At 67.3% G+C, this 56,868-nt stretch carries 49 protein-coding genes (1 of these 49 only partly in view); 26 read left to right on the top strand and 23 right to left on the bottom strand.

What is annotated here, in order from left to right; genetic code table 11:
* On the bottom strand, positions 1-403 hold the start of the coding sequence (locus P3W85_RS27195) for an NAD(P)/FAD-dependent oxidoreductase (protein ID WP_017226049.1). 872 nt of this gene lie to the left of the window's left edge; only the first 403 of its 1,275 coding nucleotides appear in the window; the start codon lies at positions 401-403; the stop codon falls past the left edge of the window.
* Positions 404-563: 160 nt separating this feature from the next.
* Here P3W85_RS27195 and tsaD point away from each other — a divergent pair, with 160 nt between their 5' ends.
* Positions 564-1,598: a tRNA (adenosine(37)-N6)-threonylcarbamoyltransferase complex transferase subunit TsaD gene (gene tsaD / locus P3W85_RS27190; RefSeq protein WP_276267025.1), complete on the top strand. Its 1,035-nt coding sequence runs from the start codon at positions 564-566 to the stop codon at positions 1,596-1,598.
* Positions 1,599-1,698: 100 nt separating this feature from the next.
* Here tsaD and folE2 read toward each other — a convergent pair whose 3' ends face one another.
* The 4 genes from folE2 to P3W85_RS27170 form a co-directional block, all read right to left on the bottom strand.
* Complete coding sequence (gene folE2, locus P3W85_RS27185) at positions 1,699-2,502, bottom strand: GTP cyclohydrolase FolE2 (protein WP_276267024.1); 804 nt, start codon at positions 2,500-2,502, stop codon at positions 1,699-1,701.
* A 340-nt stretch (positions 2,503-2,842) separates the two neighbouring features.
* Positions 2,843-4,753, bottom strand: a complete 1,911-nt coding sequence (gene dxs / locus P3W85_RS27180; protein ID WP_276267023.1) for a 1-deoxy-D-xylulose-5-phosphate synthase — start codon at positions 4,751-4,753, stop codon at positions 2,843-2,845.
* A gap of 58 nt (positions 4,754-4,811) precedes the next feature.
* Positions 4,812-5,732 carry a polyprenyl synthetase family protein gene (locus tag P3W85_RS27175; RefSeq protein ID WP_276267022.1) on the bottom strand — a complete coding sequence of 307 codons (921 nt, stop codon included), beginning with the start codon at positions 5,730-5,732 and terminating at the stop codon, positions 4,812-4,814.
* Positions 5,729-6,028, bottom strand: a complete 300-nt coding sequence (locus P3W85_RS27170; RefSeq protein WP_035807208.1) for an exodeoxyribonuclease VII small subunit — start codon at positions 6,026-6,028, stop codon at positions 5,729-5,731. The genes P3W85_RS27175 and P3W85_RS27170 overlap by 4 nt, the downstream gene beginning before the upstream one ends.
* A gap of 356 nt (positions 6,029-6,384) precedes the next feature.
* Between P3W85_RS27170 and P3W85_RS27165 the strand changes: the two genes are divergently transcribed.
* The 3 genes from P3W85_RS27165 to P3W85_RS27155 all read left to right on the top strand — a co-directional run bounded on the left by P3W85_RS27165 (position 6,385) and on the right by P3W85_RS27155 (position 9,542).
* Positions 6,385-7,488, top strand: coding sequence for an aromatic ring-hydroxylating oxygenase subunit alpha (locus tag P3W85_RS27165; RefSeq protein WP_017224913.1), 1,104 nt, complete (start codon positions 6,385-6,387; stop codon positions 7,486-7,488).
* Between the two features lie 234 nt (positions 7,489-7,722).
* Positions 7,723-8,643, top strand: coding sequence for a DMT family transporter (locus P3W85_RS27160; RefSeq protein WP_017224912.1), 921 nt, complete (start codon positions 7,723-7,725; stop codon positions 8,641-8,643).
* Between the two features lie 41 nt (positions 8,644-8,684).
* Positions 8,685-9,542, top strand: a complete 858-nt coding sequence (locus P3W85_RS27155; RefSeq protein WP_276267021.1) for a sulfurtransferase — start codon at positions 8,685-8,687, stop codon at positions 9,540-9,542.
* A 51-nt stretch (positions 9,543-9,593) separates the two neighbouring features.
* Here P3W85_RS27155 and P3W85_RS27150 read toward each other — a convergent pair whose 3' ends face one another.
* The 4 genes from P3W85_RS27150 to polA all read right to left on the bottom strand — a co-directional run bounded on the left by P3W85_RS27150 (position 9,594) and on the right by polA (position 15,984).
* The gene (locus tag P3W85_RS27150) at positions 9,594-10,421 is read right to left on the bottom strand and encodes a ZIP family metal transporter (protein WP_051078656.1); all 828 of its coding nucleotides are present in this window, start codon (positions 10,419-10,421) and stop codon (positions 9,594-9,596) included.
* Positions 10,422-10,595: 174 nt separating this feature from the next.
* Positions 10,596-11,471: a dienelactone hydrolase family protein gene (locus P3W85_RS27145; protein WP_276267020.1), complete on the bottom strand. Its 876-nt coding sequence runs from the start codon at positions 11,469-11,471 to the stop codon at positions 10,596-10,598.
* Between the two features lie 155 nt (positions 11,472-11,626).
* A complete protein-coding gene (locus P3W85_RS27140) occupies positions 11,627-12,955 on the bottom strand; it encodes an NAD(P)/FAD-dependent oxidoreductase (protein WP_276267019.1) in 1,329 nt (442 codons plus the stop codon).
* 221 nt (positions 12,956-13,176) lie between these two features.
* A complete protein-coding gene (gene polA / locus P3W85_RS27135) occupies positions 13,177-15,984 on the bottom strand; it encodes a DNA polymerase I (RefSeq protein WP_276267018.1) in 2,808 nt (935 codons plus the stop codon).
* Between the two features lie 4 nt (positions 15,985-15,988).
* Here polA and P3W85_RS27130 point away from each other — a divergent pair, with 4 nt between their 5' ends.
* The 4 genes from P3W85_RS27130 (at position 15,989) to P3W85_RS27115 (ending at position 19,557) form a co-directional block, all read left to right on the top strand.
* A complete protein-coding gene (locus P3W85_RS27130) occupies positions 15,989-16,927 on the top strand; it encodes a TIGR00730 family Rossman fold protein (RefSeq protein WP_276267017.1) in 939 nt (312 codons plus the stop codon).
* A gap of 245 nt (positions 16,928-17,172) precedes the next feature.
* Positions 17,173-17,598, top strand: a complete 426-nt coding sequence (locus P3W85_RS27125; RefSeq protein ID WP_276267016.1) for a hypothetical protein — start codon at positions 17,173-17,175, stop codon at positions 17,596-17,598.
* Positions 17,599-17,767: 169 nt separating this feature from the next.
* Positions 17,768-18,751 carry a homoserine kinase gene (locus tag P3W85_RS27120; RefSeq protein ID WP_276267015.1) on the top strand — a complete coding sequence of 328 codons (984 nt, stop codon included), beginning with the start codon at positions 17,768-17,770 and terminating at the stop codon, positions 18,749-18,751.
* Positions 18,752-18,756: 5 nt separating this feature from the next.
* Positions 18,757-19,557 carry a BPSS1780 family membrane protein gene (locus P3W85_RS27115; RefSeq protein WP_276267014.1) on the top strand — a complete coding sequence of 267 codons (801 nt, stop codon included), beginning with the start codon at positions 18,757-18,759 and terminating at the stop codon, positions 19,555-19,557.
* An 18-nt stretch (positions 19,558-19,575) separates the two neighbouring features.
* On the opposite strand, the gene P3W85_RS27110 is transcribed toward P3W85_RS27115, so the two are convergent.
* Positions 19,576-20,364: an amidohydrolase family protein gene (locus P3W85_RS27110; RefSeq protein ID WP_276267013.1), complete on the bottom strand. Its 789-nt coding sequence runs from the start codon at positions 20,362-20,364 to the stop codon at positions 19,576-19,578.
* Between the two features lie 160 nt (positions 20,365-20,524).
* On the opposite strand from P3W85_RS27110, the gene P3W85_RS27105 reads away from it, so the two are divergent.
* Both P3W85_RS27105 and P3W85_RS27100 read left to right on the top strand, forming a co-directional pair.
* A complete protein-coding gene (locus P3W85_RS27105) occupies positions 20,525-21,292 on the top strand; it encodes a GntR family transcriptional regulator (RefSeq protein ID WP_276267012.1) in 768 nt (255 codons plus the stop codon).
* Positions 21,293-21,361: 69 nt separating this feature from the next.
* Positions 21,362-22,339: a tripartite tricarboxylate transporter substrate binding protein gene (locus P3W85_RS27100; RefSeq protein ID WP_276267011.1), complete on the top strand. Its 978-nt coding sequence runs from the start codon at positions 21,362-21,364 to the stop codon at positions 22,337-22,339.
* Positions 22,340-22,489: 150 nt separating this feature from the next.
* Here the strand turns inward: P3W85_RS27100 and P3W85_RS27095 are convergent, their stop codons facing one another.
* Entirely contained in the window at positions 22,490-24,847 is a 2,358-nt protein-coding gene (locus tag P3W85_RS27095) for a UvrD-helicase domain-containing protein (protein WP_017226021.1), read from the bottom strand.
* A 311-nt stretch (positions 24,848-25,158) separates the two neighbouring features.
* Here P3W85_RS27095 and P3W85_RS27090 point away from each other — a divergent pair, with 311 nt between their 5' ends.
* Together P3W85_RS27090 and galU are read left to right on the top strand one after the other, a co-directional pair.
* Positions 25,159-28,026: a valine--tRNA ligase gene (locus P3W85_RS27090; RefSeq protein WP_276267010.1), complete on the top strand. Its 2,868-nt coding sequence runs from the start codon at positions 25,159-25,161 to the stop codon at positions 28,024-28,026.
* A 52-nt stretch (positions 28,027-28,078) separates the two neighbouring features.
* Positions 28,079-28,948: a UTP--glucose-1-phosphate uridylyltransferase GalU gene (gene galU / locus P3W85_RS27085; protein WP_017226019.1), complete on the top strand. Its 870-nt coding sequence runs from the start codon at positions 28,079-28,081 to the stop codon at positions 28,946-28,948.
* A 97-nt stretch (positions 28,949-29,045) separates the two neighbouring features.
* Here the strand turns inward: galU and P3W85_RS27080 are convergent, their stop codons facing one another.
* From P3W85_RS27080 to P3W85_RS27055, 6 genes are all read right to left on the bottom strand, one after another.
* Positions 29,046-29,273: a sulfurtransferase TusA family protein gene (locus P3W85_RS27080; RefSeq protein WP_011297045.1), complete on the bottom strand. Its 228-nt coding sequence runs from the start codon at positions 29,271-29,273 to the stop codon at positions 29,046-29,048.
* A gap of 96 nt (positions 29,274-29,369) precedes the next feature.
* The gene (locus P3W85_RS27075; protein WP_017226018.1) at positions 29,370-29,939 is read right to left on the bottom strand and encodes an NUDIX domain-containing protein; all 570 of its coding nucleotides are present in this window, start codon (positions 29,937-29,939) and stop codon (positions 29,370-29,372) included.
* Positions 29,940-29,997: 58 nt separating this feature from the next.
* Positions 29,998-31,062, bottom strand: a complete 1,065-nt coding sequence (locus P3W85_RS27070; RefSeq protein WP_276267009.1) for a threonine aldolase family protein — start codon at positions 31,060-31,062, stop codon at positions 29,998-30,000.
* A gap of 89 nt (positions 31,063-31,151) precedes the next feature.
* Positions 31,152-31,340, bottom strand: a complete 189-nt coding sequence (locus P3W85_RS27065; protein ID WP_017226016.1) for a 4-oxalocrotonate tautomerase — start codon at positions 31,338-31,340, stop codon at positions 31,152-31,154.
* A gap of 119 nt (positions 31,341-31,459) precedes the next feature.
* Positions 31,460-32,233 carry a class II aldolase/adducin family protein gene (locus P3W85_RS27060; protein WP_276267008.1) on the bottom strand — a complete coding sequence of 258 codons (774 nt, stop codon included), beginning with the start codon at positions 32,231-32,233 and terminating at the stop codon, positions 31,460-31,462.
* Positions 32,234-32,329: 96 nt separating this feature from the next.
* Positions 32,330-33,568 (bottom strand): YbfB/YjiJ family MFS transporter, encoded by a 1,239-nt coding sequence (locus P3W85_RS27055; RefSeq protein ID WP_276267007.1) that lies wholly within the window; start codon positions 33,566-33,568, stop codon positions 32,330-32,332.
* A gap of 241 nt (positions 33,569-33,809) precedes the next feature.
* On the opposite strand from P3W85_RS27055, the gene P3W85_RS27050 reads away from it, so the two are divergent.
* The 3 genes from P3W85_RS27050 (at position 33,810) to P3W85_RS27040 (ending at position 37,039) form a co-directional block, all read left to right on the top strand.
* Entirely contained in the window at positions 33,810-34,688 is an 879-nt protein-coding gene (locus tag P3W85_RS27050) for a LysR family transcriptional regulator (RefSeq protein WP_276267006.1), read from the top strand.
* Between the two features lie 93 nt (positions 34,689-34,781).
* Positions 34,782-36,275 carry an NfeD family protein gene (locus P3W85_RS27045; protein WP_276267005.1) on the top strand — a complete coding sequence of 498 codons (1,494 nt, stop codon included), beginning with the start codon at positions 34,782-34,784 and terminating at the stop codon, positions 36,273-36,275.
* Between the two features lie 2 nt (positions 36,276-36,277).
* Positions 36,278-37,039 carry a slipin family protein gene (locus P3W85_RS27040; RefSeq protein WP_035813344.1) on the top strand — a complete coding sequence of 254 codons (762 nt, stop codon included), beginning with the start codon at positions 36,278-36,280 and terminating at the stop codon, positions 37,037-37,039.
* A gap of 143 nt (positions 37,040-37,182) precedes the next feature.
* Here P3W85_RS27040 and alaS read toward each other — a convergent pair whose 3' ends face one another.
* Positions 37,183-39,807, bottom strand: coding sequence for an alanine--tRNA ligase (gene alaS / locus P3W85_RS27035; protein ID WP_276267004.1), 2,625 nt, complete (start codon positions 39,805-39,807; stop codon positions 37,183-37,185).
* Positions 39,808-40,127: 320 nt separating this feature from the next.
* Here alaS and P3W85_RS27030 point away from each other — a divergent pair, with 320 nt between their 5' ends.
* From P3W85_RS27030 to P3W85_RS27020, 3 genes are all read left to right on the top strand, one after another.
* Entirely contained in the window at positions 40,128-41,348 is a 1,221-nt protein-coding gene (locus P3W85_RS27030) for a CaiB/BaiF CoA transferase family protein (protein WP_276267003.1), read from the top strand.
* Between the two features lie 133 nt (positions 41,349-41,481).
* A complete protein-coding gene (locus tag P3W85_RS27025; protein WP_276267002.1) occupies positions 41,482-41,937 on the top strand; it encodes a DUF2214 family protein in 456 nt (151 codons plus the stop codon).
* Between the two features lie 55 nt (positions 41,938-41,992).
* Positions 41,993-43,018: a tripartite tricarboxylate transporter substrate binding protein gene (locus P3W85_RS27020; RefSeq protein WP_276267001.1), complete on the top strand. Its 1,026-nt coding sequence runs from the start codon at positions 41,993-41,995 to the stop codon at positions 43,016-43,018.
* Positions 43,019-43,093: 75 nt separating this feature from the next.
* On the opposite strand, the gene P3W85_RS27015 is transcribed toward P3W85_RS27020, so the two are convergent.
* Positions 43,094-44,821 carry a potassium/proton antiporter gene (locus P3W85_RS27015; protein WP_276267000.1) on the bottom strand — a complete coding sequence of 576 codons (1,728 nt, stop codon included), beginning with the start codon at positions 44,819-44,821 and terminating at the stop codon, positions 43,094-43,096.
* A gap of 340 nt (positions 44,822-45,161) precedes the next feature.
* Here P3W85_RS27015 and P3W85_RS27010 point away from each other — a divergent pair, with 340 nt between their 5' ends.
* Both P3W85_RS27010 and P3W85_RS27005 read left to right on the top strand, forming a co-directional pair.
* Positions 45,162-45,623 carry a tripartite tricarboxylate transporter TctB family protein gene (locus P3W85_RS27010; protein WP_017227360.1) on the top strand — a complete coding sequence of 154 codons (462 nt, stop codon included), beginning with the start codon at positions 45,162-45,164 and terminating at the stop codon, positions 45,621-45,623.
* A 12-nt stretch (positions 45,624-45,635) separates the two neighbouring features.
* Positions 45,636-47,138, top strand: a complete 1,503-nt coding sequence (locus P3W85_RS27005) for a tripartite tricarboxylate transporter permease (RefSeq protein ID WP_276266999.1) — start codon at positions 45,636-45,638, stop codon at positions 47,136-47,138.
* 116 nt (positions 47,139-47,254) lie between these two features.
* On the opposite strand, the gene P3W85_RS27000 is transcribed toward P3W85_RS27005, so the two are convergent.
* The 3 genes from P3W85_RS27000 to P3W85_RS26990 form a co-directional block, all read right to left on the bottom strand.
* Entirely contained in the window at positions 47,255-47,833 is a 579-nt protein-coding gene (locus P3W85_RS27000; protein WP_276266998.1) for an NAD(P)H-dependent oxidoreductase, read from the bottom strand.
* A 91-nt stretch (positions 47,834-47,924) separates the two neighbouring features.
* Positions 47,925-48,329, bottom strand: coding sequence for a MerR family transcriptional regulator (locus tag P3W85_RS26995; protein ID WP_276266997.1), 405 nt, complete (start codon positions 48,327-48,329; stop codon positions 47,925-47,927).
* A 157-nt stretch (positions 48,330-48,486) separates the two neighbouring features.
* Complete coding sequence (locus tag P3W85_RS26990) at positions 48,487-49,404, bottom strand: LysR substrate-binding domain-containing protein (protein WP_276266996.1); 918 nt, start codon at positions 49,402-49,404, stop codon at positions 48,487-48,489.
* A gap of 230 nt (positions 49,405-49,634) precedes the next feature.
* On the opposite strand from P3W85_RS26990, the gene P3W85_RS26985 reads away from it, so the two are divergent.
* The 6 genes from P3W85_RS26985 (at position 49,635) to P3W85_RS26960 (ending at position 55,283) form a co-directional block, all read left to right on the top strand.
* The gene (locus P3W85_RS26985; RefSeq protein WP_276266995.1) at positions 49,635-50,612 is read left to right on the top strand and encodes a Bug family tripartite tricarboxylate transporter substrate binding protein; all 978 of its coding nucleotides are present in this window, start codon (positions 49,635-49,637) and stop codon (positions 50,610-50,612) included.
* Positions 50,613-50,746: 134 nt separating this feature from the next.
* On the top strand, positions 50,747-52,372 hold the full coding sequence (gene ggt / locus P3W85_RS26980; RefSeq protein ID WP_276266994.1) for a gamma-glutamyltransferase: 1,626 nt from the start codon (positions 50,747-50,749) through the stop codon (positions 52,370-52,372).
* Positions 52,373-52,503: 131 nt separating this feature from the next.
* Positions 52,504-52,920 (top strand): DUF1801 domain-containing protein, encoded by a 417-nt coding sequence (locus P3W85_RS26975; RefSeq protein WP_276266993.1) that lies wholly within the window; start codon positions 52,504-52,506, stop codon positions 52,918-52,920.
* A gap of 142 nt (positions 52,921-53,062) precedes the next feature.
* Entirely contained in the window at positions 53,063-53,923 is an 861-nt protein-coding gene (locus P3W85_RS26970) for a PhzF family phenazine biosynthesis protein (RefSeq protein ID WP_017224528.1), read from the top strand.
* 101 nt (positions 53,924-54,024) lie between these two features.
* Positions 54,025-54,645: a pyridoxamine 5'-phosphate oxidase family protein gene (locus tag P3W85_RS26965; RefSeq protein ID WP_276266992.1), complete on the top strand. Its 621-nt coding sequence runs from the start codon at positions 54,025-54,027 to the stop codon at positions 54,643-54,645.
* A 20-nt stretch (positions 54,646-54,665) separates the two neighbouring features.
* Entirely contained in the window at positions 54,666-55,283 is a 618-nt protein-coding gene (locus P3W85_RS26960; RefSeq protein WP_017224526.1) for an FMN-binding negative transcriptional regulator, read from the top strand.
* A gap of 26 nt (positions 55,284-55,309) precedes the next feature.
* On the opposite strand, the gene P3W85_RS26955 is transcribed toward P3W85_RS26960, so the two are convergent.
* The gene (locus P3W85_RS26955; RefSeq protein WP_276266991.1) at positions 55,310-56,749 is read right to left on the bottom strand and encodes a CoA transferase; all 1,440 of its coding nucleotides are present in this window, start codon (positions 56,747-56,749) and stop codon (positions 55,310-55,312) included.
* Positions 56,750-56,868: the final 119 nt, after the last annotated feature.

Here is a 56,868-nt window from a genome sequence, read left to right as displayed (position 1 = left end):
CGCCGCATTCGGCACGCAGCATCTCGATCACCTGCTCGGCGCTGTCGTTGCAAAAGAGCTGGCCGCGATGCTTTTCGTGCCAGTCGATCTCATGGCGCCGCATCAGCGCAAGGAAATCCTGCGGCGTATAGCGTGCGAGCGCGGAGCGGCAGAAGTGCGGATTGGACGACAGATAATTGGCCGGCCCCGCCTGCAGGTTGGTGAAATTGCAGCGGCCGCCGCCGGAAATGCGGATTTTCTCGGCCAGGCGCGTGGCATGATCTACCAGTACCACGCTGGCGCCGCCCTGCCCCGCCACGGCGGCGCACATCATGCCGGCGGCCCCGGCGCCAAGCACCGCCACATCAAAGCGCCCTGCGCGCGCACCGGTCTGGCCGGTCTCCGCGGTCTGCTTGTTGCCCATGCCCATCCTGCCTTGAAAGAAGCGGCGATTGTAGCGAAAAGCGGGGCTGGCGCCGCTGTGCTACCCTGCTGGCCTTGCGCCAGGCAGCCGGCCCGACGGCCAGCCGCCTGCACCAACCCTTGATTTGCCGGCCTCGCCAGATGCCGGCCTTGCTGCTCCCATGCTTGTCCTCGGCATTGAATCTTCCTGCGACGAAACCGGCCTCGCCCTGTACGATACCGAAGCCGGCCTGCTCGCCCACGCCCTGCATTCCCAGATCGCCATGCACCGCGACTACGGCGGCGTGGTGCCCGAACTCGCCTCGCGCGACCATATCCGCCGTGTCCTGCCGCTCTTGCAACAGGTGCTGGACGAAGCCGGACGCACCCGCGCCGACATCGACGCCATCGCCTTTACGCAAGGGCCCGGCCTGGCCGGCGCGCTGCTGGTGGGCGCATCGGTTGCCAATGCGCTGGGCTTTGCCCTCCATGTGCCGATGGTGGGCGTGCACCACCTGGAAGGCCACCTGCTGTCGCCGCTGCTGACGCGCGATCCGCCGCCCTTCCCCTTCGTGGCCTTGCTGGTTTCCGGCGGGCACACGCAGTTGATGGAAGTGCGCGGCATCGGCGACTACGCCTTGCTGGGCGAGACCCTGGACGATGCCGCCGGCGAGGCCTTCGACAAGACCGCCAAACTGCTCGGCCTGAGCTATCCGGGCGGCCCCGAGGTATCGCGGCTGGCCGAGTTCGGCATGCCCGGCGTGTATGCCCTGCCGCGCCCGATGCTGCATTCGGGCAACCTCGATTTTTCCTTTGCCGGCCTGAAGACCGCGGTGCTGACGCAAACCCGCAAGCTGGCCAATGTGTGCGAGCAGGACCGCGCCAACCTGGCGCGCTCCTTCGTCGACGCCATCGTCGACGTGCTGGCCGCCAAGTCCATGGCCGCGCTCAAGCAGACCGGGCATCGCCGGCTGGTGGTGGCCGGCGGCGTGGGCGCGAATCGCCAGTTGCGCGAGCGCCTGGACCAGCTCGGGGTGCAGAAGAAGATCCAGGTCTATTACCCGGACCTGGCCTTCTGCACCGACAACGGCGCCATGATCGCCTTCGCCGGCGCCATGCGGCTGCAGGCCGCGCCCGAACTGGCGCAGCACAGCTACGGCTATGGCGTGACGCCGCGCTGGGATCTGTCGGACATCCGCTTGCCGGCGGCGCACTAGGCTTTCCCGCGTCGTTCTCCCACCCGAACGCCAAGAAAAAAGCCACCTTTACGGTGGCTTTCCTACTTTCTTGTTGCCCGGCTATCGCCAAGCCGGCCAATTACGCCGCGCGCTTGTCACGCTCGATCACGGCATAGGCGCTGTGGTTATGGATGGACTCGAAGTTCTCCGCCTCCAGCACGTAAGCCACGATGCGCTCGTCCGCGTTCAGGCGCATGGCGATATCGCGCACCAGGTCTTCGACGAACTTGGGGTTCTCATAGGCGCGCTCGGTGACGAATTTTTCGTCGGGGCGCTTGAGCAAGCCCCACAGTTCGCACGAGGCTTCTTCCTCGGCCATGCGCACCAGTGCCTCGACCGGCAGGTCGCCCGCCAGCTCGACGTTCATGGTGATATGCGAGCGCTGGTTGTGCGCGCCGTATTGCGAGATCTTCTTCGAGCACGGACACAGGCTGGTAACCGGCACCAGGGCCTTCAGGAAGACCTTGGCCGCGCCGTTGCGTACCTCGCCGATCAGCGTGACTTCGTAATCCATCAACGATTGCACGCCCGACACCGGCGCGATCTTGTTGATGAAATAAGGGAAGGTGACCTCGATGCGTCCGGCCTCGGCCTCGAGCTTGACCAGCATCTTGTCGAGCAGCGAGCGGAAGGTGGCCAGTTCGAGCGGCTCGCGCTCTTCCTCGAGCAGCGCGACAAAGCGCGACATGTGCGTGCCCTTCTGGTCGGCGGGCAGGTGCACGTCGAGGTTGAAGGTGCCGACCGTGGCCAGCACGCCGGCGGGGGTCTTCAGCGACAGCGGATAACGCACGCCTTTCACGCCAACCCGCTGGATCGGGATCTGGCGGGTATCGAGGCTCGACTGCACGTCGGGCATCACGAAGGCGGGATTGATGTCATTCATATCGGTCAGGTTTCCTCTACGGTCGCGGCATTTTTCGCAGTCAACTTTGCCGCGCAACGAGTGTGAAACCGCGGGCGAGCGCAAAGCCGATGCCGTCCCGCAGCTGCGAACACAGAACCTGCGATTCTAAGGGAAATCGTCTATTGCTGCCCACGGGCGGGCGATACCCGCACGATCCATACGGATGATGGCGCGATCGCCGCCGCCATGCGGCTCTGCCAAAGCCCGGGCAAGGCCCGGAACCGGAACGGTAACGAAGGCGGAACGGGGGTCGTACGATAACAGGAAGGAAAGGCGCCGGCGCGCCCGCCATCGGCGGACACGCCGGGATCGGGACGGATCAGGCCGCGCGCGTGGCGACTGCCGCCTGGGTCAGGCTGAAGCGCTCGCGCACGGCATGCTCGATGCCCGCCGCGTCCAGCCCGCATTGCGAGAGCAGGAAGGCCGGGTCGCCATGATCGACAAAGCGGTCCGGCAGGCCGAGCTGCAACACCGGCACGACGATGCCGGCGGCAGCCAGCGCCTCGAGCACCGCGCTGCCGGCGCCACCCATCACGCAGCCCTCCTCGACGGTGACGAGGTAATCGTGATCGCGCGCCAGCGTCTTCACGAGTTCCTCGTCGAGCGGCTTGACGAAGCGCATGTTGGCCACCGAGGCGTCGAGCGCCTCGGCCGCGCCCAGCGCCGGATGCAGCATGGAACCGAAGGCCAGGAAGGCCACGCGCTGGCCGGCCCGCGCGCCGCCGGTACGGCGCATCTCGCCCTTGCCCACCGGCAGCGCGGTGAGCGCGGCCTGCGTGGCCACGCCGGTGCCGGCGCCGCGCGGGTAGCGCACGGCGGTCGGGCACGCCTGCTGGTAAGCGGTGGTCAGCAGTTGGCGGCATTCGTTCTCGTCGGCCGGCGTCATCACCATCATATTGGGGATGCAGCGCAGGAAGGCGATGTCGTAGGCGCCGGCGTGGGTGGCGCCGTCGGCGCCCACCAGCCCGGCACGGTCGAGCGCGAACACCACCGGCAGGTTCTGCAGCGCCACGTCGTGGATCAACTGGTCATAGCCACGCTGCAGGAAGGTGGAATAGATCGCCAGCACGGGCTTGAGGCCTTCGCAGGCCAGACCGCCCGCGAACGTCACGGCATGCTGTTCAGCGATGCCCACATCGTAGTAGCGGTTGGGAAAGCGCTTCTCGAACTCCACCATGCCCGAGCCTTCGCGCATGGCCGGCGTCACCCCCACCAGGCGCGGGTCGGCGGCGGCCATGTCGCACAGCCATTCGCCGAAGACCTGGGTGTAGGTCTTGCGCGCAGGCTTGGTCGACGGGCGGATGCCTTCGGCCGGATTGAACTTGCCGGGACCGTGATACAGGATCGGATCGGCCTCGGCCAGCTTGTAGCCCTGGCCCTTCTTGGTGACCACGTGCAGGAACTGCGGGCCGCCGCCTTCGAGGGCACGCTGGCGGATGTTCTGCAGCGTCGGCACCAGCGATTCGAGATCGTGGCCGTCGATCGGGCCGATGTAGTTGAAGCCGAACTCCTCGAACAGCGTCGCCGGCACCACCATGCCCTTGGCATGTTCCTCGAAGCGCTTGGCGAACTCGAGCACGGGCGGGGCCACCGACAGCACGCGTTCGATGCCCTTCTTGGTGGCCGCGTAGAACTTGCCGCTCATCAGCCGCGCCAGGTGGTTGTTGAGCGCGCCGACCGGCGGCGAGATCGACATGTCGTTGTCGTTCAGCACCACCAGCAGCGGCAGGTCCTTGTAGACGCCGGCATTGTTCATGGCCTCGAAGGCCATGCCCGCGGTCATCGCGCCGTCGCCGATCACGGCGATCGACACGCGCTTCTCGCCCAGCGTGCGGGCGCCCAGCGCCATGCCCAGCGCGGCCGAGATCGAGGTGGAGGAGTGCGCGGTGCCAAAGGTGTCGTATTCGCTTTCGCTGCGGCGCGGGAAGCCCGAGATGCCGCCCCACTGGCGCAGCGAATGCATGCGGTCGCGGCGCCCGGTCAGGATCTTGTGCGGATAGCTTTGGTGCCCGACGTCCCATACCACGCGGTCGTCCGGCGTGTTGAACACGTAGTGCAGTGCGATGGTCAGCTCGACCGTGCCAAGGTTGGACGACAGGTGGCCGCCAGTCTGCGACACCGATTCGAGCACATAGGCGCGGAGTTCGTCAGCCAGCGTTCCGAGCTGCCGGCGGTCCAGCCTGCGGAGGGCTGCGGGGTCGTCAATAGTTTTGAGCAGTGCGTAGGTCATGATGTCCGTTCGGCGGCCGGATTCTTGTGCCCGGTTGTCGGTTTTCCTGCTTATCAATTCAGTTCGAGCGCAGCACGATCAGATCGGCCAGTTCGCCCAGGCGTCTGGCGCGCGCGCCAAAGACAGCCAGCGCTTCGTGCGCCGTCGTCCGCAGCTGCTCCGCCAGTTGGCGGGCAGGCTCGAGCCCCATCAGCGATACATAGGTCGGCTTGTCGTGGGCGGCGTCCTTGCCGGCGGTCTTGCCCAGCGTGGCGGTATCCGCGGTCACGTCGAGGATATCGTCCACCACCTGGAACGCCAGGCCCACGGCGGCGGCGTAGCGCTCGAGCGCGGCCATGCCAGCCTCGTCCACCGTGCCGCAGTACGCGCCCATGCGCACACTGGCGCGCAGCAAGGCACCGGTTTTCATGCGGTGCATCGCCTCGAGTTCGTCCAGCGACATGGCCAGGCCCACGTGCTGCAGGTCGATCGCCTGCCCGCCCGCCATGCCTACCGAGCCAGAGGCCCGTGCCAGCTCGGCCACCAGGCGCATGCGCGCGTCAGCGCCGAGCCCGGCCAGCGATGCGGCCTCGGCCAGCACCACGAAAGCCTGGGTCTGCAACGCGTCGCCCACCAGCAGTGCGGTCGCCTCGTCATAGGCCTTGTGCACGGTGGGACGGCCGCGGCGCAGGTCGTCGTCATCCATGCAGGGCATATCGTCGTGCACCAGCGAGTACGCATGGATCATCTCCACCGCGCAAGCCGCAGCATCGCACGCTTCGGGTGATGCGCCAACCACTTCGCCGGCAGCATGAACCAGCAGGGGACGTACCCGCTTGCCGCCGCCGAGCACAGCATACCGCATGCCTTCGTGCAGCGTGCAAGGCACGGTTACAGCGGCCGGCAGGGCGGCGTCGAGCGCGGCCTCGGTGCGGGCGCCCTGGGCGCCCATCCAGGCGGCGAAATCGCCGGCTTCGGCGGTCTGGCGCGAATCGCTCATTCTTGCTCTCCCGGGATGCCGGTTTCGGCGGTCACTGGCTTGAGCACGTCGCCCTCCAGCACTTTGACCTGCTGCTCCACGCGTTCGAGCATCTGCTGGCAATACCTGACCAGTTCCGCCCCGCGCTTGTACGCCGCCAGGGAGTCTTCCAGCGGCAGCGCGCCACCCTCCATGCTGGCTACCAGCCCTTCCAGCTCGGCCATGGCGGCCTCATAGGAAGCGGGCGGCGCGAGGGGCGACCGCTGGTCGGTCGGGGCCGGATCGATGTCGGCCGGGGAGCTCGTAGTCTTTGGCATTTCGGGCATTGAAACAGGGGAAGCTGGGATTTTACGCCAAAGCGGGACATTGCCCGCATCCCATCCGTCGGGTGAGGCGGAGGGCAACACCCGAAAGTGACTTGTGCGCTTGGGTCGTCTTTCCGAATGCGCCCCGAACGGCACCTCCATGACGACCCGGGTCGACTTTTTCGCTAAAAAGGCAAAAAAATCAGTCCCTTAACTTTTTCGCTCGGGTACAATCCGCGGTTCGTCAGCGTGAACTGCATCCATGCGCCCGGAGCGGGTCATGGCACGGCTGACAGTCTTTCCCAAATCGATTTCTTTTCGATGGTTGGGTTGTTCACTGCTTTCGCCTGTCATAGGGAGTGGGGATAATGTCCAATCTCAGCACCGCGCTGAAACTGGTGCCGGCTGATACGCAGCTGCCCGTCAACGTCTACTTCGACGAGCCACTGCATCAACAAGAACTGGAACTGCTGTTCAAGAAGGGCCCGGGCTATGTCGGCCACGAGCTGATGATCCCGGAGACGGGCGATTACCACGCCCTGGCGGCCGAGGAAGAAGGCCGCATCCTGGTGAGGAATGCCGACGGCATCGAGCTCCTGTCCAATGTCTGCCGCCACCGGCAGGCCATCATGCTCAATGGCCGCGGCAATGCGCAGAACATCGTCTGCCCCTTGCACCGCTGGACCTACGACCTGAAGGGTGAACTGCTCGGCGCGCCGCATTTCGCGGAGCAGCCGTGCGTGCACCTGAACCGTTCGCCGCTGCAGAACTGGAACGGCTTGCTGTTCGAGGGCCAGCGCGACGTGCGGGCCGACCTGGCTCGCCTGGGCGTGGCCGGGGACCTGGACTTCGACGGCTACATGCTCGACCACGTCGAGGTCCACGAGTGCAACTACAACTGGAAGACCTTCATCGAGGTCTATCTGGAAGACTACCACGTCGTGCCGTTCCACCCGGGCCTGGGCAGTTTCGTCTCCTGCGACGACCTGAGCTGGGAGTTCGGCGACTGGCACAGCGTCCAGACGGTTGGCCTGCACGCCGGCCTGAAGCGCCCGGGCAGCCCCACCTACCAGAAATGGCATGAGGCCGTACTGCGCTTCAACAACGGCGTGCTGCCGAAATACGGCGCGATCTGGCTGACGTACTACCCCAACATCATGGTGGAATGGTACCCGCACGTGCTCGTGGTCTCGACGCTGCATCCGCTCGGACCGGACAAGACACGCAATGTCGTCGAGTTTTACTATCCCGAGGAAATCGTGCTGTTCGAGCGCGAGTTCGTCGAGGCCGAGCGCGCCGCCTACATGGAAACCTGCATCGAGGACGACGAGATCGCTGAACGCATGGATGCCGGGCGCCGGGCGCTGCTAAGGCGCGGAGTCAGCGAAACCGGACCCTACCAGTCGCCGATGGAAGACGGTATGCAGCACTTTCATGAATGGTATCGCCGCGCCATGTCCTTCACCGGCTGACCTGCGGGCCAAGGCTTTGCGGCCTGCCGCAGTGGCAAATCAGGCAAAACGGACCGCCCCGGCGGTCCGTTTTGCGTTTGGTGCGGTGCACGCCCGCTGATACAATCGCCGCTTCCGGTGTGCGCCCGGCGCCGCGCCGGCCATCCGCCTTGCGCGGAGCCTTTCGAGATTCGAGAACCCGCGTGAGATCGGGGCCCGGATCGCGCGCTGTCTCATTCCTCCTTCGCCCCCGCCATGCAATCGCTCTGGATGCTGTTCGCCGCCTTCGCCTTTTCGTTGATGGGGGTGGGCGTCAAGCTGGCGTCCGAGTTCTACGGCACGGGCGAGATCGTGTTCTACCGCAGCCTGATCGGCGTCGTCATCATGTGGACGATACTGGCCTCGTCGGGCACCTCGGTACGCACGCCGCACATGGCCATGCATATCAAGCGCAGCCTGTTCGGCGTGACCGCCCTGCTGCTGTGGTTCACCTCGATCACCATGCTGCCGCTGGCCACGGCGATGACCCTGAACTACATGTCGCCGGTCTGGATCGCGCTGATCCTGGGCGCCGGCGCCGCGCTGACGGGCACCGGCGGCGCCGACCGCAAGCTGATCGGCGCCATCCTGATGTCGTTTGCGGGCGTGCTGTGCCTGCTGCAACCGTCCGTCGGGCACAACCAGCTCACCGGCGGCCTGATCGGCCTCATCTCCGGGATCTTTACCGCGCTGGCCTATGTCGAGGTCCGGCAGCTCGGCCAGCTGGGCGAGCCCGAAGGCCGCATCGTGTTCTATTTCTCGGCGGTCGGCATGACGATCGGACTGATCTGGATGCTGTACTCAGGCCCGAGCCCCCACAGCTGGCGCGGCGCGGGCCTGCTGCTGGCCATCGGGGTCCTGGCCACGCTCGGCCAGACCGCGATGACGCGCGCCTACAAGCGCGGCAACACCCTGCTCACCGCCAACCTGCAATATGCCGGCATCGTGTTCTCCAGCCTGTGGGGCATGATGGTCTGGCGCGACCAGCTCAACTGGCTGTCCTGGCTTGGCATGGCGCTGATCGTCGCCAGCGGCATCGCCACCACCCTGACGCGGGCGCGCGAAAGCTCCAACCGGCAACCCACCGCCGACACCCCGGTCAAGTCGGCAGAAGCGGAAGTGCATCCCGAGGTGTAGCATCGTAGGCCAGTTGCGCTTTCCCAACCCAAGGTTATCCCATGTTCACCACCCTGATCTCCAGCCAGGACCTGCGCGCGCTGCGCGAAGACGGCGGCCGCCACAGCGTCGTGATCGACTGCAGCTTCGACCTCGCCAACCCGGCCGCCGGGCGCGAGGCCTACCATGCGGGCCATCTGCCCGGCGCCTTCTATCTGCATCTGGACAATGAACTGTCCGGCGAAAAGACCGGCGCCAACGGACGCCATCCGCTGCCCGACCCCGACACGCTGGCCGCGCGCCTGCGCGCGCTCGGCGTGAATGAAGCCAGCCAGGTGGTTGCCTATGACGCGCAGGGCGGCATGTACGCGGCGCGCGCATGGTGGCTGCTGCGCTGGCTGGGCCACGGCGCGGTCGCCGTGCTGGATGGCGGCAAGAGCGCCTGGGTAGCGGCCGGCCTGCCGCTCGAGGCCGGCAACGCGCCGGAACCCGAAACGCCCGGCACGCTGGCGCGCAAGGCCGCGCTGGTGGCCACCGTGGATGCCGGCGCGGTGCTGGCCAACCTGGCCAGGCCTGCGCGGCTGGTGGTCGACGCCCGGGCGCCGGACCGCTTCCGTGGCGAGAACGAAACGCTCGATCCCGTGGGCGGACATATCCCGGGCGCGGTCAATCGCTTCTTCAAGGACAACCTGCAGGACAACGGCGCGTTCAAGCCCGCCGCAGCGCTGCAGCAGGAATTCGGCCAGGTCTTGGGCAACACGCCCGCCAGCCAGGCCGTCATGCAATGCGGCTCGGGCGTGACCGCGTGCCACAACCTGCTGGCACTGGAAGTGGCCGGCCTGCCAGGTGCCGCGCTCTATCCCGGCTCCTGGAGCGAGTGGTGCGCCGACCCCGCGCGGCCGGTGGCCAGCGGAACCTGAGCCCGGCGACCCTGGCGCGCATGCCTGGCCGGCGGCTCGCGCCGCCCAGGCTTATCGGGCGGGAGCCGCCACACCATGCGCATGACCCTCGCCATGCGCATGGTGTACATCCTTGGTAACGAAGTAGATGGCGCAGATCCCCGTGGCTACCAGTACAACCTGGATGATGGACTCGCGCCAGCGCGGCTTGCGCTGCATCTGCGGCATCAGATCGCTGACGGCGATATAGACAAAACTGCTCGAGGCAATCACCAGCACATAGGGAATCCAGCTGCTCATCTGGTCGAGCAGGAAATATCCCACCAGGCCGCCGGCGATGGCCGCTACGCTGGACAGCAGGTTGAAGGCAAAGGCGCGCGCCTTCGAAAAACCAGCGTTGAGCAGCACGATGAAATCGCCCACTTCCTGCGGGATCTCGTGGGCGGCGATGGCCAGCGCGGTGACCAGCCCGATATGCGGGTCCGCCAGGAACGCCGCGGCGATCACGATGCCGTCGGCAAAATTGTGGAAGGTATCGCCCACCAGGATGGTCAGGCCGCTGCGCCCGGCTTCCTCGCGGTCATGCCCGTGGTGGTGGTGGTGCCCGTCACCCTCGTGGTGATGCGAGTGGCGCAGCAGCGCGACCTTCTCGAGCAGGAAAAAACCGAGCAGGCCGGCCAGCAAGGTACCGAACAAGGCGCGCGGATCGGCACCCGACTCGAACGCCTCCGGCAGCGAATGCAGCAGGGCCGTGGCCAGCAGCACCCCGACCGAGAAGCTCACCATGCGCTCCACCACGCGCGAGGCTGCCGTCAGCGTCAGCAGCGCCGCCCCGAAGATACTGCCCACCCCCGAGATAGTGGCGGCAAGCAGGATATAGGCAAGGGTGGAATGGATGATAGGCTCCCGGGATCGGTTATGCGCCCCTGGGGAGCAGCATCGATCTCAAACGCAACACTGTTGCAAGAAACGAAGCCCGCATTGTACGTAGATTGGCGCCGACTTTGCAATGACCATCGTCGGCGCGTGTACGCGAGAGGGGAAAGGCGGCGGTGCCAACGCCACGCGCGCCGCTCAGGAGACGCCGTGCTGCCTGAAGGATGCCAGGCAGCGCTGCCAGCCATCCCTGGCGTCGGCCTCGCGATAGCTCGGGCGATAGTCGGCATTGAAGGCATGGCCGGACTCGGGATAGACCACGAAGACCGACGACCTGGCGTTCGGGTTGCCCGACTCCGCCAACGCCGCCTTCATCTTTTCCACCTGCTCCTGCGTGATACCGGTGTCCTTGCCGCCGTAAAGCCCGAGTACCGGCGCCTTGAGCTCGCCGACCAGATCGATCGGGTTCTTCGGCTTGATGGGCGTGGGCTCGCCCATCAGCTGGCCGTACCAGGCCACGGCAGCCTTGACCTGCCGGCTGTGCGCGGCGTAAAGCCAGGTCACGCGCCCGCCCCAGCAAAAACCGGTGATGGCCAGCTTGCCGGTATTGCCGCCATTGGCCGCGGCCCAGGCCACGGTGGCATCGAGATCGCCCATGACCTGCTCGTCCGGCACCTTGGAAATCAACCTGGCCTGCAGCTCCTGGATGGTCCCGAAACTGCCGGGATCGCCCTGGCGCGCAAACAGTTCCGGGGCGATGGCCAGGTAGCCCAGCTTGGCGAAGCGCCGGCAGATATCGGCGATATGTTCGTGCACCCCGAAGATTTCGCTGACCACCAGCACCACCGGCAGCCTGGTCTTGCCTTCCGGCCGGGCACGGTAGGCGGGCATGCTGAAACCACCCGAGCCGATCGTGACCTCGCCCGCGGTCAGGCCGGCGAAATCGGTCTTGATCGCCTGCGCCATCACGGGCAATGCGGCCGCGGCAAATGCCGAGCCCAGCGCGGTCTTGACGAAAGACCGCCGGTCAAAGGACTGGCCGGGGACAAGGCTTTCCACTTCTGGCTTCAGCATGCGGTCTCCTGTTTGGTTTGGCTTGGATGGCCGATCCGGATGGGCAAGGCATGGCGGCGCGGCGGCCGGAAACAGGCTCCGATTCTAAGCAAACATGGCGACAAACGCACGCGGCCGGCGGACGGGGGCCAGGACCGCCCCCGCGCCGGCACCCGTCAGTGCAGTTTCACGCGCGGACTGGTCTTGCTGCGCAGCCAGTGGGTCACGGTGTCCAGCCCCATGCGCACGGCGCCGTGCAGCGCCAGGACATGCATGCGGTACAGCGAGGTGTACATGACGCGCGCCATCAGCCCCTCGATGAACATCGAGCCGCCGATCAGGCCGCCCATCAGGCTGCCGACCGCGCTGAAGTGCCCCAGCGAAACCAGCGAGCCCAGGTCCTTGAACGCGAATGCCTGCAGCGGCTTGCCATTGAGGCGTGCGCGCAGCGCATCGAACAGGAACATGGCCTGCTGGTGGGCGGCCTGGGCGCGCGGCGGCACGGCGCTCTGCTTCTCGGGCCAGGGGCAGCTGGCGCAATCGCCGAAGGCGAAGATATCGGGATCGGCTTCGCTCTGCAGGGTGGGCTTGACCACGATCTGCCCCATCCGGCTCACCGGCAGGCCCAGGGTGGCCAGCACCGCGGGCGCGGTAATGCCGGCGGCCCAGACCGTCAGGTCGGCGTCGATGCGTTTGCCGCTGGCGGTCAGCACCGCATCGGCCGTGACCTCGGTCACGCGCTCGCCGGTGAAGACCTCGATATCGAGCTTGTGCAGCAGCTTGGTGGTCTCGGCGGAAACCCGCTCGGACAGCGCAGGCAGGATACGCGGGCCGGCCTCGATCACGTGGATGCGCACATCGCGGCGCGGGTCCAGCTGGTGCAGGCCGTAGGCGCTGAGGACATGCGCGGTATTGCGCAGCTCCGCCGAGAGTTCGACGCCGGTGGCGCCGGCGCCGATGATGGCGATGTCCACGCGCGGCCGGCCGTCTTCGCCGAGCCGCCCGCGGCCGTTCTGTGCACGCACGCAGGCGGAAATCAGCCGGCGGCGGAAGCGCTCCGCCTGCTCGACGGTGTCGAGCGCGATGGCATTCCCGGCAGCGCCGGGCACGCCGAAGAAATGCGTCACGCAGCCGATCGCCAGTACCAGGGTGTCGTAGGGGAGTTCGCGCGCCGGCAGCAGCTCCGAGCCGTCGAGGTCGACGCAGCCCGCCACTGAAATGGTCTTGCGGGCGCGGTCGATGCCGGTCAGCTCGCCTTGCTGGAACTCGAAATGATGCCAGCGCGCCTGCGCGACATACTCGAGCTGATGGGTGTTGGGATCCATGCTGCCGGCTGCGACTTCATGCAGCAGCGGTTTCCAGATATGCGTGGGCGAGCGGTCCACCAGTACCACCTGCGCGGCCCCGCTCTTGCCGAGCTTGTCGCCCAGCCGCGTGACCAGTTCCAGCCCGCCTGCCCCGCCTCCGACTACGATGATGCGATGCGCCCTTCCCTCTGTGCTCATGATCTACCCAGTGTCGTCGATATTTTTTTGCCGGGGGCACGACGCGAGCCAGTGGCCTCGGCTTTGCGCCAGTTTGCTGCACAGCAGCACGACTGGCAAGACGCCATTCACCGATTCAGCGGTCGCTTCAATCGGAAGCAGGATGCAGGAATACCGCGGCGGCGGCAATCCCGGCGCGGGCCGGAAGGCCGCCCCGGGGCACTGGATACAAGCTCAGCGGGTCAGTGCGCTTCCTCCCAATTGCTGCCGCTGCCGACCTCGGCCACCAGCGGCACGCGCAGCGTCGCCACATTGCACATCAGTTCCGGCAGCCTGACCTTGACCAGCGCCAGCTCGGCCTGCGGCACTTCCAGCACCAGTTCATCGTGCACCTGCATGACCTGGCGCGTGGCCAGGCCATCGCGCTCGATCCAGCCCTGCACGGCGATCATGGACAGCTTGATCAGGTCGGCGGCCGTCCCCTGCATCGGCGCATTGATGGCGGCACGCTCGGCGCCCTGGCGGCGCGGACCGTTGCCGCCGTTGATATCGGGCAGCCACAGGCGGCGGCCGAACACGGTCTCGACGAAACCCTGCTCGCGCGCGGTCTGGCGCGTTTCTTCCATGTACCGGGCCACGCCGGGGTAGCGCATGAAATAACGGTCGATATAGTGCTTGGCCGCCTCGCGCTCGATACCGAGGTTGCCGGCCAGGCCAAAGGCGCTCATGCCGTAGATCAGGCCGAAGTTGATGACCTTGGCGTAGCGGCGCTGCTCGCTGCTGACGGCATCCGTGCCGACCCCGAAGATCTCCGCGGCGGTGGCCCGGTGCACGTCCTCGCCCTGGGCGAAAGCGCGCATCAGGTTCTCGTCGCCCGAGATATGGGCCATGATGCGCAGTTCGATCTGGGAGTAGTCGGCCGACACGATGACGTTGCCCGGCGCGGCGATAAAGGCTTCGCGGATACGCCGGCCTTCGTCGGTGCGCACCGGGATGTTCTGCAGGTTGGGCTCGGTCGACGCCAGCCGGCCGGTCACCGCGGTGGTCTGTCCATAGCTGGTGTGCACGCGCCCGGTGGCCGGGTTGACCATCTTCGGCAGCTTGTCGGTGTAGGTGGACTTGAGCTTGGCCAGGCCGCGGTAGTCCAGCAGCAGCTTGGGCAGCGGATAGTCCTCGGCGAGCTTCTGCAGCACCTCTTCGTCGGTGGAAGGCGCGCCGCTGGCGGTCTTCTTGACCACCGGCAGCTTCATCTGGCCGAACAGGATCTCGCCGATCTGCTTGGGCGAGCCTAGGTTGAACGGCTGGCCCGCGGCCGCATAGGCGGCCTGTTCCAGCTCCAGCATACGCTGGCCAAGCTGCGCGCTCTGCGCGCCCAGGCGATCGGCGTCGATCAGCACGCCGTTGCGCTCGATCTTCTGCAGCACCACCGAGACCGGCATTTCGATCTGCTCGTAGACATAGCGCAGCCCCGGCAGCGCTTCCACCTGCGGGTACATATTGCAGTGCAGCCGCATCGTGACGTCGGCATCCTCGGCGGCGTACTCGGTGGCGCGCGCAATGTCGATCTGGTCGAAGCCGATCTGGCTGGCGCCCTTGCCGCACACTTCCTCGTAGCTGATGGTCTTGAGGCCGAGCAGGCGCTCGGCCAGGCTGTCCATGCCATGGTTGCGGTGCGAAGCCAGCACGTAGCTCTGCAGCATGGTGTCGTGCGCAATGCCGCGCAGGTTCACGCCATGATTGGCGAAGACGTGCGCGTCGTACTTCAGGTTCTGGCCGACTTTCGCGCGCGACGGATCTTCCAGCCAGGCGCGCATGCGCTCCAGCACGGCTTCGCGCGAGAGCTGGCCATTGGCCTCCAGGCCGACCACATCGGGGCCGCGGTGGCCAACCGGGATATAGCAGGCTTCGCCCGGCTCGATCGACATCGAGATGCCGACCAGTTGCGCCTGCATCGGGTCCAGCGAGGTGGTTTCGGTGTCGATGGACACCAGCGGCGCTGTTTCGATGCGGCGCATCCAGGCTTCCAGCGCCGCCTCGGTCGCCACGGTCTCGTAGCGGATCTGGGCCGGTGCCGGTGCATTGTCGAACAAGCCGCCCTGGGCCGGGCCCGCGTCCGCTCCCGCCGCGCCGTCAGCAGGCTGCGCCGCGCTTGCGCGCGCCTGGGCACGCGGATTGGGCAGGCTTTCGCCGGTCGCCTCGCGCAGCCAGGTCTTGAAGCCATAGCGCGCAAAGAACTCGATCAGCTTGTCCTTGTCTTCGCCGCCCTCCTTGAGCTTGTGGAAATCGGCCAGCGAGCTCTTCAGGTCGCAATCGGTCTTGACCGTCACCAGTTCGCGGGCCTTGGGCAGCCACGCCAGCGTATTGCGCAGGTTCTCGCCAACCACGCCCTTGATGCTGGCGGCGCTGGCCATGACATCGTCGAGCGTGCCATATTCGGTGAGCCACTTGACCGCGGTCTTGGGGCCGACCTTGGGCACGCCGGGCACGTTGTCCACGGCGTCGCCGATCAGCGAGAGGTAGTCGACGATGCGCGCCGGCGGCACGCCGAACTTGGCCACGACGCCGGGCGGGTCGAGCACCTCGCCGCTCATGGTGTTGACCAGCGTGACATGATCGTCGACCAGCTGCGCCAGGTCCTTGTCGCCGGTGGAAACCACCGTGCGCATGCCTTCGCCGGTAGCCTGGCGGGCCAGCGTGCCGATCACGTCGTCGGCCTCCACGCCCTCCACCACGACGATAGGCCAGCCCAGCGCGCGCACCGCTTCGTGGATCGGCTCGATCTGCCTGGCGAGGTCTTCCGGCATCGACGGGCGATGCTCCTTGTACGCAGGATAAAGGTCGTCGCGGAAGGTCTTGCCCTTGGCGTCGAACACGCAAGCGCTATACTCTGCCGGAAAATCGCTGCGCAGCTTGCGCAGCATATTGATCATGCCGTAGATTGCCCCTGTGGGCAGACCCTCCCCGTTCCTCAGATCCGGCAGGGCGTGATACGCGCGATACAAATAGCTCGACCCATCGACGAGCAAGAGTGTTTTTGGACTATCCGACATTCCCATGGACTCAAAATTGACTGGTGCCGCCGCAGGCGGTGCGAACGCCGCCCCCCTCTCCGACGCAGCCGGCGCCGGTAACCCGGCGGCGGCCATCAAGCAGGCCGCCGAAGGCAGGATTGCCCCCGCGGCCGATATGGACGTGAACGTGACGGTCGGCGCCGCTGCCGATGGCCCGGGAGACACTGCCCCGGCCGCCGGCATCCGCGCCAACCCGCGCAAGATGATTCCCAGCCTGCGTGCGCTGGCCGATGAAGACCGCGCAACCGCAAAGAAAGCGCGCGCCTCGTGGCAAATGTTCACGATTATGGCAGAGTTCATCGAAGCCACGGAGTACCTGTCCGAGATCCGTCCCGCGGTATCGATCTACGGCAGCGCGCGCCTGCGCGAGGATTCCCCCTACTATCAGCGCACCATCGAGATCGCCCGCCTGTTCTCCGACGCCGGCTTCGCAGTGATCTCGGGCGGCGGCCCCGGCATCATGGAGGCGGCCAACAAGGGCGCCCATGCCGGCAAGTCGGCCAGCGTCGGCCTGAACATCGAGCTTCCGCACGAGCAGCAAGGCAATCCCTACCAGGATATCGCCATGCGCTTCCGGCACTTCTTCACGCGCAAGGTGACTTTCGTCAAGAACTCGGACGCCTTCATCGTGATGCCCGGCGGCTTCGGCACGCTCGACGAACTGGCCGAGGTCCTGACCCTGGTGCAGACCGGAAAATCCCGGGCGGTGCCGGTGGTGCTGTTCGGCAGCCGCTTCTGGAAGGGCTTGCTCGACTGGTTCCGCTTTACCCTGCTGCCGATGGGACTGATCGCCGAGCACGACCTCGATCTGATGAAGATCGTGGACGAGCCGCACGAAGTGCTCGAAGCGGTATATGAGTACTACGAGCAACGCGGCGGCGACAACCCGATCCCGCCCAAGGAAGAAATGTTCTACCTGTAAGCCGGCTGGGCCCGGGCCGGCCATCCGGCTCCCGCCCGGTGCCAGCCTGCCGGGTTGGCGGCGGGGGCCCATGCGGCGCCGTGCGGTCCTGCAAAGGTGGCCGCCGGGTCACCGCAACGGCCAGGCGCGGGCAGGAATTGCTAGAATGGAAGCCTGACACACTGCCAAAGCCCGGCGTCGCCGGGCTGCAGCGCCATTCGCGGCGCAGCAAGCCCACGGCCTGCTGCGCTGCACAGGAGCCTTAGATGATCTCCCCCACACTCCAGGCCACCGCGCGCGCGGAAGAGCCGGAGACATTCCCAGCCGCCGCACGCGCGCTGGCGCTGGCAGCCTTGCTGGCGCTTGGCGCCCCCGGCGTGGCCATGGCGCAGCAGGACGCCGAGCAGGCGGGCGGCGCGCTGACGCAGCAGGAATTGAACCAGATCAACAACCGGCCGATCGTCTCGCCTGCCAAGACCCAGATCAACAAGCCGCGCGAGCCGAGCTTCAAGCTCGATGAACCGGACGGCACCCAGATCCGCGAATACCGGAACAAGGGCCAGGCCACCGATATCGAGGTCAAATCGGGTGTCGGCACCAGGTACCAGATGAGCAAGCCGGAGGACAGCTCCCCGAAGATCCGCGACCGCGAAATGAACCGCGTGCCTTCGGTCAACGTGCTGCAATTCTGAGATCCGGGCTCCGAGCTCCGGCATGCCCGGTCTTTGAGTCCTGTTGTCCGATTTCCCCCGACCCCGCCAGACGATCCAGGGCGGGGCCGCGCCGGCCCTGCCGGCATCCATGCCGCGGCGGAGCGCAGCTTTGCGTCCGCCGCCATCCGTTTCGATTCACGCAAAGAGTATGGCCGTATTCACCACGGTCTCGCCGGACGAGATCGCCAGTTGGCTCCTTGATTACAACCTGGGCGAAATGCGCGACCTGCGCGGCATTGCCTCGGGCATCGAGAACAGTAATTTCTTCCTGACCATGGAGCAGGATGGCAGCACGCGCGAATACGTGCTGACCATCTTCGAGCGCCTGACGTTCGAGCAGCTGCCGTACTACCTGCACCTGATGGCCCACCTGGCATCGCACGGCATCAGCGTGCCGGCGCCGGTCCCGGGCCGCGACGGCGAGATCCTGCGGACCCTCAAGGGCAAGCCGGCGACCATCGTCACGCGGCTGCCGGGCAGCTCGCAGCTGGCGCCCGGCGCCGAGCATTGCGCGGAAGTGGGCGGCATGCTGGCGCGCATGCACCTGGCCGGCCAGAGCTATCCGCGCCAGCAGCCGAACCTGCGCAGCCTGCCGTGGTGGTGGCAGACCGAAGCCGAGATCCTGCCCTTCCTCGACGCCGGGCAGCGCGCCCTGCTGCAGCAGGAACTGGTCCACCAGACCGCCTTCTTCGACAGCGCCGATTACGCGGCGCTGCCTGGCGGCCCCTGCCATTGCGACCTGTTTCGCGACAATGCGCTGTTCGAGGACGATCATGCCGGCCACTACAGGCTGGGCGGCTTTTTCGACTTCTACTTCGCCGGCAACGACAAGTGGCTGTTCGACCTGGCGGTCACCGTCAACGACTGGTGCATCGACCTGGCCAGCGGTACCCTGGACCATGCCCGTGCCCAGGCCCTGCTGCGGGCCTATCATGCGGTCAGGCCGCTGGGCGACATCGAATCGCAGCGCTGGCGCGACATGCTGCGCGCCGGTGCGCTGCGTTTCTGGATTTCCCGTTTGTGGGACTTTTACCTGCCGCGCGAGGCCGACATGCTCCAGCCTCACGACCCGACCCATTTCGAACGCATCCTGCGCCGGCGCATCGAAGCCGCCGCGGTGCCCTGGACCTGACCGTCATGCAATTACTGGAAGTTTCCGCCAAGGAAGGTTATGTCTGGTTCCGCCAGGGTGTCTGGCTGTTCCGCAAGAACCCGCTCGCTTTCCTGATGCTGCTGTTTATCTACCTGATCACCGCGCAGCTGGCGGTGTTCGTGCCGCTGATCGGCATCATCGCGCTGCTGGTGGTCACGCCGGGGCTATCGGTGGGCATCATGACCGCCTGCCGCGAGGTGATCCAGAACAAACGCGTGCTGCCCACGGTGCTGCTGGCCGGGTTCAGGGGCAACGGCAAGCAGGCGAGCCGCAACCTGCTGGTGCTGGGCGGCATCTATGCCGGGCTGGTATTCGTGCTGAGCCTGATCGCCGGCAGCCTGGTGGATATCAGCACGCTGGTGCCGATCCTGCTCAAGGAGGAAGCGCCCTCGGCCGAATCGGTGCGCCAGCTCTACTTCGCGCTGATGGTCGGCGCCGCGCTGTACACGCCGATCGCCATGCTGTTCTGGTTTGCCCCGCTGCTGACTGCCTGGCACGACGTGCCGCCGATCAAGGCGCTGTTCTTCAGCTGGACCGCCTGCTGGCGCAACCGCGGCGCGTTCTTCGCCTACGCCGTGGTGTTCGCCGTGCTGCTGGTGGCAATCCCCTTCGTGCTCGAGGCGGTGTTCGGCGCCCTGGGCGCGGAAGGCATCCTGTCCTTCCTGGTCACGCCGTATTCGCTCCTGATGCTGGCGATCATGTATTGCTCCTTCTACGCCACCTACCGCGGCTGCTTCAACGTGGTCCCGGAGGAATCCGGCGGCAAGACCGACTACGCCGCCTGACCCGGCCCGCCCGGCCGCTCAGGGCATGGCAGGCATGCCGAACAGCCGGGCCGCGTTGCGGTCCGGCGCCTCGCGCGACGGCCCCAGCCAGTCCCATACCCCGCGCTGCAGACCGGCATAGCTGGCCTGTGCCTCGTGATTGGTCCATGGCCAGTCCGACCCCCATAGCAAGGCCTGTTCGCCCAGGCAGTGGAGCCAGTCCGCTACCACGCCTGCCAGGCCGGCCCCCACGCGGTACGGCGCGCTCAGCTTGACATAGACCTCGCGCTGCTCGCGCCAGTGCCGCGCGCAAGCCAGCATCCGCGCATCGCCTTGCGCGCCGCCCGCGGGCTTGCCGAAGTGGTCCAGCACCAGCGCGATCGGCACCGGCGGCAGCCATTCCCGCAGTTCGGCCAGCCGGCCCGGCTCGGTATGCAGCTCCAGGTGCCAGCCCAGCGCGTGGGCCGCCTCCAGCAGCACCGGCCAGCGCGCATCGCGCCATGCCGGGTCGTCCTGCCGCCCCACCATATTCCAGCGCAGGCCGCGCACGCCGATGCCATGCAGCCGCGCCAGTTCGCCGGCCGATGCTTCCGGGCCGAGCACGCACACCCCGCGCAGCGCGCAGGACGTTGCCAGCGCCGCTTCCAGCTCGCTGTTGTCGGTGCCAAAGAAACTCGGCTGCACCACCACGCCCGCGCGCACGCCATGCACCCCGGAGAGGGCTTGCCACTGCGCCAGGCTGGCGCCGTAGGCGGGCCGGTAGCGGGCGCCGCCCACGGCGGGCGCCTGCGCGGAAAACACGTGGAAGTGCGTATCGATCTGGAACATGCTGGTTCTGGGTGGGCGGACAAGACGAAAGGTGCCGGGCGGCAACACACGGGTCGATTGACATCCCGCAACCACCATTCTATGCTCTAGTCCTATAGATGACTAGAGCTCCCGTCGACATGGCGCAACCGCCGCGCCGGGATGCATCATGGAGACACGCATGCCGAATCGTTCCGCCCTGCCCGCCGCGGCCGACACCCATCCCGACGACTCGCCCGCCAGCCTTGCCGCGCCGCGCTGGGCGCGCATCGCCACCGCGCTCAAGGGCCGCATCCTCGCCGGCGAATGGGCATCCGGCACGGCCATTGCCGCGGAGAGCGCGCTGGCGGAACACTATGGGGTGGCGCTCGGCACCATGCGCGCGGCCATCCAGGCGCTGGTGGACCAGGGGCTGCTCGAACGCGTGCATGGCCGCGGCACCTTTGTCCGCGGTGCGCTGACGGGGGCCACCATGGCGCGTTTTTTCCGCTTTGGCGATGCCGGCTCGGAGATTCCGGAGTCGCGCATCGTGTCGCTGCGCACGCTGGCCGCGCCGGCGGAGATTGCCGCGCAGCTCGGGCTGGCGGCGGGCACGCCGGTGCTTCGCCTGCTGCGCCAGCGCGGCTGGGAAGGCAAGGTCCGGCTGCTGGAGACCATCTGGCTGCCGGCAGCACTGTTCAGCGAACTGGCCACGCTCAAACCGGCCGAGTTCGCCCCCCTGCTCTACCCGATGTACGCCGAGCGCTACGGCATCACGGTCAGCCGCGCGATCGACGACCTGCGCTTTGCCCGGCTGGGCGCGCGCGAAGCCACGCAACTGGGATTGCCGGAAGGCCATCCGGCGCTGGCGGTGAACCGCGTCGCCTTCGATCTCGCGGGCCGGCGCGTCGAGTTCCGCCAGACGCTCGGCAACGCCGACGATTTCCACTATCGCGCCGAAGTGCGCTGACCCCCAGGCAGCGCGCCAACGGCGACAGCCGGCGCGTCAACCGTACCGACAATACTCCCGAGGAGACCCATGCGATTCCCCGTCCGACTTTGCGCCACCGCCCTGTGCTGGCTCGCCGCCGGCAGCAGCGGGCTGGCCCACGCCGAGGCCTGGCCCGCCGCCAAACCCATCCGCCTGGTGGTCACCTATGCACCGGGCGGCGGCGCCGACACCATGGCCCGCATGATCTCGCCACGCCTGGGCCAGGAACTGGGCCAGACCATCGTGGTCGACAATCGGCCCGGCGCGGGTGGCCAGATCGGTACGGACCTGGTTGCCAAGTCGGCCCCGGATGGCTACACGGTGCTGCTCGACGCCGCCTCGTTCGCCTCCAATCCCTCGCTCTACAAGAAACTGCCGTACGACCCGGTCAAGTCCTTCATCCCGGTCTCGGTACTGGCGCCCTATCCCAATATGCTGGTCGTGAACCCGCAGTTCCCAGCCAGATCCGTGCAGGAACTGATCGCCATGGCACGCGCCAAGCCCGGCGGCATCGCCTACGCGTCATCGGGCAACGGCTCTGCCCAGCACCTGGCAGGCGCGCTGTTCGCCCAGCGCATGAAGCTGGATCTGCTGCACGTGCCGTACAAAGGGGGCGGCCCCGCCATGGCGGACGTGATTGCCGGCCAGGTGCCGGTCTTCTTCGCCAATACGGCCTCCGGCCTGCAGCATGTGCGCGCCGGCAAGCTGCGCGCGCTCGCGGTGACCGGCGCGAAGCGCACGCCCATCCTGCCGGATACGCCAACGCTGGCCGAGGCAGGCGTGCCGCGCTATGAGGTCTACGAATGGAATGGCGTGTTCCTGCCGGCCGGCACGCCGCCGGATATCGTCAAGCGCCTGTCGGAAGCGATCCGCAAGGTCATCAACCTGCCCGAGAACCGGGAGCGGGTGACCAGCCTTGGCGGGGAAATCGTGGCCGGTACGCCGGCGGAGGCGGCGAAGTTCATCCAGGCCCAGACGAGCGAGTGGGCCAAGGTCATCAAGGACGGCAACATCCAGGTTGACTGATGGCGTGAATAAGTCTGCTGCGCGGTCCCGGGCGGCTCGCTACGATTTCTTCCCCCTTCGGGACGGCTGTGGCACAACAGGCGCGATGCGCCCATTGCAGCAATGCCCGGGGCGCGGCTCGGATCCCGAGCTTTGCCCCGCTCCCGCAGCTCAGTCGATCGGATCCAGCTTGGCCACGGCCAGTGCCAGCCACTTGGCGCCGTGGCGCTTGAACTTGATGTTGGCGCGGGCATCCGCGCCCTCGCCTTCGAGCGCGGTGATCACGCCTTCGCCAAACTTGTTGTGGAATACGTTCTGGCCGATGCGCAGGCCCGAGCCGGCCTGGCGCTTGGCGTCGGCATAGCCGTTGCCGGTGTCCATGCCGCCGGTGGGCTTGGTACCGGAATACGGCACGTCTTCCGGCTTCTTGAACCAGTCGCGGCCCCAACCGCTCTCATTCTGCTGGCGGCGCGGGGAGCCGCCGTAGGCTTGCGCCGGCGGCTGCAGCCACTTGAGCGAGGTCTCGGGCAGTTCCTCGAAGAAGCGCGAGCGCACGTGGTAGCGCATCTGGCCGTGCAGCACGCGGCTCTGGGCGAACGACAGGTACAGCCGCTCGCGCGCCCGCGTGATCGCCACGTACATCAGGCGGCGCTCCTCCTCCAGCCCGTCGGCCTCCATGGCGCTGTTCTCGTGCGGGAACAGCCCTTCCTCCAGCCCGGTGATGAAGACCGCGTTGAACTCCAGGCCCTTGGCGGCGTGCACGGTCATCATCTGCACCGCGTCCTGGCCGGCCTGCGCCTGGTTGTCGCCGGCTTCCAGCGAAGCGTGGGTGAGGAAGGCCACCAGCGGCGTCATCACCACCGGCAGCGCCTCGGGATCCAGCACCTGCTGGGCCTGGTCGCCGTCGGCCAGCGCCGGCACGGCTTGCGCGCCATCGCGCCCGACCGGAATCGCGCTCGCCAGCGCATCCAGGCCGAAGCCTTCTTCCATCACGAACGCCTGCGCCGCGGTCACCAGTTCCTGCAGGTTCTCGATGCGGTCCTGGCCTTCCTTCTCGCCGCGGTAGTGGGTGATCAGGCCGCTGGTATTGGTCACGTATTCGACCGTTTCCGGCAAGGTCATGCGGCGCGTCTCGGCGCGCATCTGCTCGATCAGCCGCACAAAGGCGCCCAGCGAACTGCCGGCCTTGCCAGGCACATAGGCCACCGCCTCGGCCAGCGAACAGTCGTACTGCCGCGCCGCATCCTGCAGCGCCTCCAGCGAGCGCGCGCCGATGCCGCGCGTGGGGAAATTCACCACGCGGCCAAAGGCGGCGTCGTTGCGGGGGTTTTCCAGCAGCTGCAGGTAAGCCAGCGCGTGCTTGACTTCGGCGCGCTCGAAGAAGCGCAGGCCGCCGTAGACGCGGTAGGCGATGCCCGACGAGAACAGCGCGTGCTCGATCACCCGCGACTGCGCGTTGCTGCGATAGAGGATGGCGATCTCCGAGCGGCTCATGCCCTGCGCGATCAGGTCGCGGATCTCCTCCACCAGCCAGGAGGCCTCCTGGCCATCGGAGCCGGCCTGGAACACCCGCACCGGCTCGCCATGCCCGGCGTCGGTGCGCAGGTTCTTGCCCAGGCGGCGCGCGTTGTGGGCGATCAGGTGGTTGGCCGAATCCAGGATGTGGCCGTGCGAGCGGTAGTTCTGCTCCAGTTTGATCATGTGGCGCACGCGGAACTCGTGCTCGAAATCGCGCATATTGCCGACATTGGCGCCGCGGAACGCGTAGATGCTCTGGTCGTCGTCGCCCACCGCGAACACCGCCGCCGGGTTCTGCGTGCCAAAGCCCGCCAGCAGCTTGAGCCACTGGTACTGCAGCACGTTGGTGTCCTGGAACTCGTCCACCAGCACATGGCGGAAGCGGTGCTGGTAGTGCTGGCGGATGGCGTCGTTGTAGCGCAGCAGTTCGTAGCAGCGCAGCAGCAGTTCGGCGAAATCCACCACGCCTTCGCGCTGGCACTGCACGTCGTAGGCGGCATAGAGGTCGACGAAACGGCGGTTGAAGTCGTCGTTGGCCTCCACGTCGGCCGGCCGCAGGCCCTGTTCCTTCGCGTTATTGATGAAGTACTGCAGGTTCTTGGCCGGGTACTTCTCGTCGTCGACATTGAGCGACTTGAGCAGGCGCTTGAGCGCGGAGAGCTGGTCCTGGCTGTCGAGGATGGCGAAGGTCTGCGGCAGGCCGGCGTCGCGGTAGTGGGCGCGCAGCATGCGGTTGCACAGGCCGTGGAAGGTGCCGATCCACATGCCGCGCGTGTTGATGGGCAGCATCGAGGTCAGCCGCGTCATCATCTCCTTGGCCGCCTTGTTGGTGAAGGTCACCGCCAGCAGGCCGGCCGGCGAGACCCGTCCGTTCTGGATCAGCCACGCGATGCGGGTGGTCAGCACGCGCGTCTTGCCGCTGCCCGCGCCAGCCAGGATCAGCGCCGGCTCGTCAGGCAAAGTGACGGCGGCAAGTTGTTCAGCGTTGAGATTGGCAAGCAGGTCGGACATCGGGTGGGCCTTGTGGAGTGCCCCGAATTATACCGGGCAGCCCCCCTCCACCGCGCCATGCCCCTCCCCGTGCCCACCGAGCCACCCGGCGCGCCGCCCGATGTCGCAGAAACCGCACAAAGCGGAAAGCGCCACCTTCCCCCGGCGGGATCCGGATCGGCGCAAAGCCGCGGCAAAATGGCATCGCCAGGCCGGCTACGGGCCGAAATCGCGCACCCTCCAGCCGCCTCCCCTATAATTTGACGTTTTCCCGGCGCGTTGCCCCTGCCCGCCTGGCCCGCAGAATCCGACGTAATCATCGACATCCGAGCATGACCGCCCAAGACCAGTCCCTTGCCAAGAGCTTCGAACCCGCCGCCATTGAGGCCAAGTGGGGCCCAGAGTGGGAGAAGCGCGGCATCGCGAAGCCGACCCTCGATCCGGAGCGCCCGGACTTCTGCATCCAGCTGCCGCCGCCCAATGTGACCGGCACGCTGCACATGGGCCATGCTTTCAACCAGACCATCATGGATGGGCTGGCCCGCCATGCCCGCATGAGCGGCGCCAACACCCTGTGGGTACCGGGCACCGACCACGCCGGCATCGCCACCCAGATCGTGGTGGAACGCCAGCTGGAAGCGCAGGGCGTGTCGCGCCATGAACTGGGCCGCGAGAAGTTTACCGAGAAGGTCTGGGCCTGGAAGGAAGAGTCCGGCTCGACCATCACGCGCCAGATCCGCCGCATGGGTGCTTCGATCGACTGGAGCCACGAATACTTCACGATGTCGCCGGAAATGTCCAAGGCGGTCACGGAAGTGTTCGTGCGCCTGTTTGAGCAGGGCCTGATCTACCGCGGCAAGCGCCTGGTCAACTGGGATCCCGTGCTGGGCACCGCGGTGTCCGACCTGGAGGTGGAGAACGTCGAGGAAGAAGGGTCGATGTGGCACATCCGCTATCCGCTGGCCGAGCCCGACGCCGCGCATGGCCTGACCCACCTGACGGTGGCCACCACCCGCCCCGAAACCATGCTGGGCGACGTGGCCGTGATGGTGCACCCGGAAGATGAACGCTATGCGCACCTGATCGGCAAGTCCGTGCACCTGCCGCTGACCGGCCGCGATATCCCGGTGATCGCCGACGACTACGTCGACCGCGAATTCGGCACCGGCGTGGTCAAGGTGACCCCGGCCCACGACTTCAACGATTATGCGGTAGGCCAGCGCCACAAGCTGCCGCAGCTGTCGATCCTGACCCTCGACGCGAAGATCGTCGCCGATGCGCCCGCCGCCTACGCCGGCCTGGACCGCTTCGAGGCGCGCACCCGCATCGTCGCCGATCTCGAAGCCCAGGGCCTGCTGGCCGAGGTCAAGAAGCACAAGCTGATGACCCCGCGCAGCGAGCGCACCGGCAGCGCCATCGAGCCGATGCTGACCGACCAGTGGTTCGTCGCCATGAGCAAGCCGGCGCCGGAAGGCACCTTCAACCCGGGCCGCTCGATCGCCGAAGTGGCGCTGGACGCCGTGCGGAGCGGCGAGATCAAGCTGATCCCGGAAAACTGGAACAGCACCTACAACCAGTGGCTGGAGAACATCCAGGACTGGTGCATCTCGCGCCAGCTGTGGTGGGGCCACCAGATCCCGGCCTGGTACGACGAGGCCGGCAAGTGCTTCGTCGCCCGCACCGAGGAAGACGCCCTGGCGCAGGCGCGTGCAGCCGGCAGCACCGGCGCGCTGCGCCGCGAGGACGACGTGCTCGACACCTGGTTCTCGTCTGCACTGGTGCCCTTCTCCTCGCTCGGCTGGCCGGCAGAAACGCCGGAATTGCAACATTTCCTGCCCTCGTCGGCACTGGTTACCGGCTACGACATCATCTTCTTCTGGGTGGCGCGCATGGTCATGATGACCAAGCACTTCACCGGCAAGGTGCCGTTCCACACCGTGTATGTGCACGGCCTGGTGCGCGATTCCGAAGGCAAGAAGATGAGCAAGTCCGAGGGCAACACCCTGGACCCGGTCGACCTGATCGACGGCATCGAGCTCGAGCCGCTGCTCAGGAAGCGCACCACCGGCCTGCGCCGCCCCAAGGACGCGCCCAAGATCGAGAAGAAGACCAAGAAGGAATTCCCCGAAGGCATTCCCGCGTTTGGCGCCGATGCGCTGCGCTTCACCTTCGCCTCGCTGGCCACGCTGGGCCGCAACATCAACTTCGACACCGGCCGCTGCGAAGGCTATCGCAACTTCTGCAACAAGCTGTGGAACGCCACGCGCTTCGTGCTGATGAACACCGAGGGCCACGACTGCGGCATGGGCCCGTGCAGCAATGACTGCGGCCCCGACGGCTACCTGCACTTCTCGCAGCCGGACCGCTGGATCGTGTCGCTGCTGCAGCGCGTCGAAGCCGAGGTGGAGAAGGGCTTCGCCGAGTACCGTTTCGACAATATCGCCAGCGCTATTTATAAGTTCGTTTGGGACGAATACTGCGACTGGTACCTGGAACTGGCCAAGGTCCAGATCCAGAACGGCACGCCCGCACAGCAGCGCGCCACCCGCCGCACGCTGCTGCGTGTGCTGGAAACGGTACTGCGCCTGGCCCACCCGGTCATCCCCTTCATCACCGAAGAGCTGTGGCAGAAAGTGGCGCCGCTCGCCGGGCGCGCCAGCGGCGACGGCAGCGAGACGCTTGCGCTGCAAGCCTATCCGCTGCCTGCCGTGGCCAAGATCGACGAGGCCGCGGAGCAATGGACCGCGCAGCTCAAGGCCGTGGTCGACGCCTGCCGCAACCTGCGCGGGGAAATGAATATTTCGCCCGCCCAGCGCATTCCGCTCTATGCGCAGGGCGACAGCGCCTTCCTGACCTCGGCCCAGGCCTATGTGCAGGCGCTGGCGAAACTTTCGGAGGTCAAGGTGTTCGAAGATGAGAATGCCCTGATGGCCGAAGGTGCTGGCGCACCCGTCGCCATCGTCGGCGCCAACCACCTGTTGCTGAAGATCGAAATCGACGTGGCGGCGGAACGCGTGCGCCTGTCCAAGGAAATAGAGCGTATCAGCGCCGAAATCGGCAAGTGCCGCGGCAAGCTCTCCAATGAGAGCTTTGTCGCCAAGGCACCGCCCGCCGTCGTCGCGCAGGAAACCCAGCGTCTGTCGGATTTCGAACAGACGCTGGGCAAGCTGCAGGATCAACTGCAGCGTCTGCCCGCATGAGCTTTGCGTCACCAGCAGGGATGCCCACACCGTAATGATAAGGAAACCTGATATGGAAACCCGTGTCACCAAGGCTGTCTTCCCGGTAGCCGGTCTCGGCACCCGCTTTCTGCCGGCCACCAAGGCAAGCCCGAAGGAAATGCTGCCGGTGGTCGACAAACCCCTGATCCAGTACGCCGTGGAAGAAGCCATGGCCGCTGGCATCACCGAGATGATCTTCGTGACCGGCCGCTCCAAGCGCGCCATCGAAGATCACTTCGACAAGGCCTATGAGCTCGAAGCCGAGCTCGAGGCCAAGAACAAACAGGCCCTGCTCTCGCTCGTGCGCTCGATCAAGCCGTCGCACGTGGAGTGCTTCTACGTGCGCCAGCCCGAGGCGCTCGGCCTCGGCCATGCGGTACTCTGCGCGGAGAAGCTGGTTGGCGACGCGCCGTTCGCCGTGATGCTGGCCGACGACTTGCTCGACGGCGTTCCCCCGGTGATGAAGCAGATGGTGGATATGTACGGCCACTACCACTGCTCGGTGCTGGGCGTCGAAGAAATCGCGCCGGAACAGAGCCGCTCCTATGGCGTGGTGGCTGGCCGCGAATGGGACGAAGGCGTGATCAAGGTGTCGGACATTGTCGAGAAGCCCGCGCCCGAGAACGCCCCCTCCAACCTGGGCGTGGTTGGCCGCTACATCCTGACCCCGCGCATCTTCGACCACATCCGCAACCTCAAGCCGGGCGCGGGCGGCGAGTTCCAGCTCACCGACGCAATCCAGTCCCTGCTCAGCCAGGAACAGGTGCTGGCCTATCGCTACAATGGCGTTCGCTACGATTGCGGCAGCAAGCTGGGCTACCTGAAGGCGACCGTGGAGTTTGCGCTCAAGCACCCCGAGGTAATGGACGAGTTCAGCGCCTACCTGCGCGCGCGCGGCTGAAGGCATGAACACCTGAAGCACCGCCGGCGATGCACGGCCATGAAAAACGGCGCCCGCGGGCGCCGTTTTTCATGGGCAATCGACCTTGCTGGCGCGCCTAGCGCCGGCGCATGTAGAACACAAACACCTTGTCGACTTCCTGGTGCGACAGCAGCTCGTTGCCGGTCTGCTTGGCAAATGCCTGAAAATCGCGCGTGGCGCCCGGATCGGTGGCGAGCACCTTGAGCACATCGCCGCTGGCCATGTCGGCCAGCGCCTTCTTGGTACGCAGGATCGGCAGCGGGCAGTTCAGGCCACGCGCATCCACTTCTTTCTGGAACTCCATTCCTCTCTTCCTTGGTTCTGGGCGTTCAGGGCCTGCCATGCCGCATGCGTCACGGCAACCGTGCCTGCCTCTATCGCATTATCGCGTCGCCGCTGTCTATGAGCGGTATTGTAGCGAAGCATCGCGCTGGCGCGGGTCGGGGATATCCTCCCCGGTCTGGCGATCGAAGAAGCGCACCGGATAGCTACGCGAGGCAAGCCAGTCGGCCACCGCGAAGCCCGTGCCCGCCGACCAGATCCGCATATCCTCGGGCGCCACCAGTTTGTAGTCGGCCAGTTCCTCGGACAGCGAGACGGTGCCGCTGGCTTGCACATGGTAGGCGATGATCAACTCGTTCTTGCGCATGAACTCATAGACGCCGATCAGCGATACGGACTGGGCGTCAAGGTTGGTCTCCTCCTTCAGTTCGCGCGCCACGCCATGCTCCGGCGTTTCGTCGCGTTCCAGGAAACCGGTCACCAGCGCAAACATTTTTTCCGGCCATGCGGCATTGCGCGCCAGCAGCAGCTTGCCTTCGTACTCCACCACGGCAGCCAGCACCGGCAGCGGGTTATTCCAGTGAACGAAACCGCATTCTGGCTGGATGCAGGCATCGCGCTCGCGGCCGGCATGCGGCAGCACCTCCAGCGGCGAGCCGCATTGCGGACAGTATCGGTAGACGGACATGCGGGGGGCTCCTGTTATTGTGGTTTTGCGGCGTGGTAGCTGGTAGCGTCGGGGCGCTTCAGCCTTGTGCGGCTGCCGGGCCGGACGGTGCACAGGCGCCGCAGGCAATGCGCATGTCGGCAGCCAGCGCCTCGACGGTTTCAGGCTGCAGGTCCCACGCGCACATGAAGCGGCAGCCACCGGCACCGATAAAGGTATAGAAGCGCCAGCCCTTGGCACGCAGGGCTTCGATGGCCGGCAACGGCAACTCGGCGAAGACCGCGTTGGACTCGGTCGGGAACATGATGCGCACGCCGGGAATGGCGGCGATGCGGTCGTGCAGCAAGCGCGCCATGGCGTTGGCGTGGCGGGCGTTGCCCAGCCAGACGTCGTTCTCCAGCAGGCCCAGCCACGGCGCCGAGATAAAGCGCATCTTGGAAGCCAGCTGCCCGGCCTGCTTGACGCGATAGGCGAAGTCCTCGGCCAGCTTGCGGTCGAAGAACACCACCGCCTCGCCCACCGGCAGGCCGTTCTTGGTGCCGCCGAAACACAGCACGTCGACTCCGGCGCGCCAGGTGATCTCGGACGGATGCACACCCAGCGACGCCACGGCATTGGCAAAGCGCGCGCCGTCCATATGCACGCGCAACTGGCGGCGCTTGGCGATGCCGGCGATGGCGCGGACTTCCTCGACCGTATAGACGGTACCGACCTCGGTCGATTGGGTCAACGACACCACCTTGGGCTTGGGATAGTGGATATCGGAGCGGCGCGTCACCAGCGCTTCGACCGCGTCGGGCGTCAGCTTGCCGTTGGCACCGGGAGCGGTCAGCAGCTTGGAGCCGTTGGAGAAGAACTCCGGGCCGCCGCACTCGTCGGTTTCGATATGCGCCAGCTCGTGGCAGATCACCGAATGGTAGGACTGGCACAGCGCCGATAGCGCCAGCGAATTGGCGGCGGTGCCGTTGAAGACGAAGAACACTTCGCAATCGGTCTGGAACAGGTCGCGGATGCGGTCGCAGACCTTCTGCGTCCACGAATCGTCGCCGTAGGCCTGCTCGTGGCCGCTGCCGTTGGCTTCGAGGAAATACCTGAGCGATTCCGGGCAGAAGCCGGCGTAGTTGTCGGAGGCGAAATGCTGCATGGGGGAATCCGTTGCGGGTGGCGAGGCAGGTGCCGCGGGCATTGAGGCTGATGGTCTCCGGCCCGTGGCGGATTGGCGTCGCGCCTGGCTTACTTCTTGTCAGCCCACAGTTCGCCGGCGGTGGCCCAGTTCTCGCGCTTGATATCGGTGATGATGATGTCGACGGCCGAGGCTGAACAGCCCAGCGTTTCGCAGGTGACGCGGGTGACTTCCTCGACCAGCTTGCGCTTTTGCTCGATGGTTCGGCCTTCGAAGAGTTCTACATGGTAAGTCGGCATGGTCTGGCTCCTGTTGCCTGGTGGTCCGGCTGTTTTGAGAATGCGGCGAGCGCCCGGCCTCCGGGCCGGCGCTTGCGGTTCAGGGGTAGCGGGGCGGACACCGGCGTGAAGCCGCTGCCTCAATCGCGATACGAAGCATCGATTCTATCGAGTTTGCGCAACAGCGATGGCCACTCCATCTCGCCCTCCAGCGCGCCGCCGTCGTATAGCTGCTCGGAGGCGCGTATCGCCAGCGCCGGTGGCGGCTGCACCACCTGCCCGCCGGCCTGCGCACCCAGCTGGATCTCGCAGGCCTTGACCAGGGTCGCCATCAGCACGTAAGCCTCGGCCACGGTCCGGCCCACCGTCAGCGTGCCATGGTTGCGCAGCAGCATGGCGGGATGCTGCCCGAGCGATGCGGTCAGCCGCGCACCCTCGGCGGGCGTGAAGGCCAGGCCCTCATAGTCGTGATAGGCCAGCCGGCCGTAAAAGCGCAGGGCATGCTGCGACAGCGCCAGCAGGCCGCAGGCCTGGGCCGACACCGACACGCCGGCACTGTTGTGCAGGTGCATCACGCACACCGCATCGGGGCGTGCGGCATGCACCGCGCCATGCAGGGCGAAACCGGTGACATTGACCGGATGCGCGCTATCGCCCACCACCTCACCGCGGCCGTTGATCTTGACCAGGTCGCTGGCGCGGATCTCGTCGAAGGCAAAGCCGAAGGGATTGATCAGGAAATGATCCGGCTCGCCAGGCACGGCTGCCGAGATGTGCGTGTAGATCAGGTCGTCCCAGCCTTGCAGGGCACACAGCCGATAGGCCGCCGCCAGGTCGGCGCGCATGCGCAGCTCGGCTGCTTTGACTGGCTGGGAGATGCCCGCCGCGCGGGTGGGCTGCAAGGCAAAGGACATGAATCGGCTCCTGCGCCGCGCCCTGTCATGCGCCGGTTTTGCCAACCGGAGCGGGGACGGCGAAGGCGATACTGTAGCGCAAGCCAGCGGGCGGCGTCAGGCCGCCGGCGTCTCTCGGGCCGGTGCCGGGGCGGGCCCGGCACGCCCCATCCACGCGAAGATCGCCCCGCCCAGCAGCAGGGCCGCGACGGCGCAGCAAAGCGAAGCGGCGAAGCCGCCGCTGCGGGCCACCAGCGCCGTGGCCAGCGGCGGCCCGACGATCTGGCCAAGGCCGTAGCTGGCGGTCATCAGGCCCATCAGCCGCTGTGCCTGGCCACCCCACAGGCGCCGCGCCTCGCGCATGGCAAATGCCACCAGGGCATTGAAGGGCAGCCCGGCCAGCAGGCTGCTGAGCGCGAAGCCCGCGACCGTGGGCCAGACCACCGCGATGGCCACGCCGATCGCCTGCATGGCGTAGGTGAACGCCAGCAGGCGGCGATTGTCGCGCCCGGTGCTCACTTTCGATGCCGCGAAAGCGCCGATGGTCACGCCCGCGCCGAAGATGGGCCAGAACAGGTCCGCCCACAGCGAGCCCGGCATGGCCTGGCGCGCGATCACCGGCAGGAAGGTGGCGGTGATGATGTAGCCGAAGCCCGCCAGGCCATAGGCCAGCGTCAGCAGCCACGTTTCGCGGTCCAGGCGCGGGGCCGCCCGGGCCGGCGCGGCGGGACCCTCATGGCGGGCGCCGCGGGATGCCGGCCGGAACACTTGCCAGACCATGCCGACCAGCGCCACCGCCAGCGCGCCGAAGGCCAGCCAGCCCCAGCTCGCGCGCCAGCCCGCGCCTACCATGGCGAAGGCGGACACGCCGGTGACCACGATGCCGATGCCAGGCCCGCAGAAGATCAGGCCGCCCAGCGGCGCCCGGCCAAGCTCGGCAAGCCTGTGCATGCACCAGGCGGTGGTGTAGACCATGGTCAGCGCGCTGGCCACGCCGGCCGCCGCGCGCCACAAGCCCCAGGCGGCCATGCCGCCGGGCGCCGCCATGCCAAGCGTCAACAGTACGGTGGCCGCCAGGCCATACCTGACCATGCGAGCCGGATCGGGATGCATGAACAGGCAGGCGGCAGCGCCGGCAAAGTAACCCAGGTAGTTCAGCGTAGCCAGCCAGCCGCCCTCGCCCAGCGTGACGGCGCCGTCATGCAGCATCATGGGCAGCAGCGGCGTAAAGGCGAAGCGGCCGATGCCCATCGCCACGCCCAGCGCGACCAGGCCCGCCAGGGCCACGGCCCAGGCCCCGGGCTGCGTCCGCGCCGCGGCGCTGGCGCCGCCGGGCTGGTGGTCCGCGCCGCCCATCTAGGCGACCGCCCGGAGCGAAGGGGGGGAAGGGACGGGACGGCGCGGGAGCGCCGGTGAGCGTGTCGAAGTCATAGCGGCATGCTACGCTCGGATCCCTGAACCGAAAAATGAATAATTGAGATCGCAATCATCTCGGCACGAGATGATTGGCTTGTGCCGGCAATGCCCGCCGCAGGTTTCGATTCCGGTTTCGGTCGGCATCCGGCAACTACCCCCTCAAGGCTTCAAGGCGATCGCAATGGACCTGGCTTCCCTGGAAATCTTCCGCTCCGTGGTCGAGGAGGGCGGCGTCACCCGCGCCGCGGCCCGCCTGCACCGCGTGCAATCCAACGTCACCACCCGTATCCGGCAACTGGAGCGCTCGCTCGGCGTCGAGCTGTTCCTGCGCGACGGCAAGCGCATGGTCCTGACGCCGGCGGGACAGACCCTGTTCGACTATGCCCGGCGCGTGCTCGACCTGGCCGAGGAAGCGCGCCAGGCCGTGCTCCCGGCCAAGCCGCAGGGGCGCCTGCGCATCGCCTCGATGGAAAGCACGGCGGCCAGCCGCCTGCCTGCCTTGCTGGCCGCCTATCATCAGGCCTGGCCGGAGGTGCAGCTCGAACTGGTGACCTGCCCCACGCGCCAGGCCCTGCAGGCGCTGGCGCGCTTCGAGGTGGACTGCGCCTTTGTGGCCGAGCCGCTGGACGATCCTGCGCTGGCATCGCTGCCGGTCTTCCAGGAGGAACTGGTGCTGGTGGCGCGCGAGCATCACGCGCCCATCCACGCACCGGCCGACCTGGAAACCCGCACCATGCTGGCCTTCGAGCCGGGCTGCAATTACCGCATGCGGCTGGAAAGCTGGCTTGCCGGCGGCGACAGCCCGCCACGCCGGGTGCTGGAACTGGGCTCCTATCACGCCATCATTGCCTGCGCGGCCGCCGGCATCGGCGTGGCCATCGTGCCGCGTTCGGTGCTTGGCCTGTACCGCGACCTGCCCAGGATCAGTCTTCACGCGCTGGGCGCGGCAGGCAAGGTCGACACCCTGCTGGCCTGGCACCCCGCCATGGCCAATACCGCGCTGCGCGCGCTCGTCGATACATTGCGTGCGCCGCGGCCCGGTCTCGCCGCTGCGGCCTGAGTCGATCGCCTGGGATGTGCCCGGCAGGATGTGCCCGTTCGCCTACACTGGAAGTGGCGCCGCGTTTGCACCCCTCGTGCCGGCGTCACTGCCATGAAGTATGCCCCGATGCTCCTGCGATGGCTTGCCGCCGGCCTCTGTCTGGCCGTGGCCGCCACGGTGGCCACGCCGTCCGCCCCGGCCAATGCGCAGGCAAGTGCGCCCTACGGCGCGAGCGGCGCCATCCCCGGCCTGGCGGCAGCGGCAACCACTGCCGCCGTGGCCGCCGCGCCGGTCGCCACCGCCAGCGCCACGGCCCCCGTGGTCGTGATCCCCCTCAAGGGAGCGGTCAGCCCCGCCAGCGCCAACTTCATCCTGCGCGGCATGACGCACGCGCGCGAAGCCGGCGCGCAATTGATCGTGCTGGAAATGGACACGCCGGGCGGCCTGGACCTGTCGATGCGCGAGATCATCCAGGCCATCCTGGCATCGGAGATACCGGTGGCCAGCTATGTCTACCCGGGCGGCGCGCGCGCCGCCAGTGCCGGCACCTACATCCTCTATGCCAGCCATATCGCGGCGATGGCGCCCGGCACCAACCTCGGCGCCGCCAGCCCGGTACAGATCGGCATCGGCGGGCCGCAAAAGCCGGAAGCGGTGCCGGCCTCGGCGCCCGCCGGCGCCCCCCCGCAGGACACCATGGAGCGCAAGCAGATGCACGACGCCTCGGCTTATATCCGCGGCCTGGCGCAACTGCGCGGTCGCAACGCCGAGTGGGGCGAGCGTGCGGTGCGCGAGGCGGTCAGCCTGTCGGCGGACGAGGCCGTGGCGCAGCATGTGGCCGACCTGGAGGCGCCCGACCTGCCCGCCCTGCTGCGCGCCCTTGACGGGCGCCGGGTCCAGGCGGCCGGCGTGCAGCGCGTGCTGCGCACCGCGCAGGCACCGGTGCAGGTGCAGGAGCCGGACTGGCGCGACCGCTTCCTGGCGGTCATCACGGATCCCAGCGTGGCGCTGATCCTGATGATGGCCGGCATCTATGGCCTGATCTTCGAATTCTCCACGCCGGGCATGGTGGTGCCCGGCGTCGGTGGCGCGATCTGCCTGCTGCTGGCGCTGTTCGCGCTGCATATGCTGCCGGTCAGCTACGCCGGACTGGGGCTGATCGCACTGGGCATCGGCTGCATGGTGGCCGAACTGTACCTGCCGACCTTCGGCGCGCTTGGCGTGGGCGGCATCATCGCCTTTATCTTCGGCGCAGTGATGCTGATCGACACGGATGTGCCCGGCTTCGGCATTCCGCTGTGGCTGATCGGCAGCCTGGCGCTGGCGAGCGCAGTCTTCCTGTTTGCCGTCTGGACGCTGCTCTGGCGCGCGCGGCGCATGCCGTCGATCAGTGGCGGCGATGCGATGATCGGCACGCCCGGCGTGGTGCTGGAGGACCTCCGGGACGATGGCTGGGCCGAAATACGCGGCGAACGCTGGCGCGTGCACAGTGCCCTGCCGCTGACGCAAGGCCAGCGTGTGCTGGTGATCGGGCGCCACGGCCTGCTGCTGGAGGTGCGCGCTGCCGACACGGTCCCAATTCAATCATCCACCCAAGGAGCATGATCATGGCATTCGGATTCAGCGCGGGCGGCCTGGTCTTCATCATTGCCCTGCTCATCGTTTCCTCCATCCGCGTGCTGCGCGAGTACGAGCGAGGCGTGGTGTTCATGCTGGGACGCTTCTGGAAGGTGAAGGGGCCGGGGCTGGTGATCCTGATCCCGGCGGTGCAGCAGATGGTGCGCGTGGACCTGCGCACCGTGGTGATGGACGTGCCGCCGCAGGATGTGATCTCGCGCGACAACGTGTCGGTCAAGGTGAACGCCGTGGTGTACTTCCGCGTGATCGACCCGGAGCGCGCCATCATCCAGGTGGCGAATTTCCTCGAGGCCACCAGCCAGCTGGCGCAGACCACGCTGCGCTCGGTGCTGGGCAAGCATGAACTCGACGAGATGCTGGCCGAGCGCGAGCAGCTCAATATCGACATCCAGAAGGCGCTGGACGCCCAGACCGACAGCTGGGGCATCAAGGTCTCCAACGTGGAAATCAAGCACGTCGACCTCAACGAGACCATGATCCGCGCGATTGCGCGCCAGGCCGAGGCCGAACGCGAGCGGCGCGCCAAGGTGATCCATGCGGAAGGGGAATTGCAGGCGTCGGAAAAGCTGCTGGAAGCGGCGCAGATGCTGGCCAGGGAGCCGCAGGCGATGCAGTTGCGCTACCTGCAGACGCTGACCCAGATCGCGGGCGACAAGAGTTCGACCATCGTGTTTCCGCTGCCGATCGATATCTTGACGCTGGTGGGAAAGCTGAGCCGCGGGCAGACGTGAAAAAAGGCGCCGGAGCGCCTTTTTGATACTGTGGGGGGACTGAAAGTCCCGGCTGTCACTCCCGCGAGAGGGAGCGACAGCCGTCGTCATTGCAAACGGCTCTGGCGCATCCTGCCGGCTTCGTCCAGTGCCCGAGATTTACCTCAGACCTTGCCTGCCACCCACTCGCCAACGCCCGCCAGCGCCTTCGGCAGATTGGCCGGCTCGGTGCCGCCAGCCTGCGCCATGTCCGGACGGCCGCCGCCCTTGCCGCCGACCTGCTGGGCGACAAAGTTGACCAGTTCGCCGGCCTTGACCCTGGCTGTGGCATCGGCGGTCACGCCAGCAATCAGGCTGACCTTGCCGTCGGCCACGGCGCCCAGCACGATGGCCGCGGTGCCCAGCTTGTCCTTGAGCTTGTCCATGGTCTCGCGCAGCGTCTTGACGTCGGCGCCGTCGAGCTGGGCGGCCAGCACCTTGATGCCCTTCACGTCGATGGCCTGCGCCGCCAGCTCGTCGCCCTGCGAGGCGGCCAGCTTGCTCTTGAGGCGTTCCAGCTCCTTCTCCAGCGCCCGCACCTGCTCCTGCACCTGGCCGATACGCGGCACCAGTTCGGACGGCTGCGCCTTGAGCGCGGCGGCGGCTTCGTTCAGCCTGGCATCCAGCGCCTGGAGGTAATGCAGCGCGTTGTCGCCGGTGATGGCCTCGACGCGGCGGATGCCCGCCGCCACGCCGCCTTCCACCACGATCTTGAACACGCCGATATCGCCGGTGCGGGTCACGTGGGTGCCGCCGCACAGTTCCTTGGAACTGCCGATCGACAGCACACGCACGTCGTCGGCGTACTTTTCGCCGAACAGCGCCATGGCACCGCTCTTGACAGCGTCGTCAAAAGGCATGATCTCGGCGCCGGTGGCCGCGTTCTGCAGGATCTCGGCGTTGACGATTTCCTCAACGCGGCGGATCTGCTCGTCGGTCAGCGGCGCATTGTGCGAGAAGTCGAAGCGGGTCTTGTCGGCATCCACCAGCGAGCCCTTCTGCTGCACGTGGCTGCCCAGCACTTCGCGCAAGGCCTTGTGCATCAGGTGGGTGGCCGAGTGGTTGCGCACGGTGCGCGCGCGGCGCTGCGCGTCGACCTGCGCGGTGACGCTGTCGCCGACCTTGAGCGCGCCGCCCGCCAGGGTGCCCTGGTGGCCGAACACGTCGGCCTGCACCTTGGTGGTGTCGGCCACGGTGAAGACGGCGCTGCCGCCCTGCAGTTCGCCCTGGTCGCCGGCCTGGCCGCCGGACTCGGCGTAGAACGGCGTGTTGTCGAGCACCACCACACCGGTCTGGCCCGGCTGCATGGCGTCGACGGCGGCGCCGTCCACATAGAGTGCCGTGATCTTTGCGCCATCGACGGCCAGCTTCTCGTAGCCGTGGAAGGCGGTCTTGTCGCCCTTGTACTCCAGGCCCGCGGCCATCTTGAACTTGCCGGCGGCACGGGCCTGCTCGCGCTGGCGGTTCATGGCGGCGTCGAAGGCAGCCTCGTCGACGGTGATTTCCTGTTCGCGGCACACGTCCTGCGTCAGGTCGAGCGGGAAGCCGAAGGTGTCGTGCAGCTTGAAAGCGAGTTCGCCGTCGAACACCTTGCCGCCCTTGAGCTTCAGCCCGGCCAGCGCCGCATCGAGGATCGACATGCCGTTCTCGATGGTCTCGAAGAAGCGCTCTTCCTCCACCTTGAGCACTTCCACCACGCGCGACTCGGCTTCGGCCAGCTCCGGATAGGCTTCGCCCATCTGCGCCACCAGGTCGGCCACCAGCTTGTGGAAGAACGGCGTCTTCTGGCCCAGCTTGTAGCCATGGCGGATGGCGCGGCGGACGATCCGGCGCAGCACGTAGCCGCGGCCTTCGTTGCCGGGGATCACGCCGTCGACGATCAGGAAGGCGCAGGCGCGGATGTGGTCGGCGATGACCTTGAGCGAATTCTGGTTGAGGTTGTCGGTATGGGTCTCGCGCGCAGCGGCCTTGATCAGTGCCTGGAACAGGTCGATCTCATAGTTGCTGTGCACGTGCTGCAGCACCGCGGCGATCCGTTCCAGGCCCATGCCGGTATCGACGCAGGGCTTGGGCAGGCGCGGCATATTGCCTTGATCGTCCCGGTTGAACTGCATGAACACCAGGTTCCAGATCTCGATGTAGCGGTCGCCGTCTTCGTCGGGAGATCCCGGCGGGCCGCCCCACACTTCCGGGCCGTGGTCGTAGAAGATTTCCGAGCAGGGGCCGCAGGGGCCGGTGTCGGCCATCTGCCAGAAGTTGTCGGAAGCGTAGCGCGCGCCCTTGTTGTCGCCGATGCGCACGATGCGCTCGGCCGGCACGCCGACTTCCTTGGCCCAGATGTCGTAGGCTTCGTCGTCTTCCGCGTACACCGTGACCCACAGCTTGTCGGCCGGCAGCTGGTAGACCTTGGTCAGCAGTTCCCACGCGTACTGGATGGCCTCGCGCTTGAAATAGTCGCCAAACGAGAAGTTGCCGAGCATTTCAAAGAAGGTGTGGTGACGCGCGGTATAGCCCACGTTCTCCAGGTCGTTGTGCTTGCCGCCGGCGCGCACCGAACGCTGCGACGAGGTCGCGCGGGTGTATGGGCGCTTGTCGGTGCCCAGGAACACGTCCTTGAACTGCACCATGCCGGAATTGGTGAACAGCAACGTCGGATCGTTCCCCGGCACCAGGCTGGACGAGCGGACCACGGTGTGGCCCTTCGATTCGAAGTACTGCAGGAACTTGCTGCGGATGTCGGAGACTTTCATGTTCTGGGCAAGGGCGTCCCGCGGCATGGCAGGGCGCTGTCGGTCAGGATGGATTTGCAAACCATTGATTATACGGGGAAGCCTGCCTGCGCGGCGCGCCGCCGGGGATTCGCCCCGCCCGGCCGGCGCCAGGCGATCCGGGCGGCTGCCGATGTGCTCCCGGCGGCCCGCCGGTGGTAAAGTGCAGGCTGTCCCAGCCGGACGCCCCAGGGCCTGTTCTCGCACCAGCGCCCGATTGCCCTGCAAGCCGCCACCCTGAACAGACGGCGGGGCCGCCCGGCCGTCCCTTGCCCACCCTTGCCGGATCCGCCTGACACCCCATGGGAGCTTTAAGCCACCTCCGCGTCCTCGACCTGACCCGCGTTCTCGCCGGGCCCTGGTGCGCCCAGAACCTTGCCGACTTCGGCGCCGACGTGATCAAGATCGAGCGCCCCGGCGCCGGCGACGATACCCGCACCTGGGGCCCGCCCTGGCTGCAGGACGCCGACGGCCGCGATACCGCGGAGGCCGCCTACTACCTGGCCGCCAACCGCAACAAGCGCTCGGTAACCTGCGACATCAGCACGCCCGAGGGCCAGGAACTGGTGCGCGCGCTGGCCGCCCAGAGCGATGTGGTGCTGGAGAACTACAAGGTCGGCCAACTGAAGAAATACGGCCTGGACTACGACTCGCTCAAGGCGGTCAAGCCCGACCTGATCTACTGCTCGGTGACCGGCTTCGGCCAGACCGGCCCCTATGCGGCGCGTCCAGGCTACGATTTCATCGTGCAGGGCATGGGCGGCTTCATGAGCCTGACCGGCGAGCGCGACGACCTGCCCGGCGGCGGCCCGCAGAAAGCCGGCGTGGCCATCTCCGACCTGATGACCGGCCAGTACGCCACCATCGCCGTGCTGGCCGCGCTGGCCCACCGCGAGCGTACCGGCTGCGGCCAGTACATCGACATGGCCCTGCTCGACGTGCAGGTGGCCATGCTGGCCAATATGAACACCAACTACCTGGCCAGCGGCGTGGCGCCCAAGCGCTGGGGCAATGCCCATCCGAACATCGTCCCCTACCAGACCTTCCAGGCCGCCGACGGCTGGATCATCGTGGCGGTGGGCAACGACGGGCAGTTCCGCAAGTTCGTCGGCGCCGGCGGACAGCCCGAACTGGCCGACGACCCGCGCTTCGCCACCAACCCGCAGCGGGTGGCGCACCGCGACGTGCTGGTGCCGGTGCTGGCCGAGATGGTCAGGCCGCGCAGCCGGGCCCAGTGGATCCTGGACCTGGAAAGCGCCGGCGTGCCCTGCGGCCCGATCAACACGCTGGACGACGTCTTCGAGGATGCCCAGGTCAAGGCGCGCGGCCTGCGCGTGGACCTGCCGCACCCCAGCGCCGGCGAGGTCAAGCTGGTGGGCAGCCCGATCAAGATGAGCGCGACCCCGCCGGAAGCGGTGCGCCACCCGCCGCTGCTGGGCGAGCATACCGACGCGGTGCTGGGCGAGATGCTGGGCTACACGCCCGGGCAGATTGCTGCGCTGCGCGCCAAGGGCGTGCTGTAAGGCGCCCGCCGCCGTAGCCGAACCAGCCGTAGCCGTAGCCGTAGCCGTAGCCGTAGAGAATCGAGCAAAGAGCCTTGCCCTGCGCGCGCCGGCAGCCGGCGCATGCCCAACCACAAGAGAAAAAGGAGTTTGGATGCTGACCGACGCCCTGCTGGCTTTCCTGCACTTCACTTTCATCTTCCTGCTGATCGCCTTGATGACCGCCGAGGCCGTGGTACTGCGGCCCGGCATCACGCCGGCCACGCTCAAGCGGCTGTCGGTCTACGACCTGTTCTACTTCCTCTCGGCCATGGCGGTGCTGGCGACCGGCCTGCTGCGCCTGTTCTACGGCGCCAAGGGCGCGCAGTTCTATCTGCACAACCCCTGGTTCCACGCCAAGATCGGCGTGTTCGTGGTGATCGCCCTGTGCTCGCTGCCGCCGACCTTCGCCATCCAGCGCTGGCGCCGCCAGGCGCGCAGCCTGCCGGATTTCGTGCCGGTGCCTGCCGAGCTGAAATCCGCCCGCCGCTGGGTCATGATCGAGGCGCACCTGCTGATCCTGCTGCCGCTGTGCGCGGTCATGATGGCGCGCGGCATCGGCATGCGGTGAGGCCCGCCGTCCGCCCCGGCGCACCCCCATTCCCAATCCATACCAACGCAATCCCATGGTCTTCAAGCAACGACTCGCAGCGGCGCTGTTCGCCGCCGCCCTGCCAGCCATCGGCGCCCTTGGCGCCATCAGCGCCGCGCCGGCCGCCGCCGCTGCCGCCTATCCGGTCAAGCCGCTCAAGTTCGTGGTGCCCTATCCGGCCGGCGGCCCGCTCGACACGGTTGCGCGCGCCATCGGCGACAAGCTCAAGGACAGCCTGGGCCAGCCCGTGGTGGTGGAAAACCGCCCCGGCGCCGGCGGCAATATCGGCGCCGACTATGTGGCAAAGCAACCTGCCGACGGCTACACCATCGTGATGGGCGCCGTGGCCACCCACGCCATCAACCCGAGCCTGTTCGCCAGGATGCCGTACGATCCGGTGAAGGACTTCAGCCCGATCACGCTGGTGGCCGACGTACCCAATGTGCTGGTCATGCATCCCGGCAAGGCCGCCGAGCTGCGTATCAGCAATGTGCGCGAACTGGTGGATTACGCACGCAAGAATCCCGGCAGGCTGGACTACGCCTCGGGCGGCAACGGCAGCGCCGGCCACCTGTCGGGCGAACTGTTCAAGAGCATGGCCAAGGTCAGCATGGTGCACATCCCCTACAACGGCGCCGCGTCCGCGCAATTGTCGGTGCTGTCCGGCCAGACCGACATGATCTTCGACAACCTGGCCTCGGCCACGGCGAATATCCGGGCCGGCAAGCTCAAGGCCTTCGCCGTCACCACCGCCACGCGCGCCGCCGCCTTCCCCGAGTTGCCGACCATCGCCGAAGCCGGCAAGGGCCTGGGTCTGGAAGGCTTCGACATCTCCACCTGGTTCGGCGTATTCGCGCCGGCCAACACCCCGAAGGAGATCGTCGACCGCCTCAATCACGATATCGTGGCGATCCTGAAGACCGACGACATGAAGGCGAAGCTGGCCCGCATCGGCGCGCAGCCAGCCCCCACCACGCCGGAGCAGTTCGCGGCGCTGGTGCAGCGCGAACTGAAAAAGTACGCGCAGATCGTCAAGGTGTCCGGGGCCAAGGTGGACTAGCACACCGATGGCGGGAAAGCCGCTCCGGCATGACGAAACGGCCCGCGCTTGCGGGCCTTTTCCTTGCTTCAGGCTTTACTCCCCCGCTTCCGTGCGCGGCAGCAGCAACCCCACCTGCATGATGCGCGGCCCGTCCATCCGCGTCACGGTCAGTTTCAGCCCGGCGATCTCCACGGCGTCACCTTCCACTGGCGGTGACGTAAAGGCCTCCTGCATGGCAGCCTCCAGCGTCCGCGCCGCCTCGGCGGCAGTCAGTTCGCGCGTGCCATAGAGTCCCGCCACGTCGCGCAGCATGGCATCGCCGGACAGCAGGAAATCGTGGCTGGCCTTGCCCCAGGCCGGCGCCGGGCCGGGCCGGTGAAACAGCACCGCCAGCATCGGCACGCTGGCAGCCGGTGCCATGATGGAAACGACGTCGCCAGCGCGCAGCACGGTCTGCCCGGGAGCGGCCAGGGCCTTGTCGCGCACCACCGTCAGCAAGCGGCTGCGCGGCGGCAGTTCAAGCTGGTCGGCACGCAGGTTCTCGACCGGGGCATTGGCCTCGACCGCGAACTGCATCACGTCAAGCGCGGGCGCGTGGGTGCCGTGCAGGCGCGCGCGCGCCAGCGGCTCCGGGTAGGCCGGGCGGAGCACCCGCGCCAGCCTCGCGGCCAGCGGCACGGTAGTGCCCTGCAGCAGCAGGCTGGTCAGCACGACCGCGAAGGCGATGCGGAACAGCAGGCCGGAGTCGGGCATGCCTTGCAGCATCGGGAACAGCGCCAGCACGATGGGCACCGCCCCGCGCAATCCCATCCATGCCACGAAGCCCTTCTCCCGCGTGCTGAAGCGGAACGGCAGCAAGGCCAGCCAGACCGCGGCCGGGCGCGCCACCAGCATCAGGAAGGCAGCCACCGCCACCGCCGGCAGCGCCACGTCCCAGATCCGGTGGGGCGCCACCAGCAGGCCCAGCAGCAGGAACATCACGGACTGCGCCAGCCAGGCCATGCCGTCCATGGCGCGCATGGTGTCGGCGCTGACCGCGCGCTCGCGGTTGCCCACCAGGATGCCGGTCAGGTAGACCGCCAGGAAGCCGCTGCCGCCCGCGGTCTGCACGATGGCGAACACCATGGCGCCGCCCGAGCACAGCAGGATGGCCTGCAGGCCTTCGGCCACGCGCATGCGTTCCATGACATTGGCAAGACAGTAGCCCAGGCCAAGCCCTAGCGCCCCGCCCACGCCGAACTGCACCACCAGGCGCCAGGCCAGCGCACCGGCGCTGAGGCCGGCGGGCGCGCCAATCCAGTCGATCAGGGTGAGGGTCAGGAAGATGGCCATCGGGTCGTTGATGCCGGACTCGATCTCCAGCACGCTCGCCACCCGCTCCTTGAGCCGGATGCCGCTGGTATTGAGCAGCGAGAATACCGCCGCCGCATCGGTCGAGCCGACGATGGCGCCCAGCAGCAGGCCCAGCTTCCAGTCGATCTCCAGCACCCAGGCGGCGAACAGGCCCACCATGCCGGTCGTGACCAGCACGCCGACGGTGGCCAGCGACAGCGATGGCCGCAGCGCCACCCGGAAGGTGGCCAGCCGGGTGCGCAAGCCGCCATCGAGCAGGATCACGGCCAGCGCCAGGTTGCCGACCAGGAAGCTCAGCCAGGTATTGTTGAAACGGATGCCTCCCGGTCCGTCCACGCCGGCCAGCATGCCGACCGACAGGAAGACCAGCAGGAAGGGCACGCCCAGGCGCGCCGAAAAAGCGCCGACCACAATGCCCAGGGACATCACGATGGCGCCGATCAGGATGACGTGGTCGATGCTTTCCAAAACGGCTTCCCTTTCCATGCCGTGCCGTATCGACCACAGGCTGCGGGCGCGCAGGCAACGGCAGTGCAGCCAGCGATGATAGCGCAGCACAAAGTCGGGGCTACCGCGGCGATGCGCAAGGATCTCTCGGGGGGACGACGGGCCATCCGGATGTCATTAATGTATCCCTAGGGAGATACCCGGACATTGACCATTTTTGCAGACATCCGAAAGGTAACTGAAAGGTCTTCCCCTTAATTTCCACCCTGCCCGCGGCAGGAGGGGTGCGCGCTCTTTTTTTTAGCGCCGCGACATCAGCCACCGCACGGATTTCAAGCAAGTTTTATCGAGGAGAATCATTTTGCGCATACGTAGCCAAAAGGACTTTGCCTCCGGCCTGATGTTCATCCTGGTCGGATTCGGCTTTTCCTGGGTCGCACGCGGCTATTCCATGGGAACCGCCGCCAAGATGGGCCCGGGGTATTTCCCGTTCTGGCTCGGCGTCGTGCTCGCCCTGCTGGGCGCGCTGGTGCTGTGGGGCGCCCTGTCCGCCAAGAAGGAAGAAGATCAGCTGGCGCGCTGGGACATCAAGACGCTGTTGTGGATCCTGGGCGCCGTGGTGCTGTTCGGCCTCATGCTCAAGCCGCTCGGCATGGTGCTGTCGGTGCTGGTGCTGGTGCTGGTGTCGTCGATGGCCAGCCACGAGTTCAGCTGGAAGGGCGCCATCGCGAACGCGATCATCCTGGTGCTGATCAGCATGGGCGCCTTCGTGTACGGCATCAATCTGCAGATGCCGGTATGGCCTGCATTCTTGGCAGGTTAAGGAGACGGCCATATGGAACTACTAGCCAACCTGGGCCTCGGTTTCTCGACCGCCCTGACCCTGCAAAACCTGGCCTACGCCTTCCTGGGCTGCGTGCTTGGCACGCTGATCGGCGTGCTGCCGGGCCTGGGGCCTCTGGCCACCATCGCCATGCTGCTGCCGGTGACCTACACGCTGCCGCCGGTGGCCGCGCTGATCATGCTGGCCGGCATCTACTACGGCGCCCAATACGGCGGCTCCACCACCGCCATCCTGGTCAACCTGCCGGGTGAATCGTCATCGGTGGTGACTACCATCGATGGCTACCAGATGGCGCGGCGAGGACGAGCGGGGGTGGCGTTAGCGACCGCCGGCCTGGGCTCGTTCTTCGCCGGCTGCGTGGCCACCCTGATCCTGGCCGCGTTCGCCGCGCCGCTGTCGGAGCTGGCCTTCAAGTTCGGTCCCGCCGAGTACTTCTCGCTGATGGTGCTGGGGCTGATCGGCGCCGTGGTGCTGGCCTCCGGTTCGCTGGTCAAGGCGATCGCCATGATCGTGCTGGGCCTGCTGCTGGGCCTGGTCGGCACCGACGTGAACTCGGGCGCCGCGCGCTTCTCCTTCGATGTGCCCGAACTCACCGACGGCCTGAATTTCGTCTCGGTGGCGATGGGCGTGTTCGGCTTCGCGGAAATCATCGCGAACCTGGAACAGAAGGATGCCCGCGAGACCTTCACCGACCACATCACCAACCTGTTCCCGACCAGGGACGACTTCAAGCGCATGATCCCCGCGGTGCTGCGCGGCACCGTGCTGGGTTCGGCGCTGGGCATCCTGCCTGGCGGCGGCGCGGCGCTGGCCTCCTTCGCGGCCTACTCGCTGGAAAAGAAGACCTCGAAGTACTCGCATGAGTTCGGCAAGGGCGCCATCGAAGGCGTGGCCGGTCCGGAATCGGCCAACAACGCCGCCGCGCAGACCTCCTTCATCCCGCTGCTGACGCTGGGCATTCCGCCCAACGCCGTGATGGCGCTGATGGTGGGCGCGATGACCATCCACAACATCCAGCCGGGCCCACAGGTCATGACCAGCAACCCCGCGCTGTTCTGGGGCCTGATCGCCTCGATGTGGATCGGCAACTTCATGCTGATCATCCTGAACCTGCCGCTGATCGGGATCTGGGTCAAGCTGCTGAAGGTGCCTTACCGCTACCTGTACCCGGCCATCCTGACCTTCTGCTGCATCGGCGTGTACTCGGTCCAGAACACCACCTTCGACGTGTTCCAGACCGCGGCCTTCGGCGTGATCGGCTACCTGTTCATCAAGCTCAAGTGCGAGCCGGCGCCGCTGCTGCTGGGTTTCGTGCTGGGGCCGATGATGGAAGAGAACTTCCGCCGTTCCCTGCTGCTGTCGCGTGGCGAGTTCAGCGTGTTCGTGACCCGTCCGCTGTCGCTCGGCCTGCTGATCGCCGCCGCGGTGCTGGTGCTGATCGTGGCGCTGCCGTCGATCAAGAACAAGCGCGAGGAAGCGTTCCAGGAAGAATAACCAGGATAACCAGGCACGTCTCGCGGCCTGCCTCGGCGCAGGCTGCGAGGGACGTCGCCAGCCAGCCTCTCAAGGTGCCGTCAGGCACCTTTTTTTTGCGCTGTCGGCCCGGACATTCAAACGCCGGCGGCAACGGCGCGCACCCGCTCCAGCCAGGCTTCCCTCTGCCTTGCCGCCGAGCCCAGCACCGGGCCGAAGGCCATGGTCCTGACCGGCCTGATGCCGCAGAACGCCAGCGTCGTTTTCCGCATCTGATGGATGCCCGGCATGCGGTAGACCCAGCGGAAATACCAGGGAGGCGTATCCATGGTCACCAGGAGATGCGCCGTGCGGCCTCTCAGGAGCTGCTCGGGAAACGCCTTGCCGGCGCGGTACCTGAATGCGAACCCGGGCAGGAACACGCGATCCAGGAAGCCCTTCAGCAGCGCCGGCACCCCGCCCCACCAGATCGGAAAGACAAAGGCCAGGTGCCCTGCCCAGGCGATCGCCTCCTGTGCCGCCAGCAGATCGGGCTCGAGGTCCTGGATCCCATGGTAGCCCGCGTGCAGGATGGGATCGAACCGCAACGCATCCAGCCGGAGCAGCCGGACTTCATGTCCCGCTGCCTCGGCGGATGCCGCATAGGTCCGGGCGATGGCCCCGCAGAGACCATCGCCGGAAGGGTGGCCCAGGATCACAAGTATTCGTTGCCGCATTGCGACGCGCTCCTCAACAGGTTGACGCCGCGAGAGTAAGGCTTGCCCCTGGTGGCAGAGTCAAGCGCGCCGGCAGGCCATCGCTGCCGCCTCAGGCGGCGGATGGCGGATGGCAGGCCGGCCCATCGGCACTGCCCGGATCATTGCGGCGGTCAAGGCATGCGCGGATCTCCGCGCCGATCTCGCCCAACTGGGCGTCCAGCCTGCGCAATCGCTGCATTTCCTCGCGCAGGCTCGCGCGTTTGCCGTCGATCTGCTGCGCCAGGCCTTGCCAGTCCGGTTCGCCGGCGCCCCCGTCCAGCGCCGGGAGAAGCTCGGACAAGCGAAAGCCCAGGGATTGCGCCTGCCGGATCAACTCCACCTGCCTGACCTCATCGTCCGTGTAGACGCGATATGAACCGGCGCGTGTCACCTGCCCAAGCAGGCCGAGCGCTTCGTAGTGGCGAATCGCCTTCGGCGAAGCCCCCGTGCGCCTGGCAATCTCTCCGATGAACATCACCCGCTCCTCAAGAATCAATACGAAATATCGGCCGCCATCCAGCCGCGCGCCCGGCACTGCCCTGCGTCGTGAAGCTTGCCGCAAGGGGGCCGCAGGGTAAGGCCTGCCCCTGGGGGCAGAGTCAAGCGGCGACGGAAACCGCGGCCTGCGCCCCTCATGCCTGCGCGGCGGCGGTGCGATCGGCAGGCGCGCCAAACAGCACGCTGCACGCCTCGCGCACTGCCGCCGTGACATGGCGCCGCGCGTGGTCGCGCCGCTCCAGCATGCCGATGGTACGCAGCACCGGCGGCGCGCCGCCCACGGCCAGCGGCAGGATGCGCAGCGCCTCGTCGTCCAGCCAGCGCGCGCGCTGCAGCAGCGGCACCACGGTCACGCCGACCTGCTGGCGCACCAGTTCCACCAGCGCCTCGATGGAGTTCAGTTCCAGGAATTCGTTGACGCGCAGATGCGCGCGGCGCAGCGCCCGCTCCACCTGCATGCCGGTACGCTGGCCGCGGTCGAAGCGCAGGAACGGGTTGGCCGCCAGCGCCTCGCGCGCGTTCGCGCCGGGGCTGTCGCGCCCGGCAATGGCCACCAGCGGCTCCTGGTAGAGCGGCGTCCATACCAGCGTGCCGGGCAGGCGGCCCGCCCCTTCCACCAGCATGGCCGCGTCCAGTTCGCCGGCTTCCACCTGGGCGGCCAGCTCGATCGACTTGGCGCCGACCAGGCGCACGTCCAGCGCCGGGTATTCGCGTTTCATGCGCGCCACCACATGCGAGAGGCCGCCCATCACCGAGACCACTGCGCCCACCGCCACCGCGCCGGCCATGGCATCCGGCGCTTCCGGCGGCATGCGCATCTCGTCGTAGAGTGCCAGCATCCGGCGCGCCTGCGGCAACAGCTCGCGGCCGCCGGCGTTGAGCGCCACCACCCTGCCGCCGCGATCGAACAGTTCGCGGCGCAGCTCCATCTCCAGCGAACGCATCTGCAGGCTCACCGCGGCCTGGGTCAGGGCCACCTTTTCCGCGGCGGCGGCAAAGGATCCGTGGTCGGCCACGGCCACGAAAGTGCGCAGGAAACGGATGGTGCTCATGAGCTGGGTCTGGGAGTGGAGATTTGTCCGGCGGGGCCGATACTTAAGAAAACATTGAGACACAAGAAAGAAATATTAGCTTTCATTACGATCAGCTGCACGGAATAATGATGTGCAATACCATCGCAGCGTGCCTCCGGCGTCACCGCCCCGGCGCGCTGCCGCGTGGTGATCCGCCCGAGGGCCGCCAGCGGCCTGCCATGCCTTGCTTTCCAGATCCGGAGATCGTCATGAAACACTGGCTGCGCCTGTTTGGCACGAGCCTCGCCACCGGTCTCGCGCTGACCGCCTTCCCGGCCCTCGCCGACACCTACCCGAGCAAGCCGATCCGCCTGATCGTGCCGTTCCCGGCCAGCGGCGCCACCGACCTGCTGGCGCGCGCCATCGCACAGAAAGTGGGCACCAGCATGGGACAGCAGATCGTGGTCGACAACCGCCCCGGCGCGGGCGGCGCGATCGGCTCCGACATGGCGGCCAAGGCCCCCGCCGACGGCTACACGCTGCTGATCGCCACCACCAGCACGCACGCCATCGGGCCGTACATCAACCCGCGCCTGCCGTACAACACCGAGACCGACTTCACGCCGATCGGCCAGGTGGCCATCGCCACCAACCTGCTGGTGGTGCCCAACAGCCTGCCGGTGAAGAACGTCAAGGAACTGATCGACTACGCCAAGAAGCACCCGGGCGAACTGAACTACGCGTCCAGCGGCAACGGCACCGTGGTGCACCTGACCGCCGAGGCCTTCAAGGCGCAGGCCAGCGTGTTCATCACGCACATCCCGTATCGCGGCACCGCGCTGGCCGTGCCTGACCTGATCTCCAACAAGGTGCAGGTGCTGTTCGACAGCATCGTCTCCGGCCTGCCGCATGTGAAGGACGGCAAGCTCAAGGCGCTGGCCGTGACCAGCCTGAAGCGCTCGCCGCTGGCGCCCGAGATCCCCACCGCCAGCGAATCCGGCCTGCCGGGCTTCGAGTCCGATACGTGGTTCGGCATCTATGGGCCCAAACAGATGCCGGCCGAGCTGGTGAACCGCCTCAATGCAGAATTCAACAAGGCGATCCAGGCGCCTGACGTCAGGGAGCGCCTCGGCAAGCTGGGGGCGGAACCGGTCGGCGGCACGCCGGCGCAGTTCGCCGCCATGGTGAAGAAGGACAGCGCGCGCTGGGGTAAGCTGATCAAGGATCGCAAGATCACCGTGGAATAAGCGCGACGGAATCCAAGCAATTTCGTGTGTACTCCCCTCTTCCGCGCATGGGAGCGGGGAGCCAGGCAAACGCAAGGCTCCGGCACATCGGCACGACGCGATCCGCCAGGCCGGCAAATCGAACCAAGGCAAGCATGCAGAACTTCAACTGGACCAATCCCTACCCTTCGGTGCGCATCCCGCTGTTCGCACGCAACGTGGTGTCCACCTCGCACCCGCTGGCGGCGCAGGCCGGCCTGCGCATGCTGCTCAAGGGCGGCAACGCGGTGGATGCGGCCATTGCCGCGGCGGCTGCCATCACCATTGTCGAGCCAGTCTCGTGCGGCCTGGGCAGCGACGCCTTCGCGATCCTGTGGGACGGCAAGGAACTGCACGGCCTGAACGCCTCGGGCGTGGCGCCGGCGGCATGGAGCCCCGAGTACTTCAAGAGCAAGTACGGCACGGACGCCAACGGCATTGCCAAGCGCCCCTTGCGCGGCTGGGACGCCGTCACCGTGCCGGGCGTGATCGCCGGCTGGGCCGCGCTGCACGAACGCTTCGGCAAGCTGCCCTTCGCGGAACTGATGGAGCCCGCCATCGAGATCGCCGAGCGCGGCTACGCCGTGCCGCCGGTGGTGGCGCACAAGTGGGCGGCCGCCGTGCCCGAACTCAAGGACCAGCCCGGCTATGCCGAAGCCTTCATGCCGAATGGCCGCGCGCCCAGCGTGGGCGAGAAGTTCACGCTCAAGGCCGCCGCCGAGACGCTGCGCAAGATCGGCGCCACCAACGGCCGCGCCTACTACGAAGGCGAGATCGCCGAGCAGATCGCCGCCTTCAGCAAGGAATGCGGCGGCGCCATGACGGCTGACGACCTGCGCAACTACAAGCCGGATTGGGTCAAGCCGATCAGCAAGTCCTACCGTGGCTACGAGATGCACGAGATCCCGCCCAACGGCCAGGGCATCGCCGCGCTGATGGCGCTCGGCATCCTCGCCCAGTTCGACATGGCGTCGCTGCCGGTGGACTCGGTGGACTCGCAGCATCTGCAGATCGAGGCGATGAAGCTGGCTTTCGCCGACCTCTATCGCTACGTGGCCGATCCGCGCAGCATGGAAGTCACGCCCGAGCAGATGCTCGACGACGCCTACCTGAAGTCGCGCGCCAGTCTGATCGACATGAAGCGCGCCACGCATTTCGACTTCGGCATGCCCAAGGTCGGCGGCACCATCTACCTCACCGCCGCCGACGAGAACGGCATGATGGTCTCCTTCATCCAGTCGAACTACATGGGCTTCGGCTCGGGCGTGGTGGTGCCGGGCACCGGCATCAGCCTGCAGAACCGCGGCGTCGGCTTCTCGATGGACCCGAAATCCGCCAATGTGGTCGCGGGTGGCAAGCGGCCCTTCCACACCATCATTCCCGCCTTCCTCACCAAGGATGGCCAGCCGGTCATGAGCTTCGGCGTGATGGGCGGCGACATGCAGCCGCAGGGCCACCTGCAGACCGTGGTGCGCATGGTGGACTACAAGCAGCAGCCGCAGGCCGCCTGCTGCGCGCCGCGCTGGAAGGTCAACCGCGACTTCACGCTGGACGTGGAATCCAGCATGGACCCGGCCGTCGTGGCCGGCCTGAAGGCGCGCGGCCACCAGCTCAAGTCGGTCGACGATCCTTATATGGACTTCGGCTCCGGACAGTTTATCTGGCGCCTGTCGGATGACGCCGAGCATGGTTATGTGGCCGCCAGCGACAGCCGGCGCGACGGGCAGGCAGTCGGCTTCTGATTCTCTGCAAGCTGCACCGGAAGCGCGCCCGCGGTGGGCGCGGCGAAAGCGAAGACATCCAACTCCCCGAGCGCAGGGAAAGGCTTGCCCCGAAATCTGGAAGAATCTGGAAATTCCAGGAGGAGAAACTGATGAAAAAGTCGGGTTCGACCGGGGGCCAGCCAGCGTCCGAGCTGATTGACAAAAGAATCGCCGATCTCGGGGACTGGCGCGGGGAAACCTTGAGCAGGATGCGCAAGCTCATCCACGAGGCTGCCCCGGACGTCGTGGAGGAGTGGAAGTGGATGGGCACTCCCGTCTGGTCTCGCGACGGGATCATCTGCACCGGCGAGTCTTACAAGTCGATAGTGAAATTGACCTTCGCCAAGGGGGCTTCGTTGAAGGACCCGGCCAAGCTCTTCAACGCGAGCCTCGACGGCAACGCAAGGCGCGCGATTGACATCCATGAGGGGGAGGAGGTCGACGCGGGCGCGTTCAAGGCGCTCATCCGTGCCGCGATCGCTCTCAATACGTCGAGTGGAAAGGCAAGCCCAAGGCGAGCGAAGTAGGCCACGGGATTCGCGCCGGACCGGCGCTGAACCGCGATGCACGCCACTGTCTGCAACTGGCTTGCCCGCCATCCCGGCAAGTGTCCATGGTGTCTGCCGCGGAGAGAATTACACTGAGGCCTCTGCCTCCACCACGATAACCATGGCCACCTACGCTTATCGCCTGCTCAACGTCTTCGCCGAGTCCACCTTTGGCGGCAATCCCCTGTGCGTGTTCGAGGATGCGCGCGGGCTCGACGACGCGACCATGCAGGCCCTCGCATTGCAGTTCAACCTGTCCGAGACCACCTTCGTCCTGCCCTCCGAACAGGCCAGCGCGCGGGTCCGCATCTTTACGCCGGGCTATGAGATGCGCTTCGCCGGCCATCCCACGCTGGGCACCGCGCATGTGGTGCGCGACCTCGCCGGCACCGGCGACGCGCTCACGCTGGAATTCAAGGCCGGCGTGGTGCCGGTGACCGCGCAAGGCGACGTCTGGACCTTCACCGCACCGCATTCGGGCGAACCGAAGACCGCGCCGGCCGGCCTGCCGGACGCGCAAATGGCAGCCCTGCTTGGCCTGGCCGAGTCCGACCTGCTGACTTCGCCGATGTGGGTCGACACCGGCGCAGACCAGCTGCTGGTGGCGGTAAAGACCGTCGACGCCGTGCGCCGCGCGCAACCCGACGGCGCGCGCCTGGATATCTGGCCGCAGAGCAGCCTTGGCCGCAAGACCGCCTACGTCTTTGCCTTCGACCCCAACCGGCCCGGACAGGTGGTGGCGCGCTATTTCTTCACCAAGCAGGGCGGCGGCGTGGCCGAGGATCCGGGCACCGGTTCGGCCTGCGCCAACCTGGGCGGCTGGCTGATCGCCACCGGCCACGCGCTGCCGGCGGGCTACCAGATCGCGCAGGGCGAGGCTGTCGACCGGCCGTGCACGCTGCGGCTGGAAGTGACCGGCGGGCAGGCTATCCGCGTGGGCGGCCGCGTGATCGAGCTGGGCCGCGGCACCGTCACCCTGTAGCGGGCACGGCCGGCGATGGCCCCGCGCGGGCGCGACAAACCTCACGTCAGTGCGTTACAGTGAGACTAGTCCGGCGCCCGCGCCCCCCAACGCCCATCGACATGACCACCCCGCACGCCATTACCACGCTGGCAGAGCTGGAGGCTCGCTACGCCGAAGCCGGCGAAGCCTCGCTCGCCAAGGAAGTCGACCACCTCCATCCACACTACCGCGCCTTTGTCGAGGCCGCACCGCTCTGCCTGCTCTCCACGGTGGGTGGTGAATACGCCGAATGCTCGCCGCGCGGCGATGCGCCCGGCTTCGTGCAGGTGCTCGACGAACGCACCCTGCTGCTGCCGGACCGGCGCGGCAACAACCGCATCGACAGCCTGCGCAATATCGTCGCCGACCCACGCGTGGGCCTGCTGTTCCTGATCCCCGGCGTGAACGAGACCATCCGCGTGGCCGGCACCGCCCTGGTCTCGGTCGACCCGGCGCTGATCGCGCGCTGCGTCATCGACGGCAAGGCACCGGCCACGGTGCTGGTGATCTCGATCCAGTCGGTGTTCTTCCAGTGCGCCCGTGCGCTGGTGCGCTCGAAACTATGGGACCCGGCAACGCAGGTGGCGCGCAACAGCCTTCCGAGCAACGGCACCATCCTGGCCGACCTGAGCCGCCATGCGATCGACGGGGCCGCCTACGACCAGACGCAGCCGGAACGGCTGAAGCAAACCCTGTATTGAAGCTTGACTACCCCGGATACATGTACACGCCAACCCACTTCGCCTGTACCGAGAACGACGCCATCGACGAGGTCATGCGCCGTTATCCCTTCGCCACCCTGATCGGTAACGACGCCGGCGGCCTCCCCTTCGCCACGCATTTGCCGGTGGTGGCCGAGCGTAGCGGCGACAGCTGGCGGATCGAAGCCCATATGGCGCGCGCCAACCCGCACTGGCGCTGGCTGGAGCAGACTCCCAAGGCCTTGCTGGTGTTCCAGGGGCCGCATGGCTACGTATCGCCGGCGCTGTACGAGGAAAAGCGGTCGGTGCCGACCTGGAACTACGTTGCCGTGCATGTGTACGCCGAGATCGTCACCGTGCATGACGCCGGCGCCAAGGACGCGCTGCTCAAGCGGCTGATCGCCCATAACGAACCGGGCTATGCCGCGCAATGGCATGACTTGCCGGAGGATTTCAAGCAAAAGATGCTGGGCGGGATCGTCGGCCTGCGCATCGAGCCGACGCGCATCGAAGCCAAGTTCAAGCTCAGCCAGAACCGCCCCGCCACCGACCGCGCCCGCATTCTCGCGGCCCAGCGGGAAGGCAGCGCCATCGAGCGCGACATGGCGGAGTGGATGGCGCGCATGACGGGCGCCTGAAGCCCGGGGTTCCCTCCGCGCGCCGCTCAGGCGCGCGGCAGCCACTCGGGCATATGGGTGCCGAGCGGCACCGAGGGCAGCGCCCATTGCGCAGGCGTCTCCGACAGCCGGGCCGCATGCGACACCACGCCCAGCGCACCGAAGCCCGAAGGCAAGGCCACCATCAGGTCGGCCACATCCTCGAAGCGCTGATCCGGTATCTCCATTCCGCCTTCAAGCCGCCCGAGGCCGCGCAGCCACTGGCCGGTCTGCGCCAGCGACACCCGCACATGCCAGCTGCCGCCCTCGCCTGCGCGCCGGTGCAGCGCGGCCATGGCGCCCAGCGCCAGCAGGTAGCCGGCCGCATGATCGAGCACCTGGGCCGGCAACGGCTGCGGCGTGTCGCTGCCCGCGGCCTGCGCTTCCGCGTGGTTGAATCCGCTCGCGGTCTGCACCAGGGAATCGAAGCCGCGCTTGCCAGCCCACGGCCCGGTGTGGCCATAGGCGCTCAGCGTCACATAGACGATGCCCGGCCGCGCGCGCGCGGCCGCCTGCGGCCCCACGCCCAGTTCCGCCAGCCCCTGCGGCCGATAGCCCTGGATCAGGACATCGGCGCCATGCAGCAGCTTGTGCATGGCGTGCTTGTCGTCCGGGTCGCGCAGGTCCAGCTGGCAGGAGCGCTTGCCGCGTCCGGTATCGATCACCAGCGGCATGATGGCCGGCAGATGGGCGGCGGTGACCAGCAGCACGTCGGCGCCATGCGCCGCCAGGGTGCGTCCGGCCACGGGCCCGGCGATGATGCGGGTGAAATCCAGCACGCGCACGCCCGTGAGCGGGCGCGCGCCGGTGGCCGGCAGATCCGGCAACGGCTGCGGCGGCGCCTCGCCGATGCGCTCGATGGTCAGCGGCGGCATGCCGTGCAGCGCCTGTCCCTGGGGATGCCGGTCCCACGCCTCGAAGCTGCGCATGGCGGCCACCACCAGGCCTGCCTCGGAGGCAGCGGTCTCGAACGCCTCGGCCTCCCACTTTTGCAGGGCGGCCTGCACCGCCGCGACATCGTTGGCGCAGCCGAGCAGTCGCAGCACGCCATCGCGGTGGTGGGGAAAATTGGCATGCAGGCGCACCCAGCGGCCATCGCCGCAGCGGAAAAGCCGGGAGAGCGGATCCCGGAACTCCGGCCAGGGCGCGCCATCGACGCGCAGGTAGCGTTCGCTGCGGAATTCGGCCAGCGCGTGACGCATCTCCACGGCGACGTCCTGCCAGCGCCCGCTGCGCTGCTGCCACAGGGCGGCGGCGGCGAGCGCCGCGGCGCCCAGGCTGGCCTGGGCAGCGGTGCCCACGGCGAAGGAGGATGGCAGCACCGGGTCGGCGCCGCCGAGTTGCAGCCGGCCCAGTGCCGCGGCCGGCAGCCCCGCAGCCTGCCAGAGTCCGGCTACGGCCTCGTCCGGGCTGGGGCGGGTGGCCGGGGTAATGGTTGGCGTCGGCATGGCGGCAAGCTCCAGGGGCGGATGCGCTCCCTCCATCCTAGTCCACCGGATCGCCGAAATTGGCCGCGCCTGGTATTTCAAACCGGCGGCGAACCCGGCCGCGCCGGCTGTTTTCCGGC

This window comes from Cupriavidus basilensis (assembly GCF_029335485.1).
Taxonomy (GTDB): domain Bacteria; phylum Pseudomonadota; class Gammaproteobacteria; order Burkholderiales; family Burkholderiaceae; genus Cupriavidus; species Cupriavidus basilensis_E.
This window is presented reverse-complemented; position numbering and strand designations above follow the sequence as displayed.

Coding starts and splice junctions, on each gene's coding strand:
- tsaD (WP_276267025.1), top strand. CDS start 564: ATGCTTGTCCTCGGCATTGAATCTTCCTGCGACGAAACCGGCCTCGCC.
- folE2 (WP_276267024.1), bottom strand. CDS start 2,502: ATGAATGACATCAATCCCGCCTTCGTGATGCCCGACGTGCAGTCGAGC.
- dxs (WP_276267023.1), bottom strand. CDS start 4,753: ATGACCTACGCACTGCTCAAAACTATTGACGACCCCGCAGCCCTCCGC.
- P3W85_RS27175 (WP_276267022.1), bottom strand. CDS start 5,732: ATGAGCGATTCGCGCCAGACCGCCGAAGCCGGCGATTTCGCCGCCTGG.
- P3W85_RS27170 (WP_035807208.1), bottom strand. CDS start 6,028: ATGCCAAAGACTACGAGCTCCCCGGCCGACATCGATCCGGCCCCGACC.
- P3W85_RS27165 (WP_017224913.1), top strand. CDS start 6,385: ATGTCCAATCTCAGCACCGCGCTGAAACTGGTGCCGGCTGATACGCAG.
- P3W85_RS27160 (WP_017224912.1), top strand. CDS start 7,723: ATGCAATCGCTCTGGATGCTGTTCGCCGCCTTCGCCTTTTCGTTGATG.
- P3W85_RS27155 (WP_276267021.1), top strand. CDS start 8,685: ATGTTCACCACCCTGATCTCCAGCCAGGACCTGCGCGCGCTGCGCGAA.
- P3W85_RS27145 (WP_276267020.1), bottom strand. CDS start 11,471: ATGCTGAAGCCAGAAGTGGAAAGCCTTGTCCCCGGCCAGTCCTTTGAC.
- P3W85_RS27140 (WP_276267019.1), bottom strand. CDS start 12,955: ATGAGCACAGAGGGAAGGGCGCATCGCATCATCGTAGTCGGAGGCGGG.
- polA (WP_276267018.1), bottom strand. CDS start 15,984: ATGTCGGATAGTCCAAAAACACTCTTGCTCGTCGATGGGTCGAGCTAT.
- P3W85_RS27130 (WP_276267017.1), top strand. CDS start 15,989: ATGGACTCAAAATTGACTGGTGCCGCCGCAGGCGGTGCGAACGCCGCC.
- P3W85_RS27125 (WP_276267016.1), top strand. CDS start 17,173: ATGATCTCCCCCACACTCCAGGCCACCGCGCGCGCGGAAGAGCCGGAG.
- P3W85_RS27120 (WP_276267015.1), top strand. CDS start 17,768: ATGGCCGTATTCACCACGGTCTCGCCGGACGAGATCGCCAGTTGGCTC.
- P3W85_RS27115 (WP_276267014.1), top strand. CDS start 18,757: ATGCAATTACTGGAAGTTTCCGCCAAGGAAGGTTATGTCTGGTTCCGC.
- P3W85_RS27110 (WP_276267013.1), bottom strand. CDS start 20,364: ATGTTCCAGATCGATACGCACTTCCACGTGTTTTCCGCGCAGGCGCCC.
- P3W85_RS27105 (WP_276267012.1), top strand. CDS start 20,525: ATGCCGAATCGTTCCGCCCTGCCCGCCGCGGCCGACACCCATCCCGAC.
- P3W85_RS27100 (WP_276267011.1), top strand. CDS start 21,362: ATGCGATTCCCCGTCCGACTTTGCGCCACCGCCCTGTGCTGGCTCGCC.
- P3W85_RS27095 (WP_017226021.1), bottom strand. CDS start 24,847: ATGTCCGACCTGCTTGCCAATCTCAACGCTGAACAACTTGCCGCCGTC.
- P3W85_RS27090 (WP_276267010.1), top strand. CDS start 25,159: ATGACCGCCCAAGACCAGTCCCTTGCCAAGAGCTTCGAACCCGCCGCC.
- galU (WP_017226019.1), top strand. CDS start 28,079: ATGGAAACCCGTGTCACCAAGGCTGTCTTCCCGGTAGCCGGTCTCGGC.
- P3W85_RS27080 (WP_011297045.1), bottom strand. CDS start 29,273: ATGGAGTTCCAGAAAGAAGTGGATGCGCGTGGCCTGAACTGCCCGCTG.
- P3W85_RS27075 (WP_017226018.1), bottom strand. CDS start 29,939: ATGTCCGTCTACCGATACTGTCCGCAATGCGGCTCGCCGCTGGAGGTG.
- P3W85_RS27070 (WP_276267009.1), bottom strand. CDS start 31,062: ATGCAGCATTTCGCCTCCGACAACTACGCCGGCTTCTGCCCGGAATCG.
- P3W85_RS27065 (WP_017226016.1), bottom strand. CDS start 31,340: ATGCCGACTTACCATGTAGAACTCTTCGAAGGCCGAACCATCGAGCAA.
- P3W85_RS27060 (WP_276267008.1), bottom strand. CDS start 32,233: ATGTCCTTTGCCTTGCAGCCCACCCGCGCGGCGGGCATCTCCCAGCCA.
- P3W85_RS27055 (WP_276267007.1), bottom strand. CDS start 33,568: ATGGGCGGCGCGGACCACCAGCCCGGCGGCGCCAGCGCCGCGGCGCGG.
- P3W85_RS27050 (WP_276267006.1), top strand. CDS start 33,810: ATGGACCTGGCTTCCCTGGAAATCTTCCGCTCCGTGGTCGAGGAGGGC.
- P3W85_RS27045 (WP_276267005.1), top strand. CDS start 34,782: ATGAAGTATGCCCCGATGCTCCTGCGATGGCTTGCCGCCGGCCTCTGT.
- P3W85_RS27040 (WP_035813344.1), top strand. CDS start 36,278: ATGGCATTCGGATTCAGCGCGGGCGGCCTGGTCTTCATCATTGCCCTG.
- alaS (WP_276267004.1), bottom strand. CDS start 39,807: ATGAAAGTCTCCGACATCCGCAGCAAGTTCCTGCAGTACTTCGAATCG.
- P3W85_RS27030 (WP_276267003.1), top strand. CDS start 40,128: ATGGGAGCTTTAAGCCACCTCCGCGTCCTCGACCTGACCCGCGTTCTC.
- P3W85_RS27025 (WP_276267002.1), top strand. CDS start 41,482: ATGCTGACCGACGCCCTGCTGGCTTTCCTGCACTTCACTTTCATCTTC.
- P3W85_RS27020 (WP_276267001.1), top strand. CDS start 41,993: ATGGTCTTCAAGCAACGACTCGCAGCGGCGCTGTTCGCCGCCGCCCTG.
- P3W85_RS27005 (WP_276266999.1), top strand. CDS start 45,636: ATGGAACTACTAGCCAACCTGGGCCTCGGTTTCTCGACCGCCCTGACC.
- P3W85_RS27000 (WP_276266998.1), bottom strand. CDS start 47,833: ATGCGGCAACGAATACTTGTGATCCTGGGCCACCCTTCCGGCGATGGT.
- P3W85_RS26995 (WP_276266997.1), bottom strand. CDS start 48,329: ATGTTCATCGGAGAGATTGCCAGGCGCACGGGGGCTTCGCCGAAGGCG.
- P3W85_RS26990 (WP_276266996.1), bottom strand. CDS start 49,404: ATGAGCACCATCCGTTTCCTGCGCACTTTCGTGGCCGTGGCCGACCAC.
- P3W85_RS26985 (WP_276266995.1), top strand. CDS start 49,635: ATGAAACACTGGCTGCGCCTGTTTGGCACGAGCCTCGCCACCGGTCTC.
- ggt (WP_276266994.1), top strand. CDS start 50,747: ATGCAGAACTTCAACTGGACCAATCCCTACCCTTCGGTGCGCATCCCG.
- P3W85_RS26975 (WP_276266993.1), top strand. CDS start 52,504: ATGAAAAAGTCGGGTTCGACCGGGGGCCAGCCAGCGTCCGAGCTGATT.
- P3W85_RS26970 (WP_017224528.1), top strand. CDS start 53,063: ATGGCCACCTACGCTTATCGCCTGCTCAACGTCTTCGCCGAGTCCACC.
- P3W85_RS26965 (WP_276266992.1), top strand. CDS start 54,025: ATGACCACCCCGCACGCCATTACCACGCTGGCAGAGCTGGAGGCTCGC.
- P3W85_RS26960 (WP_017224526.1), top strand. CDS start 54,666: ATGTACACGCCAACCCACTTCGCCTGTACCGAGAACGACGCCATCGAC.
- P3W85_RS26955 (WP_276266991.1), bottom strand. CDS start 56,749: ATGCCGACGCCAACCATTACCCCGGCCACCCGCCCCAGCCCGGACGAG.